This window comes from Lentzea indica (assembly GCF_012184385.1).
GTDB classification, from domain to species: Bacteria; Actinomycetota; Actinomycetes; order Mycobacteriales; family Pseudonocardiaceae; genus Lentzea; species Lentzea indica.
The window spans coordinates 1-57025 of the sequence record NZ_VSRL01000014.1 but is presented as its reverse complement, the minus strand read 5'-3'; the positions used below and the strand labels follow the sequence as shown (position 1 = coordinate 57025).

Here is a 57025-nt window from a genome sequence, read left to right as displayed (position 1 = left end):
CTTCGGATCGCGGAAGGTCAGCTTCGCGCTGCCGTCGCTCATGATCAGGCGCTGACCGTCGTCGCAGATGCCCCAGCCCTCGCCGTCGTAGTTCACGCGGCGGACCTCGTTCAGCGTCTTGCGGTCACGTTCGATCGCCACGCCGTTGCGCCACGTGATCTGCCAGATGGTGTCGCCGACGACCGTGATGCCCTCGCCGAAGAAGTCCGGAGGAAGATCGACCTTCTTCTGGACGTTGCCGCTCGACGGATCGAGCGCGCGCATCGTCGACTGGCCCTCCAGACCGGTGCCCTCGTAGAGGACACCGTCGACCAGTTCCAACCCCTGGGTGAACGCCGACGTGTCGTGCGGGATCTTTTGCAGTACTTCTACCTGCGGTTTTGTTTCTTGCGGCGTCGAGCAGGCGGCCAAGACCGCGACGAGGACCAGCCAGACGGGTGAGCGCACGCAACGGAGGGTGGCACGAGTTTTCGTCCCGGCGAAGACCTGCGGCACAATTCACCACGTGACCGCGACTGAGATGCTCCTCGACGCCGTTGATCTCGCCCGCGCCGCCGCCGAGGAAGAGGCGGGTGTGGAACGCGTCGGCGCTCACGTCGGCGTGCACGGTGAGGACGAGTACTCCGTCACCCACCTGTTCGAGGCCGAGCACGCGGGCTACCGCGGCTGGAACTGGGCCGTGACCGTCGCCTCCGCCGGCGAGGGTTGCCCGGTCTCGGTCAGCGAGGTCGTGCTGCTGCCTGGCCAGGACGCTCTGGTCGCGCCCGAGTGGGTGCCGTGGAGCGAGCGCGTCCGCGCCGGCGACCTCGGTGTCGGCGACCTGATGCCGCCCCGCGAGGACGACCCGCGCCTGATCGACGCTACGTCCAGTCCGACGACCCGGCGATCGAGGAGGTCGCGCTGGAGATCGGCCTCGGCCGGACTCGCGTGCTGTCCCGCGAGGGCCGCATCGAGGCCGCGGACCGCTGGTTCGCCTCCGACTTCGGCCCGAAGTCCGACATGGCCCGCAGCGCCCCCGCGCACTGCGGCACGTGCGGCTTCTACACCCGCGTGGCCGGTGCGTTCGGTGCCGCGTTCGGCGTGTGCGCGAACGAGATCGCGCCCGCGGACGGCCACGTCGTGCACGTCGAGTACGGCTGCGGCGCCCACTCCGAGGTCGAGGTCGAGATGGGCTCGATCGTGCCGGTCGCCGACCTGGTCTACGACGACGCGCAGCTGGACGTCTCGGAGTGACCGACCCGTTCGGGACCGAGGCCCTGCGCACCTCGGTCCTCGCCGCGTGGCGTGGTTCGCCCACCCGCTTCCGCGAAGACGCGAACGCTGAAGAAGACCTTCGCCTCGGCGGCTACCGGGATCGGCTGCTCGTCGAGCTCGCCCAGAACGCCTCCGACGCGGCGGGCACCGAGCCGGGTGTGTTGCGGATCACTCTGGTGGACGGTGAGCTGCGTGCCGCCAACACCGGTGCGCCTTTGACCGCTGCCGGTGTTGCCGCTCTGGCTTCGTTGCGCGCCTCGGCCAAGGAGTCCGGTGTCGGGCAGTTCGGCGTCGGCTTCGCGGCCGTGCTGGCCGTGTCGGACGCGCCGCGGGTGGTGTCCGTTTCGGGTGGCGTGGAGTTCTCCGCCTCGCGGACTCGCTCCGAGGTGCCGGAGCTGGCGTCCGAGCGCGGTGGCGACGTGCCGGTGCTGCGCTTGGCGTGGCCCTGCTCCGAGACCGTTCCCGAGGGTTTCACGACCGAGGTCCGGCTGCCGCTGAAGGTCGACCTGTCGCTGGACGACCTGGCTGCCGAGGTTCCCGACCTGCTGCTGGCGCTGCCGGGTCTGCGGCGGATCGAGGTCGGCTCCCAGTCGTGGGAACGCTTCGTCACCGCGGACGGCGTGGTCACCGTCGGCTCGTCGCGCTGGCTGGTCGAGCGCGCTGTTGGTGAGCTGCCTGCCGAGTTGGTGCAGGGCGTCGAGCATCGTCCTCAGTGGACTGTCTCGTGGGCGTACCCGCTGGATGCTCCGTTGGGTGAGGACGTGCTGCACGCGCCGACCCCGACCGACGAGCGCCTGTCGTTGCCTGCCCGTCTGATCGCCACCGTGCCGGTCGAGCCGTCGCGCCGCCGGATCCTGCCTGGCGCGGCCGCGTGGTCGGTGCTGGACTCCGCCGCCGTTCTGTACCCGGCTCTGATTTCGCGAGTTCCTGCGGTGGAGCGGACGGCTCTGGTGCCGCTGCCCGGCTTCCCGCTGTCCGAAGTGGACGATCGTCTGCGCACGGCTGTGCTTCGCTCGTTGCGTTCTTCGTCGTGGCTGCCTTTGGCTTCGGGCGAGTGGATCGCGCCTTCGCGGGCTCGCGTGCTGGACGTGGGCTCCGAGGAGCTCGTCGAGCTCGTCGAGGACGCCTTGCCGGGGCTCCTGGATGCCGAGCTGTCCGCTCCGGTGCACGCGAAGGCGTTGGCGGCGCTGGAAGTTCCGCGTGTCTCCACGGCCGAGGTGGTCGCCGCGCTGGCCGGTGTCTCCGGCGATCCAGGCTGGTGGCGTGATGTCTACGCCGCTTTCGAGCCGTTGGCCGAGGTGGATCCGGACGTTCGCGAGGCGCTGCAGTCGTTGCCGGTGCCGTTGGCTGACGGCCGCACCGTGACGGGTCCGCGCACGACGTTGATCGCTGACGAGCCGTTGCCCGGATTGCGGGTCGTGCACCCGGACGCCGTGCATCCGCTGCTGGTTCGGTTGGGCGCGGTCGAGGCCGGCGCTGCCGAGCTGCTGGCCGATCCGTCGTTGCGCGAGAACGTGTCGCGGTCGTTGGAGGACGCCGAGGCCGGGCTCGAAGGCGATGACCTGATCGAGACCGTGCTGCGGCTGGTGGACCGCGCCGGGGTGCGGGCAGGCGAAGAGCCCTGGCTGGGTGCGCTGGCGCTGCCTGACGCTTCTGGTGAGTGGCACCGGGCGGACGAGCTCCTGCTGCCCGACTCCGCGCTCGTGGGCGTCGTCGAGGCTGAGGCGTTCCCGTTGCTGTCCAAGGACATCGCCGAGACCTATCCGCGTTCCGCGCTGGTCGCGGTGGGCGTGGTCGACGGTTTTTCGCTGGTGATCGACGACGAGCCGGCTGGTCCCGATCACGATCTGCCGGACGAGTCCGCGTGGTGGTCGTCCGTGCCGGACGAGCCTGGTCGCGTCGTTGCCGTTCGGGATCTGGATCTGGTGGCTGACTGGCCGGCTGCGTTGCGGTTGCTGGCTTCTGACCCGGTGACCTGGCGTGCGGTGACCGAGCCTGACGGGTACACGGGCTGGTGGATCGCCCGGCATGCGTCGTTGGCGGGTAAGGCTCCTCGCGAGTACCGGCTTGCTGATGCCGCGTTGCTCGACGGGCTCTTCGATGCCGTGCCGGATCTGGAGTTGCCTGAGCACGTGCTGCGGGCGGCAGGGGTTCGGTCTCGGCTGGAGATCTTCGACGACGATGACGCCGAGTTCGTGCTGGAGCGGCTCGGGGATCCGGATCGTGCCATCGCGGATGCCGTGGTGTTGCGTGCTCATGCGGCCCTGCCGGAGGGCGATTTTGCGCCGCCAGAGCGGGTTCGCGTGCTTTCGGGCGAGGTCGTTGCTGCTGACGACGTTGTGGTCCTTGATCACCCCTGGTTGCTCGGGGTTGTTCCTGCTTCTCGGGTGCTGCTTGCTGATGGGTCCGAGGAGCTGGCCGACCTGTTGGATCTGGCGCTTGCTTCTGAGGAGTTCGACGGGTCGCCCGACCATGTTGGTGAAGTGGTGCAGTGGCAGGACCTCGGGGCGGTTCGGATGGCTTGTGAGCTGCTTGAGGTTGCTTTGCCTGACGGGGTTGTCGTTGTGCACGACTCGTTGGTCGTTGATGGGCAGCGGGTTGAGTGGTGGATGGCTGATGGGGTTCCCCACGCTGCTGATACGCCTGAAGGGTTGGCTCGGGCTTTGGCTTGGGTTTCTGGGCGGTGGGAGGATCGGCACACGTTCGCTGCTTTGATCACGGATCCGACTGCTGCGACCTTGTTGGGCTGATTTCTGGGGTTTTCGATCTTGTCGGACCCTGTGAGTACGTTGAGATGTAGGGGTTCCCAGTTCGGGGGGACGCCTGCGTGAGCGTGCGGTGTGCGCGCTCGTGCCGTAGGTGGTGCGGCTGTGCGCTCGTGCCGTAGGTGGTTGTTGTGCGTTGGCGGCTGGCGGTTTCGTGGTTCCCCCAGGGGTTCTGCCCCCGGACCCCCGGCAATCTGATCGGGGGTCCAGCGCCGTGCGCGGGTTGATGGCACGCCTGTTGCTTTGGGCGGGGTGCTGTTGCGTGCGTATTTGGGGTGTGGGGTGTGAAAAGCGCGCTCGGCTTCGCCGTTGCGGTCGGCTCGGCTGCGCCATCGCCGCTCGCCTGGGGCGTGCGGGAGGTGTTAGCTGGCGATCTCGGCGGGCTCTCGCGCCGCTGCCTTCTCCGGACTCGCCTTCCTGCGCAGGCGGGGTTTTGCGATGTCGCCGCGTCGGATCAGGATGATCCACGCGGTCATCGTCACCAGCATCGACACTGCGCCGCCGATGATGATCGGGGCTCGTCCGTTGATCTCGCCCAGCCATCCCATCAATGGGCCGCCGACGGGGTTTCCGCCTAGGAATACGAGCATGTAGATGCCCATCACCCGGCCCCGCATCTCCGGCTCGACCGCTAGCTGGATGGTTGCGTTCGCGGTGGTGTTGAACGTCATCATCGCGATGCCCACCGGGATCATCATCAGGCCGGTCAGCAGCATCGTCGGCATCATGCCCGACACGATCTCCAGCGCGCCGAACACCACGCCTGAGCCGATGAAGACGCTCAGTCTGGGGGTCTTGCGCCTGGCTGCCCAGGTTGCGCCTGCCAGTGTGCCCACGGCTATCAGCGTTGACAGGAGGCCGTAGGCGTCGGCGTCGCCGCCGAAGACGTTGCGAGCCATGATCGCCAGGGTCATGTAGAAGTTCATGCCGAACGTGGCGATGAAGAACACCAGGAGCATCACGGTCAGCAGGTCTGGGCGGTTTCGCACGTAGCGCAGGCCGGAGAGGAGCTGGCCCTGTTCGCGTGGGATGGGGTCGGAGCGCTGGAGTTGGGACGTGCGCATCAGCCAGATGCCGCCCACCACGCCTACGAAGCTGATGGCGTTGGCCAGGAAGACCCAGCCCGTGCCGATCGCCACGATGGTCACGCCTGCGATGGCCGGGCCGATGATTCGGGCCAGGTTGAACATCATCGAGTTCAGGGCTACGGCGTTGGTCAGGGAGTCGCGGCCGACCATCTCCACGACGAACGACTGGCGTACTGGGGTTTCGACAGCCGAGAAGGCGCCTAGCAGTAGGCAAAGCAGGTAGACGTGCCAGAGTTGTACGACGCCGGTGACGTCCAGCAGGCCCAGGGCCAGAGCGCAGATGCCCAGCGCGGACTCCAGCCACAGCAGCAGCTTGCGCTTGTCCATGCGGTCGGCGAGCACGCCGCCCCACATGGAGAGGAGCAGGACGGGCAGGAACTGCAGTGATGCGGCGATGCCGAGGGCCATGGGGGAGCCGTTGGAGAGTTCCAGGACCAGCCAGTCCTGGGCCACTCGCTGCATCCACACGCCGACCAGCGAGATGATCTGGCCTGAGGCGTAGAGGCGATAGTTGTGTATGCCTAACGAACCGAACATTCCGGTACGACGAGGTGGCGAACTGTCTGCTCCACCACCCGCGTAACCCGACACGTCCTTACTGCCCCGCCATCCTGTCGATGATCTCGGCGGCTTGCGAGAGCAGTTCCCGTTCGTCGGGCTCCAGCTCCGCGAGCCTCTTGTCCAGCCACGCTTCGCGCGCTGTGATCTCGTCTTCCAGGTACGACAAGCCTTCGCCCGTCAGCTCGACGATCGCTTGACGGCCGTCGGTGGGGTGCGGGCTGCGCGTGGCGAAGCCGAACTCCTCCAGGGCGGCGATCACGCGCGTCATCGACGGCGGCTGCACGCCTTCCTTGGCCGCGAGTTCGCCTGGTGTCAGCGGTCCGCACTTGTGCAGTGTGGACAGCGCGGACACCTGCGTGAGCGACACCGACGAGTTGGTGCGCTGTGCCCGAAGGCGACGATTGAGGCGAACGACGGCAAGCCGCAGCCTGCTCGCCAGTCCGTGCTGTCCGTCCGCCACGTAGTTAGCATACCTCACGAAATAGTTTCCTGCCGAAAGGTCAGTTGAGCAGGCTCTGGATCGGGCCCAGCGCGAAGTAGACGATGAACGCCGCCGCCACGATCCACATCAACGGGTGGATGCCGCGTGCCTTGCCGGTCAGCGCCTTGAGCAGGACGTAGCTGACGAAGCCTGCGCCGATGCCGTTCGCGATCGAGTAGGTGAACGGCATGACCACGATGGTCAGGAAGGCGGGGAGAGCGATCGTGAAGTCGGTGAAGTCGATCTCGCGGACCTGCATCATCATCAGCGCGCCGACGATCACCAGTGCGGGCGCGGCCGCCTCGATCGGCACGACCTCGTAGAGCGGCGTGAAGAACATCGCCAGCAGGAACAGCACGCCGGTCACGACGTTCGCCAGGCCAGTCCGCGCGCCCTCGGCGATGCCGGACGCCGACTCGATGTAGACCGTGTTCGACGAGCTGGACGCGGCACCGCCGGCCACCGCGCCGAGGCCGTCGACGAACAGCGCCTTGCCGACGTTCGGCAGCTGGCCGTCCTTGTCGATGAGGTCCGCTTCCTTGCCGAGGCCGGTCATCGTGCCGACCGTGTCGAAGAAGTCGGTGAGCACGAGCGTGAAGACGATGAGGGCCGCGGCGAGCGCGGGGAGACGCGTCCAGGCACCGAACGACACCTCGCCGAGCAGCGACAGGTCAGGCACGCCGAAGACGTGGTCGGGCAGTGCGGGGTAGCCGAGGTTCCAGCCCTTGGCGTTCGTGCCTGCCGACGGTCCTGCCTTGACGATCGCCTCCAGGACGATCGCGAAGATCGCCGTGGCGATGATGCCGATGAGGATCGCGCCCTTGATCCTGCGCGCGAACAGCACGCCGGTGAGCACCAGTCCGACCACGAAGACCAGCGTCGGCCAGCTCGCGATCGACCCGTTGATGCCGAGACCGACCGGCACCGTGGTGTTGGCGGCGTCCGGCAGCCTGCGCACGAACCCGGCGTCGACCAGGCCGATGAACGTGATGAAGATGCCGATGCCGACCGCGATGGCGGCCTTGAGCTCGTTCGGCACCGCGTTGAACACCGCGGTCCGCACGCCCGTGACCACCAGCAGGAGCACGACCAGGCCGTTGACCAGGATGAGGCCCATCGCCTCCGGCCACGACACCTTGGCCGCCACCGAGACCGCCACGAACGAGTTGATGCCGAGCCCCGTGGCCAGCGCGAACGGGTAGTTCGCGATCAGTCCGAACAGGATGGTCATCACGCCGGCCACCAGTGCCGTCACCGCCGCCACCTGCCCGACCGGCAGGATGTTGCCCAGCACGTCGGGGTGCGCCCCGGGCCCCGTCGGCGCGAAGCTGCCGATGATCAGCGGGTTCAACACGACGATGTACGCCATCGTGAAGAACGTCACGACACCGCCGCGCACTTCGCGCGCCACGGTGGACCCGCGCTCGGAAATCTTGAAGAACCCGTCCAGCATCTGGTCTCCTTACGATGTGTCCGAACGCGACTCCACCCCACACCCACCGCCGCTGCCTCATCGGCTGGCCGATCCGGTGCCGGTCGTGCTGGGGGGAACCGCGCTGTGGTTCCTCGGTTTTCTCGTCGTGCTCGTGGTGGACCGCTCGAACAGCACGCTGCTCTGGACGACCTTGTCCGGCGGCCTGCTCGGGATCATCGGGTACGGAGTGTTCTACTGGCAACGCCGGGCCGCGAGGCGAGGGTCACGTACCGCCCAGCAGGGGCTTGAGGACGTCTAGTCCCGCATGGTGATCGCCACCGACTGGGCCCGGCTGCTGATCGTCTGCGTCGTGTTCACGGCCGCCGCCGGCGCCATCGCGTGGTTCACCGGCCTCACCACCCCGAAGCCGTTCATCAACGCGGCCGTCCGCGCTCTCCTGCAGCTCGCGGCGGTGTCCGCCGTGATCACCTTCGTTCTCACCCACCTGGGCCTCACCGGCGTCTTCCTCGCCGTGATGGCCGTCGTGGCCACTGCGACGTCGGCCAGGCGCACCGGCACCGGCGGGCGGGGCGCCTGGGTGGCCGCGGCGATCCTCATCGGCACGGTCCCGGCGCTGGGCCTGCTCATCGGGCTCGGCCTGCTCCCCGTCCAGGGCATCGCCCTCATCCCGGTGGGCGGCATCCTGATCGGTGGCGCCATGACCGCGACCACGTTGTCGGCCAGGCGTGCCCTGGACACCCTCAAGGACCGCCACGGCGAGTACGAGGCCGCTCTCGCGTTGGGCTTCACCGAGCCGACGGCTGTTCGTGAGCTGATCCGCAAGCCGTCGGCCGAAGCCCTGATCCCGGCTCTCGACCAGACCAGGACGGTCGGTCTGGTCACCCTTCCGGGTGCTTTCGTCGGGATGTTGCTGGGCGGTGCGCCAGTCTGGCAGGCCGGTGCCCTGCAGATCGTGGTGCTCCTGGCCCTGCTGGCCGTCGAAGCCGCCGCTGTCGCCACCGTGGTCGAGCTGGTTGCGAGGGGTCTGGTCAGGAGGACTTCCCAAGCAGGAGAAGTTAGGCTAACCTAAGTCTCGTCGCTTCGTGGTGGGAGCGGCAGTCAGTTCGGGAACTGACGAGGCCCCCGCTCTGGGCAGAGCGGGGGCCTCGTCGTGTTCGGCGGGAGGGAAGCTTTGTCGGAGCACCCACCGCCGAAGTCTGATCAGCCGAGCTGCAGGCCGTTCCTGCCGGCGCGCGCGGCCTCGAAGCGGGCTGAGACGTCGTCCCAGTTCACGACGTTCCACAGCGCCGAGATGTAGTCGGCCTTCAGGTTGCGGTACTGCAGGTAGTACGCGTGCTCCCAGATGTCGAACGCGAGCAGCGGCGTGGTCGCGATCGACAGGTTCGAGTGGTGGTCCTTGAGCTGCTGCGTGATCAGCTTCTGGCCGACCGGCTCCCACGCGAGGATGCCCCAGCCCGAGCCCTGGATGCTCGAAGCTGCGGCGTTGAGCTGGGCACGGAACTTGTCGAACGAGCCGAAGTTCTCGTCGATCGCGGCCGCGAGCTCGCCGACCGGCTTGTCGCCGCCGTTGGGTGAAAGGTTCTTCCACCACACCTGGTGCAGCGCGTGGCCGGCCAGGTGGAACGCCAGCGTGGTCTCGAGGCCGACGATGCCCCCGAAGTTCTCCTTGTCGCGGGCTTCCTCGATCTGCTCCAGCGTGTCGTTCGCGCCCTTCACGTACGCCGCGTGGTGCTTGCCGTGGTGCAGCTCGTTGATCTCGCCGATGATCGCCGGCTCGAGGTCGCCGTAGTCGTAGTCGAGATCCGGCAGCACGTACTGGGCCATGACATCTCCCCATTTGCAATAACTTGGTACTTGCAACTTACTGGCAACAAGGTCCAGTAAACCAGTTGCGGAGGTACGTAGCGTCGAAAGCGTGTCCGTGCTGACAGCCAGGAACATTTCGCTGTCGTTCGGTCCGAGGACCGTGATCTCGGAGGTTGATTTCGATGTTTCGCCTGGTGACCGCGTCGGTCTGATCGCGCCCAACGGAGTCGGCAAGTCGACGTTGCTCCGTCTGCTCTCCGGTGAGCTGCAGCCCGAGACCGGGTCCGTCTCCAGCACAGGAACCCTCGCGCACCTGACGCAGGAGACCCTCCATCAACCCGGAGAGTCGCTGCGCGACCACCTCGCTCGCCGCACCGGCGTCGCGAAGGCGGACGAGTGGCTGCAACGCTCGGCCGAGGCCCTGGCAGAGGGCGGCGGGCAGGACTACCCGGACGCGCTCGACCACTGGACCGCCATCGGTGCCGGTGACTTCGACGAACGCGCGGACGCCGTCTGCGAACGCCTCGGCCTCAGCGCCGATCTGCTCGACGGCCGTGCGCCCGACGAGCTGTCGGGTGGTCAGCAGGCACGGCTCAGGCTCGCGGCGGTGCTGCTGACGCGTGCGGACGTGCTGCTGCTCGACGAGCCGACGAACGACCTCGACGCCACCGGGCTCGATCTTCTGGAGTCCCACGTCACGGGGTATCAGGGCGCGATCGTGCTGGTGAGTCACGACCGGGAGTTCCTGGCGCGCACCACGACCGCGATCGCAGAGCTCGACGAGTTCTCGCACAAGCTCGCCGTGTTCGGCGGCGGCTGGGACGCCTACGTCGAGGAGAAGGCGAACGCGGGCCGCCGCGCGCAGGAGGAGTACGAGGCGTACGCGACCAAGCGCGACTCGCTGGTGCAGCGCAGCCGGCAGGTCAAGGAGTGGTCGCGGCAGGGTGTGCGGCGTGCGGGCAACGCCAAGGCGCGCAACGACGAGCCGGACAAGAACATCCGTGCGGGCCGCAAGCAGGCGGCGGAGAACCTGATGGCCAAAGCGTCCGTTGTGGACCGTCAGCTGGAACGGTTGGAGGTCGCGGAGGAGCCGCGTGAGGCGTGGGAACTGCGGCTCACCCTGCCGTCCGCCGGGCGCGGCAGCTCCGTCGCGTTCACGTTGCGCCAGGCCGTGGTCAGCCGCGGCGACGTGACGCTCGGGCCGATCGATCTCACGATCGGCGGGGGAGAGCGGTGGCGGATCACCGGACCGAACGGCTCCGGCAAGTCGACGCTGCTCGGTGCGCTCCTCGGCCGGATTCCGCTGGTGTCGGGTGCCGCTCGATCGGGCCGGGTGTCGTGATCGGGGAGGTCGACCAGCTCAGGGCAGAGTTCGCGAGCGACGACTCGGCGTTGCGGATCGTGGCGGACGCGACCGGGCTGCAGGACGTCGAGGTGCGCACCCTGCTCGCGAAGTTCCGGCTGGGCGCGGACAGCGTGCTGCCGCCGGCGCGGGAGCTCTCGCCGGGTGAACGCACGCGCGCGGGCTTGGCCTTGCTCCAAGCTCGCGGCACGACCTGTTTGGTGCTCGACGAACCTACGAACCATCTCGATTTGCCGGCAATCGAACAGCTGGAACAGGCGTTGGAAACGTACGAGGGAACGTTGTTGCTGGTCACGCACGATCGGAGGCTCGCTTCGGCCGTGCGAGTGGATCGCGAGATCAACGTGTGCGACCTCCTCACGTTTCCTCGTGTTAAGGGTGGAAGATATGGGGCATGACCACCGAGGAGGACTGGCCGGTCGAACAGACCTGGTCAATGCGCAACACCCACTGGCACGCCTATGTGGAGCACACGTCGCTCGACCACGCCTCTCCTCGGCAGGTCCGGCTCGAGCGCACCCCTGAGGAAGTGCTGACCTCGCCCGCCGAGGTCGCGGCCTGGCTGGAGGTCAACCTCCGCAGCGCGACCCGGCCGGAGGAGACGGGCAAGAAGCGCGTGAAGGACGAGCGCGACTTCACCGACTCGAACCGCGTGCACGCCTCGCTGGCGTCCCGCGGTGAGTCGATCTACACGGGCGTGAAGGGCGAGCTGACGCTGGCGGTCGAGGCCGTGACGCCGGACGAGTGCCGGATCTCCCACGACGGTGCTGACGTTGCACCGCTGAAGGCTGGACGCCGCCGCTAGATTGACCCCCGGGGATGTGCTCTGGGGCAGTTCTGTGAAGTGTTTGCTGCCTGTTCTGGGTGCGCTCGTGCTGGTCGGTGCCGTCGTTGCGGTGGTGGTCTGGCAACGGTCGGACGCGCCACCGCCACCGCCGGCACCGCTGAAGGACTTCGTGGTGCAGTACGCGGACGGGTCGCCGCTGTGGAGCAGTCGCGACGGCGATCCGAAGTCGCCGCTCGTGCTGCAGGTGCTGGCCGAGCTGCGCGCACAAGGTTCCTTCAAACCGGATGATCTGCGGAGAGCCGCCGCGACCGTCATGACGACGATCGACCCCAAGGCGCAGGCCGCGGGGCTCACCGCGCTCGAGATGACCGCGCCTGCCCAGCCGGGAACGCTGCGGTATTCGCTGACCGCCGTCGATCCGGCCACCGGCGGAGTCGTGGCCTACGTGCCGGGCGCCGCGGGGCGAGGACAAGACCGATTACGCGGGTGGGGTGCTGAAGGAGCCGGGGCAGGCGTTCTTCCCGGTCGACGTCGTCGCCGGACTGCAGAACGGCCAGACCCTCGACACCACGCTGGACGGCAGGGCGCCGCGCAAGATCGCTGGTGCGGTCATCACCGACAAGGCGAAGTGCGGTGAACGCTGCACGGTGCGCGACGCGCTCGCCAAGTCCAGCAACGTCGTGATGTACGACCTGGTCGTCAACAAGATCGGGATGCCGCGGACCGCGGCCGCAGCGCGTCAGGCGGGTGTGCCGGAAGCCGTTGTCATCGGCGGCGAGGAGAAGAAGCTGCTCGTCGGCGAGGACGGCGGAACCCCGAACGGGGGCCTCTCACTCGGCCTGGACACCGCGCAGATGCGCCCGCTCGACCTGACGACGGTGTACGCGACGTTCGCGGCGGGCGGTGTGCACCACAAGACGCACTTCGTCACCAAGGTCACCGACGAAGCCGGCAACCCGCTGTACCAGTCGACGAAGAGCACCGCGTCCGCCTTCCACCCCGACAGCGCGAAGAGCAAGGCGATCGCGGATCAGGTCACGACCGTGCTGAAGGACAACACGCTCTGTCCGAACGCCGTGTGCCGCGCTGCTGAGCACGACCTGCCGGCGAGCACCGCGATCGGCGAGACCAGCCACGCCTGGACCGTCGGGTACACCGATCGGATGGCGATCACCGTCATGGTCGGCAGCGCGGACGCGTCGAAACCGGCGAACGACTCGACCGGCGCGCCGGTCAGAGGGACCGGTCTGCCCAAGACCGTCTGGCAGAGGTTCGTGGAGCGGATCTAGCCACTGGGGGCTTCGATGAAGCGATTCCTGCCCGTTCTGGGTGCGCTGGTTCTGGTCGGTGCCGTTGTCGCGGTGGTGGTGTGGCAACGGAGACGCCGCTGGTCAGGCAGCTGGTCAGGGAGCTGGCGACGCGCGCGTCGCTGTCGCTGGACAAGCTCCGCCGGACCGGTGCCATCGTGGTGACGACGATCAACCCGAAGGCGCAGTCCGGTGCGACGGCGGCGATCCGCGAGACGGCTGCCGCGCAGTCAGGGGCGCCGTTGCGTTACTCGGTGACCTCCGTCGACTCCGCCAGTGGCGCGGTGAAGGCCTACGCGCCGGGCAACGACCCCGCTGTGGACCACGCCGGCGGTGTGGTGAAGGAACCCGGTTCGGCGTTCTTCCCGTTCACCGCCGTTGCGGCGTTGCAGGAGGGCAAGACGCTCGACCTGGCGTCCGCGTATGCGACGTTCGCCGCGGAAGGCGTGCACCGCGACGCCCACTTCATCACGCACGTCACCGACGTGAACGGCGCGACGCTGTACCGGGTGCTGGACACCCCACAACCCGCGTTCGACCGGGATCCCTTGCGCAGCAAGGAGATCGCGAACCAGGTCGCTCAGGTTCTGAGGGACGACCCCGTCTGCGGCAGCAATCCCGTGATGGTGTGCCGTCCCGGTGTGTGGCCGCTGGACGACCCTGCCAGGATTCGGCACGCGTGGATGATCGGGTACACCCCGGAGCTGTCGGTGTCGGTGTTCGTCGGCGGGGACGAGGCCGGCGGCGCCGTTGACGCCGGCCTGCCCAAGACCGTCTGGCAGAAGTTCCAGCAGAATCTCCAGCCCTAGCCCACGTTCCACGTGTGCACCGGCTCGCCGGCGTGCATGAGCTCCATGTACCGCTTGAGCATCCCGGGCAACGCCGCTTCCCGGGACAGGCCGCGTTCCTCAAGCAGCGCAACGGTTTCTCGCTGCCACGACGATCCCGTGCGCCGCGCGAGGCAGCGCTGCTCGATCACACCGAGGTAGCGTTCGCGCGCCTCGTCGGACACACCGCAGTCGCGAAGGCCCTCGTGTGCCATCGGCAGGAGCCTGCGCAGCACCAGCTCGTCCGGCGGGATCCAGCCGATGCCCGGCCAGTACAGCTGGGCGTTCATGCCGTGCCGTGCGCCGGTGTAGAGGTTCTCCTCCGCCGCCTGGAACGACATCTGCGTCCACAGTGGACGTTCCTGCGCGGCGAGTGCGCGCTGGGTGCCGTAGAAGAAGGCCGCGTTGGCCATCGTGTCGAGAACTGTCGGGCCCGCGGGCAGGACGCGGTTTTCCACGCGCAGGTGCGGCACGCCGTCCACGACGTCGTAAACCGGGCGGTTCCAACGCCAGATCGTGCCGTTGTGCAGGCGCAGCTCGGAAAGACGAGGCGCGCCACCGGCTTCGAGGGTCTCGATCGGGTCCTCGTCGTCGGTTTCGGGCAACAGGCTGGGGAAGTAGCGCACGTTCTCCTCGAACAGGTCGAAGATCGACGTGATCCACCGTTCACCGAACCACACGCGCGGACGGACGCCCTGGTTCTTCAGCTCGTCCGGTCGGGTGTCCGTGGCCTGCTGGAACAGCGGGATGCGGGTCTCGTGCCAGAGCGCTTTGCCCAGCAGGAAAGCCGAGTTCGCGGCGATGGCGACCTGAACACCGGCCAGGCACTGGGCGGCGTTCCAGTGCGCGGCGAAGTCGGTCGGCTCGACCTGCAGGTGCAGCTGCACCGAGGTGCAGGCGGCTTCTGGCAGGATCGACTCCGCGTAGCTGAGGAGGCTCTCCGGCCCTTTGCCCGGCATCGCGGGGCCCTCCATCTGCAGCACCATCTCCTCGCCACGCGCGGCGAAGATGGTGTCGTTGAGGAGGGCGTACCTCGGGCTGTCGGAGAGCCACTTCCTGTCGAAGTGCCGTTCTCGCAACGTGGGCAGCACGCCGATCATGGCGAGGTTGGCGCCCACGTCATGGGCCTTCGAGTCGGCGCTGTCGAGCGACTCGCGCAGCTCCTCCTCCAGGCCGAGCATCTCGCCGCCGGCCAGTTCGCGCGGTGGGACGTTGATCTCCAGGTTCTGCTGGCCCAGCTCGAGCGTGTACGAAGGATCGTCGATCTTCTCGAGCACCTCCGAGTTCGCCATCGCCGGCCGCATCGCGTCGTCGACGAGGTTCAACTCGATCTCGAGCCCCATCTGCCGACGGGGAAAGGAAAATGTGTCTTCTGCCAGCATCGTGGCCAATGCGTCGAGACTCCGCTGCATCTTTTCGCGGTAGCGCTGGCGATCGTCTCTGGTGAACGTGCGGCTGGACACTTCGCTTCCCATGCCGCTACCCCTTCGCTCGGCGCCGGTGGGCGCGGGCCAGGCGGAACGCTCAACGTGACACAGCGGAAACCTCCTATACATCGCCCAAATCGGTGCTCTCTGTCACATCGAGGTAACAACCAGCGATCATCCGCTGGTCGGGTGTGTGCGGTTCCGTCCTCCGGACTACCTCGCCTGTTCCACATCCGGTCGGATGCGAAACTTCCGGCGTGGCGAAGGTGATCGAGATCAACGACCCGGCTGATGCGAGGTTGGACGACTTTCGCGACCTCTCGACGGCCGACCGCAGGCCTGACAGGCCAGGTGGGCGCGGTCTCGTGATCGCCGAGGGTGTCGTGGTGGTGGAACGCCTGCTGGCTTCGCCGTACCCGGTGCGCGGATTGCTCGGGGTGAGGCGGCGGATCGAGGCGCTCGACCTCTCTGACCTGGACGTTCCCGCTTACGTGACGTCGGCTGAGGTCATGGCGTCGGTCGTCGGATTTCACCTGAACAGGGGTGTGCTGGCCGCGGCTGATCGCGCTCCCGCGGTGTCGTTCGACGAGCTGGTCTCCGGCGCGCGCCGGCTCGCCGTGCTGGAGGGCGTGGGTGACCACGAGAACCTGGGTTCGATCTTCCGCAACGCCGCGGCCCTGGGCGTGGACGGCGTCGTTCTGGGCCCTGGCTGCAGCGATCCGCTGTATCGACGCAGTGTGCGGGTGTCGATGGGCCACGTGCTGCGCGTGCCGTTCGCTACCACGGATGAGTGGCCCGCGGCGCTGAACATGTTGCGGCACAAGGGGTTCACAGTTGCCGCTCTGACGCCGCGCGCGTCGGCCCTGCATCTTGCGGACGCGGGTCTGCGCGGACGTCGAGTGGCGGTGCTGCTGGGCTCCGAGGGGCCGGGGCTGACCGACGAGGCGATCGCGGCGGCGGACGTGGCGGTGCGGATCCCGATGGCGTCAGGCGTGGATTCGCTCAACGTCGCCACCGCGGGCGCGGTGGCGTTCTACGCCCTGCTTTAGAGCAGCGTCGCTTTAGAGCAGTGTCAGGATCAGCGAGAGCCAGGCGACGATCACGCCGGTGACGACGCCGTACGCGACCCAGCGCCACACCGGAACCTTGCGGCCCAGCCACACCGACGGCGCCAGACCGCCGACGACCAGCACGTTCGCGATGAGCGCAAGCCACCTGCTGGTCTCGCCCAGACCCAGCGACAGCGACACCACGGTCACCGTGACGATCGCCGCCGTGATGACGCTGACCGTGAGCCCGGTGCCCCACGGCGTCGGCTCGGGTTCGTCCTCGACCACCGTCTCGACTCTGGACGCGGCTTTGACGGGCGCTTCCGGCACGTCGACGCTGACCAGCTCTCCGCTGACCGGATCGGTGTAGCGGACAGGTGCGTTCATGACTGACGCGATTCTGCCCGCGAGTTGCTTGCCTCTGCGGGTGACCAGCGCGCTGGCCACGCCGTCGGCCGGTGTCTCGGTGCGCACCACCGCGTCGGCGACCTTCGCCCACTCGTGCAGGGCCTCGGCGAGATCGGCGCCGAGGGGCAGGCTGTGCGGGTCGACCTCGCGCTCACCGGACTCGTCCTCCCCGGCGAGCACGGCGCGGCCGTCCCGGACTCGCAACTCCACGAACCCTCCTAGGTCTTTTGGAGCTTCGCGGGTGAACCTATCGGACGGCTCTGGATTGCGAGAACGGCTGAGCGCCGGCTGGAAGTCGTGAGGTCGCGTTCGCGCCAGATCCCCATTGGCGCGAACGCGACCACAGACCTAGGCGAGCGAGTCGCGCCAGGCCGTGTGCAGGGCGGCGAACCGGCCCCGCTCACCGATCAGCTCCTCTGGGGAGCCGTCTTCCACCACAATGCCACCATCCAGCACCAGTACGCGGTCTGCGATCAGGACCGTGGACAGGCGGTGGGCGATGATGAACGCCGTCCGGTCGGCCAGCACTGTCTCCAGGGCGGCCTGCACGGCGCGTTCGGTGGGCACGTCCAGCGATGATGTTGCCTCATCCAGGACCAGTACCGCCGGGTCGGCCAGGAAAGCGCGGGCGAAGGCGACCATCTGGCGCTGGCCTGCGGACAGGCGACCGCCTCGTTTGCGGACGTCCGTGTCGTAGCCGTCGGGGAGGGCGGCGATGAACTCGTGCGCGCCCACCTCCGCGGCCGCGGCTTCGACCTCGGCCCGAGATGCCGACGGACGTCCCAGGGCGATGTTGTCCGCGACCGAGCCGGAGAACAGGAAGTTCTCCTGGGTCACCATCACCACGGCGCGGCGCAGGTCCGTGTCGGCGATCGAGCGCAGGTCGTGGCCGTCGAGCTGCACCGAGCCCGCCGACGGGTCGTAGAACCTGGCGACGAGCTTGGCCAGCGTGGTCTTGCCGGCACCGGTCGCGCCGACCAGTGCCACGGTCTCGCCGGCAGGCACGTCCAGCGAGAAGCGCGGAAGCACCAGCCGGGACGCGCCGGGGTACTGGAACTCGACGTCGGCGAACCGGACGGCGCCCCGTGCGTGCGGCAGAGCCACCGGGGACGCGGGTTCCGGCACCGACGGCTTCTCCTCCAGGACGCCGGAGATCTTCTCCAGCGCGGCCGTGGCGGAGGAGTACGAGTTCGCGAACATCGCCAGCTCGTCGAACGGGTCGTAGAAGCGGCGCAGGTACAGCGTGAACGCCGCGAGCACGCCCAGTTCCAGTGCGCCGCCCGCCACTCGGTAGGCGCCCCAGGCCAGGACGATGGCCAGTGACACGTTGCCGATGACGCGGATCGTGGCGACGAACGTGGCCATCACGCCCAGCGCGTCGGTGTTCGCGTCGCGGAACTGGCCGTTGAAGCCCTTCATGATCTGCTCGTTGCGGGGCTGGCGTCGGAACGCCTGCACCGCGCGGATGCCGTTCATGGACTCGACGAACTGGACGATGATCTTGGCGATGGCGCCGCGCGTGCCTCGGTAGGCCTCCATCGAGCGACGGCGGAACCAGCGCCAGATGAAGTACAGCGGCAGGAAGCCGGCGACCACGACCATGGCCAGCGGTGCGTCGAGCCAGATCAGGATCACCGCGATGCCCGCCACCGACAGAGCGGCGTTGAACAGGCTGTCCAGGCCCTCTTCCAGCAGGTCCTGCAACGCGTCGACGTCGCTGGTCAGCCGTGAGATGACCTTGCCGGACGTGTAGGACTCGTGAAAGCCCACGGACAACCGCTGCGAGTGCCGGAAGATCCGCCCGCGCAGGTCCAGCAGCAGGTCCTGGCCGACGCGGCCGGAGACCCGCAGGAACGCCCAGCGCAGGAACGTCGTCAGCACCGCGCAGACCGCGTAGCCGGCCACGCACCACACCAGGATCGAGGCGCCGCCGCCCATCGCGGCCGGGATGCCCTTGTCGATCGCGGCGGCGATCAGCAGCGGCCCCGCGAGGTTCGCGAGGTTGCCACCGACCACCGCGGCGATCGCCAGCGACGTGCGGCCGACGTGCGGGCGCAGCAGCGAACCCAGCAGCTTGCGCGAGCGGGCTTGCAGGCGCAGGCCCGTCGAGTGCGAGATCTCGTCGATCTCCTCGGCGGCGACGCCGCGCCATTCTTCTTCTTGTTGAGCCACAACGACATCACTCACGACGCCACCTCCTCTTCGATCTTCTCGTCGTCCATGCTGGACAGAAGACGTCGATATTCCTCGTTGACTTCCAGCAACTTCCGGTGCGAGCCGATCGCGGCGATCTTGCCGTCGACCAGCATCGCGACGCGGTCGCGAGCTGGACCGTCGACGGGCGGTGCGCCACGACCAGCGCCGTGACGCCGTGCAACACCCGTCGCAGCGCCGCTTCCACCTCGGCCGTCGGTGTGACGTCCAGCGCCGACAACGGTCGTCCAGCACCAGCACCGCCGGCCTGCCGACGACCGCGCGGGCCAGCGCCAGCCGTTGCCGCTGACCACCGGACAGCGACAGGCCCTGCTCGCCGATGCGGGTCGCGATACCCCACGGCAGCGCGTCCACGAACTCCTCGGCCTTGGCCACCCGCAGCGCCTCGCGCACTCGCGCCTCGTCGACGTCAGGCACGCCCAGCGCCACGTTCTCGGTGACCGACGCCGAGAACAGCACCGGTTCCTCGAACGCGGTGCCGACCACGGTCCGCAGGTCCTCCAGCGACAGATCCCGCACGTCGACGCCGTCGATCGTGACCCGGCCGCCCGTCACGTCGGCCAGCCGCGGCACCAGCGCGGTCAGCGTCGTCTTGCCGGAGCCGGTCGCACCGACGAGCGCCAGGGTCTCGCCGGGCCGCAGATCGAGATCCACGCCCGCGAGCACCTCACGGCCGTCCTCGAACGCGAACCGCACGCCCTCGAACCGCACATGCCCGCGCAGCGGCGTGGGCACCGGCGAGGGCGAGGCCGGACTGGTGATCGCCACTGGGGAGTCGATGACCTCCCAGTAGCGTTCCAGCGCCGAGGCCGACTGGTTCGTCTCCGCCAGCAGCCAGCCGATGGAGTCGATCGGCCAGCGCAGGTACGCGCTCACCGCGACGGCCGCGACCAGCGTGCCCACCGTCATCGTGCCGTTGATGATGCCGATGGCGCCGACGCCGAGCATGCCCGCGATCGACAGCTCCGGCAGCACGATCAGCACCGACCACAGCGCGGCCAGGATCGAGATCTTCTTCAGCTCGGTTCCCCGCAGCTCACGGGCCTGCGCCAGGAACCGCTTCGACAGCTCGGGCCCGCGCCCGAACGCCTTGAGCACCCGGATGCCGAGCACCGACTCCTCGACCGTCGTGGTCAGGTCGCCCGCCTGGTCCTGCGCCCTGCGTGCGATGACCTTGAACTTCGACTCGAAGAAGAACGAGATGACGATCAACGGCAACGAGCCGCACAGCGACACGATCAGCAGCCACGGCGAGAGCGCCGCGATGATGCCCAGCCCGATCAGCACGACCAGACTGTTCACGATCAGGAAGACGATCGCGAACGCGACGAACCGCCGCACGGTCGTGAGGTCGTTCGTCGCGCGGGACAGCAGCTGACCCGACTGCCATCGGTCGTGGAACGCCACCGGCAGTCGCTGCAGGTGCTGGTACAGGTCGAACCGCATGCGCGCCTCGACCTCGGCCGCGGGCCGAGCGACGATCTTGCGGCGGATGTAGAACAGCGCCGCCTCGCTGATCCCGAGCGCCAGCACGCCCACGATCAGCCACGGGAGCAGCGCCGTCTGTTTGTTCTGGATCGGACCGTCGACGATGCGCTGCGTGAGCAGTGGGATGCCGAGACCGCACAGCATCGCGAGCATGGTCGCCGACAGCACGACAGCCATCCGTGCGCGGTGCGGCCGAACGTACGGCCACAGCCTCCGCAAGGTCCTGATCGTCGAGTTACGTTGATCGCTCACGCGATGAGCCCCCTCAGGTCGTCTCCAAACTACGAAGGACGACCGACACTCAGCATCCGGTTTTTCTCCCTACCGGAGCCTGCTGTCTCGACTTAGGTCGAGGTCAAGGGCACGATGACCACCATGACGCGGTTTCTGCGAACTGAGCAGACGATGGCGTTTCCACACGGACGGCTCATCGCCTCACTCGACGGAGTGAACTACGTCCTCGCTCCGGACGGCTGGGACCACCTGGCAGGCCCTCGCCCGCGGCACGCGATGCTGGTGTCCCGCGAGGAGGCCGAGGACTGGTGCGAACGCGAGGGCTGGGACCTGCACCTGCTGGACGAGGTACCGGTCACCTCTTGAACGTGAACAACCCCACAAGCCCGTAGGCGACGGCGGCGAGCAACGCCTCGGCGTGGTGCCGGTTCGTGAACCACCCGAGGACGGGCTCGTGCGCCTTGAAGTAGAGCCCGATCCCCAGCAGGATCGGCCCCAGCAGGATGATCGGCCACACCGGCCGCACCCCGAAGACCCACAGGATCGGCCCTGCGAGCACCAGCGAGGACACCAGCGCGAGCGGCAGCCCGATCAGCACGAGCAGCAGGAACGTCGACATGGACGTGCTGTCGAGCCACGACTTCAGGAAGCCCGACTCGTACGCCCACGTCCACCCGAGCACCAGCCCCGCCCCGACGGCCATCGACAGGACGACCCTGAACAGCAGCCGGCGTCCCGCCCTACCCGTCTTGCCCGTGGTGCTCTGTTCGGTCACGCCGACCACCGTAACCAGCGGTCACCACGGCAGCCAAGGCGTATCCGCCGGCTCCTCCCACCGCGATGACGAGGATCCCTCCGTCACCGGGCAGATCGAGGTGCAACGCCCTGAGCACCTGGCTGCTGATGAGCGTCAACGGCAACGAACACACCGTCCCCACGACGGCGGTGAACCCGGCACGGGGGAGCGTCGCGAACTTCAGCAGCCCCCACGCCGCACCCGTCCAGGCCAAGGCCAACGCCGGGATCAGCAGATACGCGGGGACGACGCACCGCTGCCCGCCGCTGCACGCGAAGGTGCCTGCCAACTGGAGCGACGCGATCCACCCTGCTCCGCAGAACGCCCCGATCGCCGCGGGCACCAGGAACACGACGGCGACGGTAACGCCACGTACGAGCACTGTCACACCGTCCTTCGCCGGCCGGTGCACGACGTGGCGATCGCGTAGGCGACACAAGACGTGATCACGGCGGCGTTCAGCAGGAAGAGGTGACCGTCCTCCTGGTACATGTCGAGGAAGAGGGCCTTGAACCAGACGACGGCCACGATCAGCACCACCCACAGCCCGCTGCCGACTCCTGTCGCCCACCAGCCGCGTGTCATGCGTGCCAACCGGAACCCGGTGTAGATCAGCACGCCCGCGACGAGCATCCAGAACACGAAGATCGGTGGGAGGAGCAGAGGGCTCGAATCACCGCATCCGGTGCGGCCGGGTCTGAGGTAGCAGTACTGCCTGAGCCCGTCGATGGTGAACGCGAATCCGATGCCTACGAGAGCTCCGGCGCACGCCCCCACAACACTGCGCAACAACATGGGCCAAGAGGTATCTGATCTTCGAACCGATCAGGCCGATCTGCACGAAGCCTCCACAGCACCTTCACCGGGTGAGCACGGCGATCAGCGAGTACAGGGCGGCGAACACCGCGAAGGCGAGAAACGGCATCCCGAGCAGCAAGACCATCGCGACCACCGCCATGAGGGTCGCGGGCACGGCCACCAGCCATGCCCGCGACACGCTCAGCGAACGCAACGCGAACCCGCCCAGGACCGCCGCCACCACCGTGAAGACCGGAACGGTCATCACGAAGGTGCCGAGGCAGCCCCAGTCCTCGAACGAGCACACCGCGCCGGAGGCGATGAGCTCGAACACTCCCCACCAAGCCAGCCCGAGGAGTGCACCCACTCCGGCAGCCAGCGCGACACGACGTCCCACGGTGTCAGCGCCTCAGTCAGCGGTTCGACCGCACGCCCAGTAGAACGTCTTCCCACGACGGGACGATGGGGTGGTTCTTCTTCCCCCGCTTGGGAGGAGGGTCCTTGCGGACCGGCTTCTCCGCCGCGGGCTCCTGCTCCTTCTTCACCGGTGGTGGAGGCGGGGCAGGTGCGGGTTCCGGCTCTGGCAGCTTCTCCTGAACCGGCTTCTCCGCCACGACCGGAGCCGGGGCAGGAGCCGGTGCGGGCGCGGGCGCGGGTGCCGGAGCAGGCGCTGGCTCCTCCGCCACGGGGGCGGGAGGAGTGACCACCGGAGCCGCCTCCAGAGCCTGCCTCGCCAGCTGCGTCACCGGCCGCACCGTGCGCAAGGTCCGGTTCGGGTTCGGGTCCATCAGGTCGACAGCGGCGTCGTCGAGCGCCGTCACCGTGCCGCCCTGCGCACCGGGGTGGAACGCCCAGTGCGCCCGGTTGTCCGAGCGCCCGGTCTTCCAGTGCAGCTGCACGATCCAGCGGCCGTCGTCACCGCGCCACGAGTCCCACGAGGTGTCGGACAGGTCGTGCCCACGCAGCCCGAACGAGTGCGCGACGACCTCCCCGAGCGTCTGCACGTCGGGGCCGTCCTCACGGACCGGGTGCGCGCGCTGGGCCAGGTCGGCCGTGCGCGACCGCTCCAGGAGCACGGGGTAGGCGAAGCGCTCGATGCGGTGCGTCGGCATGCCCGCGGCGGCCGCGACCTGGTCGATCGACTCACCGGCGCGGATGCGGGCCTGGATCTCTCTCGGCCGCATCTGGGCCTCACCGGACTCGATCTGCATCTGGCCGAGGCGGGCCAGGTCACCGCGCAGTGCCGCCCGAAGGCGCTCGTCAGCGGGGAGCGTGAAGCGCTCGCCGCGGTTTTCGGGGTCCTCGAGGATGACGGACTTGCCGTCCTCGTCGAGCCCGATGACTCGCAGCGCTCGCATCGTGGCCTCCCTGAATTTGCACCTCGCCAGCGAAGAACGTTAGGACAACGAGCCGCCCAGAAGCGGGAGGCGCGCCGATATCTCTACGTGATCTTGCCAGTTCACGAGGGCTGTCGCACGCCCGTTTCCGGAAGGTTCACCTGGACCACCAGGCCGCCTCCTCCGTTCGGACGAGCTTTCACCGACCCCTGATGCGCCCTCGCCACGGACTGCACGATCGACAGACCGAGGCCGGATCCGGCGGTTCCCGTGCGGTCGCGGAGCCTGCGGAACGGCTCGAAGAGCCCTGGTACCGCCTCCGCCGGCACGGTCGGCCCGGTGTTCGAGACGACGAGATCCCGATCAAGGCGGACCGACACGGTTCCGCCGGGTTTGTTGTAAAGCACGGCGTTGCGCAGGAGGTTCCCGACGAGCTGAGCGAGCAGCACCGGATCTCCCTCGACCAGGTACGGCCGCACCGACACGTCGAAGGTGACCTTCTTCGAGGCCGCCAGCGACACGCACGACTCGACCTCGTCCTCGACGGTCTCGTCGAGCCACACCAGCCCCCGCGTGGCCAGCCCTCGATCACTGCGCGCGAGCAGCAGCAACCCGTCGATCAGCTTCTCGCTGCGCTCGTTCGTGTCGAGCAGGTGCGCGCCGAGCCTGCGGACCTCATCCGTGGCGCCGGGGTCGCCCAGCGCCACCTCGATCAACGTCCGCTGCACGGCCAACGGCGTGCGCAGCTCGTGCGAGGCGTTCGCGACGAACCGCTTCTGGCTGTCGAACGACGACGCGAGCCGGTCGAGCATCCCGTCGAAGGTGTCCGCGAGCTCCTTCAGCTCGTCCGGCGGCCCCTCCAGCTCGATCCGCTGGTCCAGCCGTGTCGCCTCCAGCCGGTGCGCGGTGGACGTGATCTCGTGCAACGGCGCCAGCACCCGCCCGGCCACCACCCAGCCGAGCCACACGGCGAGCACCGCGGCCACCAGCAACGCGATGATCGACTGCCAGAGAACCGTGCTCATCGTGCTGGCTTTGACCTGGTCAGCGGTGATCACCAGGGTGTCGGCGGGAAGCTGCGCCACTTCGATCGCATCCGGGTACGTCGGCAGGGCCCGTGCCGCCACGACCCCCTCGTTGAACGGCGCCCACTCGGCGAGCAGCCAGTAGTTGAGCCCGATCAGCGCGACGCCCGCGATCAGGAACACCCCGGCGTACCAGGCCGTCAGCCTGGTCCGCAGCTTCACGAGCCGAACCGGTAGCCGGCACCGGGCACCGTCTCGATGACCTGCGGCGCGCCCAGCTTGCGGCGCAGCGTCATCACCGCCACCCGCACGGCGTTGGTGAACGGGTCCGCGTGCTCGTCCCAGGCCTTCTCCAGCAACTCCTCCGCGCTCACCACGGTGCCCTCCGCCCTCATCAGCACCTCCAGCACAGCGAACTCCTTGGGAGAGAGCGGCAGGAACCTCCCGTTCCGCGACGCCTGGTGCCGGGGAAGGTCCAGTGTGACGCCCGCGCGTTCGAGCACCGGCGGCAACGCGGGCCGCGCCCTGCGACCCAGCGCCTGCACGCGGGCCACCAGTTCGGCGAACGCGAACGGCTTGGTCAGGTAGTCGTCGGCACCGAGCCCGAGCCCTGCCACCCGATCGTCCACTTCGGCCGCAGCCGTCAGCATCAGCACCCGCGCCTCACCACCGGTCGCGTGCACCGCCTTGCACACCTCGTCGCCGTGCACGAGAGGCAGGTCCCGGTCGAGCACGACGACGTCGTACGCGTGCACCCCCACACGTTCCAACGCCGCTTCGCCGTCGTAGCAGACGTCCACCGCCATCGAGAACCTGCGCAACCCTTCGGCGATCGTGTCCGCGAGCAGTTGTTCGTCCTCGACCACCAGCACACGCATGACAGCCATTTTCCGTGGATCGGGGATAAGCGCCGGATAAAGGCTTTCGCTTAACGCCGGCGAACGACGTCCTCCGTAGACCTGTCGCCATGAAATCCACCATCGCAGTGTTGCTGGGCCTGCTCCTGGCGCTCACCGCCTGTGGGGCGAAAGACCAGCCCGGCGGGGCCCAGAAGGACGAGAAGGGCGACATGGTCAAGTTCGCCCAGTGCATGCGGGAGAACGGCGTCGACATGCCGGATCCGAAGCAGGACGACAACGGCGGCGTGATGATCGAGGCGATGCCCGGCGGCGACGCCGGATCCATCGACGAGAACAAGATGAACACCGCCCACGAGGCCTGCAAGAAGCACCTGCCCAACGGTGGCGAGTTCAAGCCGCCGTCGCCAGAGGAGCAGGACAAGATGCGCCAGCAGGCGAAGTGCATGCGGGACAAGGGCCACAACTGGCCCGACCCGAAGTTCGAGGGCGGCGGCGCGGCGGAGAGCATCGAGCTGCCCGACATGGAGGACGACAAGGTCAAGCAGGACATGAAGGACTGCGGCCTCGGTGAAGGCATGGTCGCGGCGAGGCCCGTCGGATGAAGCGCCGCGTGAACAGGAAGATCCTCATCGCCGCGCTCGTCGCCGCGGTGGTGCTCGGCACCGGTTCGGTCGTGGTGCTCACGAGAGTCGCGTCCAACCAGGCCAACGCCGCACCGCTGCAGAACAACCCGTCGAAGACCGCTTCCGTCAAGAAGGCGAACCTGGCGGACCAGCAGTCGGTCAGCGGCCAGCTCGGCTTCGGCGCGGAACGAGCGCTGGCCGGCCGGAAAAGTGGCACCATCACCGGGCTGCCGAACCAGGGCGCTGTCATCGACCAGGGCAAACCGGTGTTCTGGTCGGACGCCAAGCCGGTGCCGCTGTTCTACGGCACCATGCCGCTCTACCGCGACCTCGAGTCGGGCATGTCGAACGGGCCCGACGTCAAGGTGGTGGAGGAGAACCTCGCCGCACTGGGGTTCAAGGACTTCGGCACCCCCGACGAGAAGTTCACCTACTACACGGCCACCGCGCTGAAGAAGTGGCAGAAGGCCAACGGCCTGGAGCAGACCGGAAAGCTCGGCTCCGGTGACGTGGTCGTCCAGCCCGGCGCGATCCGGGTGTCCTCTTTGACCGGCCAGCTCGGCGCACCGGCCGGTGGCGACCTGATGAAGGTCACCGGAACCGAACGCGCGGTGACCGTCGAGTTGGAACAGTCCAAGCAGCGCCTTGCCAAGCAGGGTGAGAAGGTCGAGCTGTCGATCACCGGCGGCAAGCCCACCACCGGCACCATCACCGGTATGACCCGCACCTCCGGCGACCCGAACCAGGGCCAGAAGCCGAAGATCGTCCTGACGATCTCCGTCGACGACCCCAAGGCCGCGGAAGGCCTCGACACCGCCAACGTCACGGCGCTGTTCACGGTGAGCAAGAAGCAGAACGTGCTCGCGGTCCCGATCGGCGCGCTGCTCGCGTTGAACGAGGGCGGCTACGGCGTGGTCACCGAGGACGGCAAGACCATCCCGGTCACCGTCGGCATCTTCGCCAAGGGCCAGGTCGAGGTGCAGGGCGATGGCCTGCGCGAGGGCATGAAGGTGGTGACCACCGAGTGATCACCGTCGACCACGCGAGCCGGACGTATCCCGGTGGTGTGCAGGCGTTGCGCGACGTCTCCCTCACCGTCGGGGGCGGGGAGATGCTCGCGATCGTGGGACCGTCCGGCTCGGGGAAGTCGACGCTGCTGCACCTGATGGGCACGCTCGACAAGCCCACGGCGGGCAAGGTCGAGATCGACGGCAATGACATCTCCACCCTGTCGGACAACGCCTTGTCGGCCCTGCGAGCGCGCACGATCGGCTTCGTGTTCCAGCAGTTCTTCCTCACCGACGGGCTGTCCGCGATCGAGAACGTGGCCTCCGGGCTCGTCTACGCGGGCGTGCCGCGCTCGAAGAGACGCGCTCTGGCGATGTCCGCTTTGGACAGAGTCGGACTGATCCACCGAGCGCTGCACAAGCCGCACGAGCTGTCCGGTGGTGAACGTCAGCGGGTCGCGATCGCCAGGGCCGTGGTGAACACACCGGGGATCCTGCTCGCCGACGAGCCGACGGGGAACCTGGACACGCAGAACGGCGCGGGCGTGCTGGAGTTGCTGGAGAGCCTCAACTCCGACGGCACGACGGTCGTGCTGATCACGCACGACCGGGACATCGCGGCATGGGCGCCGCGCCGTGTCGAGGTGCGAGACGGGGTGATCGTGTGATCGACCTGCTGCGCCTGGGCTTCTTCGGCATGCGGACCCGCCCGATCCGCGCCGTCCTCTCCGCCCTGGGCATCGCGATCGGCATCGCGGCGGTGGTCGCGGTCGTCGGCATCCCCGCCTCCAGCGCGGCGGCGTTGAAGGAGAAGATGTCCAAGCTGGGCACCAACCTCCTGACCGCCGCACCCGGCCAGGACTTCTTCGGCCAGGACGCGAAGCTGCCGGAGACCGCGGTGCCGATGGCCAAGCGGATCGGCGCGGTGTCGGCGGCCAGCGCGACCGCCAAGATCTCCGCGAGCGTCCGCAAGAACGATCTCGTGCCGTCGAGCGACACGCTCGGCCTCCAGGTGCAGGCAGCGGAGAAGGACCTGCTGAAGGTGCTGAACGCCGAGGTCCGCGAGGGCCGGTGGCTGTCGCCGGGCGAGAAGTCGGTGGTGCTCGGAGGCACAGCGGCCTCCCGCCTGGGCGTCGACAAGCCCGGCGTGCAGCTGTGGATCGACGGTCAGTGGTTCACCGTGGTCGGCATCCTCGGGCCGTTGCCGCTCTCGCCGGAGATCGACAGGTCCGCACTGATCGGCTGGGAGGCGGCCAAGGGGGCCTTCGGGTTCGAGGGCCACGCCAACACGGTGTACGTGCGCACGTCCGAGGACCAGGTGGAGAACGTCCGCAACCTGCTCGGGCCGACGCTGAACCCGCAGAAGTCCAACGAGGTCAAGGTGTCGCGGCCGTCGGAGGCGCTGGAAGCCCAGCAGCTGGCGGAAAGTTCCTACAACGCGCTTTTCCTGGGTTTGGGCGGGGTCGCGTTGTTGGTGGGTGGCGTCGGCGTGGCGAACACGATGGTGATCTCGGTGCTGGAACGGCGCAGGGAGATCGGTCTGCGGCGGGCGCTCGGGGCGACCCGGCGGCAGATCAGATGGCAGTTCCTCACCGAGTCGGTGTTGCTGTCCGGCCTCGGCGGGCTGGTCGGCGTGATCGTGGGAATCGCGGTCACGGCCGGGTATTCGATCAGTCAGCAATGGCCGGCGGCACTGCCGTGGCCGGCCCTGCTCGGGGGAGTGGGCTCGGCGATCCTCATCGGCGCCATCGCCGGCGTCTATCCCGCGGTGCGGGCGGCTCGACAGTCGCCCACGGAAGCACTCGCCTGAAAAAGCCCTGGGGTGCACCGAGAACTCGTCGGTGCACCCCAGGTTGCTGTTCTGACCGGATCAGAGCTGGCCGACGACCCAGTCGACGGCCTGCGTGAGGATCGTGACGTCGTTCGGCTCGATGGCCGGGAACATCGCGACCCGCAGCTGGTTCTTGCCGAGCTTGCGGTACGGCTCGACGTCGACGATCCCGTTGGCGCGCAACACCTTCGCCACGGTCGCCGCGTCCACGTCGTCGGAGAAGTTGATCGTGCCGACGACCTGCGAGCGGTCCTCGGCCTTCTCCACGTACGGCGTGGTGTACGCGGTCTTCTCCGCCCAGGAGTACAGGCGCGACGACGAGTCCTTGGTGCGCCCGACGGACCAGTCGAGGCCGCCGTTCCCGTTGATCCAGTCGATCTGCTCGGCCAGCAGGAAGAGCGTGGCGATCGACGGCGTGTTGTAGGTCTGGTCCTTGGTGGAGTTGTCGAGCGCGGTCGGCAGCGACAGGAACTCCGGCACCCAGCGGTCCTTGAGCTCGTCGACGCGCGCGAGCGCGGCAGGCGACATCAGCGCGATCCACAGGCCGCCGTCCGAGGCGAACGACTTCTGCGGCGCGAAGTAGTAGACGTCGAAGTCCTCGGCCTTGACGGGCAGGCCACCGGCACCGGACGTCGCGTCGATCGCGATGAGCGCGTCGCCGGAACCCTCGATCCTGGTGACGGGCATCGCCACACCGGTCGAGGTCTCGTTCTGCGCCCATCCGACGAGGTCAGCGCCCTCGGCGTAGAAGAGCTCAGGAGCGGTACCCGGCTCGGCCTTGGTGACCAGCGAGTCCTTCAGGAACGGCGCGGTCTGGGTGACCTTCGCGAACTTGGACGAGAACTCACCGTTGGTGAAGTGCTGCGCGGTCTCGCGGACCAGGCCGAACGACGCCGCGTCCCAGAACGCCGTGGTGCCACCGTTGCCGAGCACGACCTCGTAGCCCTCGGGAAGCTGGAAGAGCTCGCGCAGCCCGGAACGCACGCGACCGACGAGGTTCTTGACGGGCTTCTGCCGGTGAGAGGTGCCGAGCAGTGCCGCACCCTCGGACGCGAGGGCCGCAACGGCCTCGGGGCGCACCTTGGACGGTCCGCAGCCGAAGCGGCCGTCGGACGGCTTGAGCTCGGCGGGAAGCACCAACGTGGTCGGATCGGCGGTCTGGGTCATGTGGTCACGCCTCCGGGGCGATGGACTGTGCAGATGGACCTGACCGGCGCCGTTGCCGGAACTGACAGTGTTGCAGCCAGGTGGCCGGGACATGTCAGCCGGGTGTCCTGGGTCACTGGGAACCGCGTCACTGGAGCATGCCGCGATCCATGGCGGTGGTGACCGCGGCGGTGCGGTCGGACACGCCCAGTTTGTTGAACACCCTCAGCAGGTGAGTCTTCACGGTCGCCTCCGAGATGAACAGCGTCCGTCCGATCTCGACGTTCGACATACCCTTCGCGACCAGCCGCAACACCTCGGCCTCGCGCGCGGACAACGGTGGCGTGCGGACCTGTCCGACGACCTTCGCGACCATCGACGGCGCTAGGACGGTCTCGCCCCGCGACGCCGCCCGGATCGCCGCGATGAGGTCTTCGGTGGTCGAGTCCTTCAGCAGGTACCCGGACGCGCCGGCCTCGACCGCGCGAAGAATGTCCGAATCGGTCTCGTACGTCGTGAGCACGAGCACGCGCGGTCCGGTTCCGGCGATCTTCGCGGTCGCCGCGACGCCGTCCATCTCCGGCATCCGCAGGTCCATCAGGACGACGTCCGGTTTCAGAACAGCGGCCTTCTCGATGGCTTCCCGTCCCGAACCCGCGTCGCCGACGACCTCCAGATCGTCGGCCACGAGCATCCCGCGGAGGCCCTGACGCACCACCGGGTGGTCGTCCACGAGCAGAATCCTGATCACAGCGGCACCTCCACCAGCACCGAAGCCCCCTCGTCCGACGACAGGGAGAGCGTCCCACCCACCTGTTCCAGCCGTGCACGCATGCCCCGCAGGCCGAAGCCCTCCGGAGCGTCACCGAACCCGCGCCCGTCGTCCCGCACCTCCAGCGAAACGCTGTCCTCGTCGAACCGCATCACCACGTCGACCCGCGAAGCCCCGGAGTGCCGCGCCACGTTGTTCAACGCCTCCTGCACGGTTCGCAGCAGCACCACCTCGACCGAGGTCGGCAGCCCCACCGGATCGCCGATCACCCGGAACGTCGACGGCAGCGTCACGCCGTTCACCAACCGCCGCAACGCGTCTTCCAAGGAGGAACCGTCCAAAGGCGACGGTGCGTTCGAAGCGACCAGTGCCCGTGCCTCGCGGAGGTTCTCCCGCGCCGTCTGCAAGGCCAGTTCCACGTTCGGTTGCGCGCCCTGCAGCAACGTGATGATCGAGGTGAAGCCCTGCGCCAGCGTGTCGTGGATCTCCGCTGACCACCGCGCCCGCTCGGCCTCGATGGTCAGCGCCTCGATGCGCTTCAGCAGCTCGCCGCGTTGTTCGTTCTGGTCCGCGATCCGGCTGATCGCCCACCCGAACGCCTGGGAGAAGCTGACGATCAGCAGCGCGGCCGGCCACGGGAGTGCCGGCACGGCACCCGCGAGCCAGGTCAGGATCTGCGGGGTGAACACGAACAACGCCATCGGGAAGAACGCCCACGTGACCGGCAGCACCATGTAGATCTGCGGGATCAGGCCGAACAGGGCGAAGGTGGCGTTGCCGCTGAACCAGACCGCCGGCGCGAACGTGGCGAGCGAGCCGGCCGCGTAGACGAACCCGCGCCAGTCCTCGGCCCGGTGCCTGACCAGTTTCCTGCCGTAGAGCAGGAACCACAGGCCGTTCAAGCACAACAACCCCGCCGCCGTCAGGCGGTCGGCGAGGGTGTTGCGGTCGATCAGGATGAGCACGAGCGCGGTGGCCTGCGTGACCGCGAAGAGCACGTACCAGGTGATCAGCGACTGGTGTTGGTCCACCTGAAGGTCCGGCTGACCAGCACCAGGCCCGCGATCGTCCACGCCCCGAGCACCAGCGCGATCCTGCCGAGCTCCCATGATCCCGCCGCCTCCATGACCGCGTAGCCGTCGTCCGGCGCGAACACCGAACGGAAACCCTGACACACCCACTTCAGCGGGAAGATCGAACCCGCGGTGCGCAGCGAGTCCGGCAGCGCCGTCTGCATGATGAACACGCCGGACAGGAACTGCAGCACGATGTACGGCAGGTTCAGCACACCGGCCGCGCTGCGGGTCGAGTTGGCGATCGAGCTGACCGCGACGCCGATCAGCGAACACGAGATCACACCGAGCACGAACACCCAGCCGAACGTGGCCCACTTGCCGAGCGTGTTCGGCAGTTCGACGTCGAACCGGACCATCGCCACCGCGAGGAGCAGCACGGCCTCGACCAGGCTCGACACGAAGACCAGGACGATCTTGCCGATGAAGTAGGACGTGAACGGCATCGGCGTGCCGCGCAGGCGCTTCAGCGTGCCGTCCTCGCGGTCGGCCACCACGCTCATGCCCAGTCCCACGAACGACGTCGAGATGATGCCGGCGCCGATCATGCTGGCCGCGAACATCTGGCCGTGCGCCGGTTCCGTCACGTACACGGTGCCCAGCAGCAGCATCAGGATCGCCGGCAGCGACACCGTGAAGATGAGGTTTTCCTTCTGCCGGAAGAACTCCCGCAGTTCGGTCGCACCCCTCGCGAGACCGAGCTGCAACGTTCCGGGCAAATCCTTCTGGGAAAGAATTGCGGTGGTCATGCGATCAGCTCCAGGTAGACGTCTTCGAGCGACGGACGGGTGACGGAGAGTTCGGCGAGCTCGCCGTGGCGGGACAGCTCGGCGATCACCTTGGTGGGTTCGGAGGTGCGAACCTCCTGGTAGCCGCGGTCGCTCATCCAGCGCACGGTGGCGTCGGCGTGCGCGCGGCCGCCCAGCGTCTGCGGAGTGCCTCGGCGACGATCGGCCGCCCGCAAGCACGGCCACGCGGTCCGCGAGCGCCTCGGCCTCGTCCAGGTAGTGCGTGGTCAGCAGGATGGTGGTGCCCTCGGCGGCCAGGTCCTTGATCAGGCCCCAGAACTGCCGGCGCGCCTCCGGGTCGAAGCCCGTGGTCGGCTCGTCGAGGAACACCAGCTCAGGGCGGCCGATGATGCCGAGCGCCACGTCCAGACGCCTGCGCTGACCACCGGACAACGTGCTGGCGCGTGACCTGGCCTTCTCCGCGAGCCCGACGAGCTCGATCACCTCGTCCGGATCCCGCGGATCGGCGTAGTACTTCGCGTAATGCCGCACGGCCTCATTGACCGTGAGGTTTGCGGCGTCGGTCGCGCTCTGCAGCACGATCCCGAGCCGCGACCGCCACACCCGGTCCGCCTTGGCGGGGTCGACGCCCAGTACGCTGACCTCGCCGGAGTCCCGGTCGCGGTGTGCTTCCAGGATCTCCACCGTGGTCGTCTTGCCGGCCCCGTTCGGCCCGAGCACCGCGAAGACCTCGCCTCGTGCGACGTCGAGGTCCACCCCTGCCACCGCCTGGTGGCCCTTGTAGGCCTTCTTCAGGCCCCTCACTCGGATCGCGTTCATGGGGTGAATCCTGCGGTTTCGCGGGGTTCTGGCGGGACGACCGCACCGCTGACCCCGGCTGTCAACCGGTCGATGGACACGCGTCCGTGTTTCAGCCGTGTTTCCACTCCGCGATAGCCGGCTTTCACGTGTTAGAACAGCCGGGTGCATCTGACGCCGCATGAACGCGACAAGCTCCTCGTGCACGTCGCCGCCGACGTGGCGCGCCGCCGGCTCGAACGCGGGGTGCTCCTCAACTATCCCGAGGCCGTCGCGTTGATCACCGACCACGTGTTGGAGGGCGCGCGGGACGGCCGCACGGTCAGCGAGCTCATGGAGAGCGGCCGCACGGTGCTCGCGCCGGAGCAGGTCATGCGCGGAGTGCCGGAGATGATCGACTCGGTGCAGGCGGAGGCGACGTTCCCGGACGGCACCAAGCTCGTCACCGTGCACCACCCGAGTCGCGCCTTCCGCCGGCCCGGCGCCGGGTGAGGTGATCGTCGGCTCCGAACCCGTCGAGCTGAACCCTGGACGGCCGCGGGTCACGATGACCGTGGTGAACGTCGCCGACCGGCCCGTCCAGGTCGGATCGCACTTCCACTTCGCGTCGGTCAACACCGGGCTGGACTTCGATCGCGAGGCAGCCTTCGGGTACCGGCTCGACATCCCCGCGGGCACCGCGGTGCGGTTCGAGCCGGGCGTCGAGCGCGAGGTCACGCTGGTTCCGTTGGCAGGCTTGAGGATTGTCCGGGGGTTGCAGCGATGATCGACCGCGAGCGCTATGCCGAACTGCTCGGGCCGACCGTGGGCGACCGGATCCGGCTCGCCGACACCGACCTGTTCATCGAGGTCACCGAGGACCTTTCGCGCGGTGCAGGTTCGGGCGACGAGGTGATCTTCGGCGGCGGCAAGGTGATCCGCGAGTCGATGGGTCAGGGCGTCGCGACCCGTGCCGAGGGCGCGCCGGACCTGGTCATCACCGGTGCGGTGATCCTCGATCACTGGGGTGTCGTCAAGGCCGACGTCGGTGTGCGGGACGGCAGGATCGTCGCGATCGGCAAGGCGGGCAACCCGGACACGATGGACGGGGTCCACCCCGACCTGGTCATCGGCCCGTCGACGGAGATCCTGTCCGGCAACGGGAAGATCCTGACCGCGGGCGGCATCGACTGCCACGTGCACTTCATCTGCCCGCAGATCGTGGACGAGGCGCTGGCGTCCGGGCTGACGACGTTGATCGGTGGCGGCACCGGTCCCGCGGAGGGCACGAAGGCCACCACGGTCACGCCTGGCGCCTGGTACCTCGACCGGATGCTGACGTCGATGGACCACATGCCGATCAACGTTCTGTTGCTGGGCAAGGGGAACACGGTCTCGCACGAGGGTTTGCGCGAACAGCTCGCCGGTGGCGCCGGTGGGTTCAAGCTGCACGAGGACTGGGGTACGACGCCTGCCGCGATCGACGCGTGTCTGCGCGTGGCGGACGAGTCGGGTGTTCAGGTCGCGATCCACACGGACACGTTGAACGAGGCCGGCTTCCTGGAGTCCACTGTGGACGCCATCGGTGGCAGGTCGATCAACGCCTACCACTCGGAGGGTGCGGGCGGCGGGCACGCACCGGACATCATCCGGGTGGTCTCGTTGCCGAACGTGCTGCCGTCGTCGACGAACCCGACGCGCCCGCACACCGTCAACACGCTCGAAGAACACCTCGACATGCTGATGGTGTGCCACCACCTCAACCCGTCCGTGCCTGAGGACCTGGCGTTCGCCGAGTCGCGCATCCGGCCGACCACGATCGCGGCCGAGGACGTGCTGCACGACCTGGGCGCGATCTCGATGATCTCGTCCGACTCGCAGGCGATGGGCCGCGTCGGCGAGGTGATCATCCGGACCTGGCAGACCGCCCACGTGATGCAGTCCCGGCATTCCCTTGATCCGAATCTGCGTGCCCGGCGGTACGTCGCGAAGTACACGATCAATCCGGCGATCGCGCACGGGATCTCGGCCGAGGTCGGCTCGGTGGAGAAGGGCAAGCTCGCCGATCTGGTGTTGTGGGAGCCCAAGTTCTTCGGCGTGCGGCCGTCGGTGGTGTTGAAGGGCGGGTTCATCGCGTGGGGCGCGATGGGCGACGCCAACGCCTCGATCCCGACGCCGCAACCGGTGTGGGCGCGGCCGATGTTCGGTGCCACGGCCGGAGCCGCTTCGAGCGTGTTCTTCGTTGCGCCGGAGGCGATCGAGGCAGGGATCGCGGATCGGTACGCGCGGCGCGTGCTGCCGGTCTCCAACACCCGCTCGGTCACCAAGGCGGACATGGTCCTCAACGACGCGATGCCGGACGTGCGGGTCGATCCAGACAGCTTCGCCGTGCACGTCGACGGTGCTCTCGTCGAGCCGGCGCCGGTCGCCGAACTGCCGATGGCTCAACGATATTTCCTGTTCTGATGCTGACCGCGCTGATCCTCGCCGACTCCCGGTTCCCCGGCGGTGGCCACGTGCACTCCGGTGGCCTGGAGGAGGCTGCCGCGCGCGGGCTGGTTGTCGACGAGCCGTCGCTGCAGTCGTTCCTGTACGGCCGTTTGCTCACCACCGGACTGCTGGCGGCGGGCTTCGCGGCCGCGGCGGCTCGCGGCGAGGATCTTGCTGTTTTGGATGCGGAGCTCGACGCCCGCACGCCGTCGCCTGCCCAGCGCGAGGCTTCGCGGGCGCAGGGACGCGGCATGCTGCGGGCGGCTCGGCGGGCGTGGCCCTCCGCGCGGCTTTCGTCGTTGGCGGCGTCTCCGCACCAGCCGCTGGTGATCGGTGTGCTGGTCGATGATCCGTATGAAGCCGCGCTGACGTGCGCATACTTGTCTGTCAGCGGACCGGCGTCGGCGGCGGTGAGGTTGCTGGGACTGGACCCGTTCGGGGTCAACGCGATCGTGGCGGCGCTTCCGGTGGAAGACGTCGCCTCGCGGGCGGTGAAGGAACTGCCTTGTTTGGGATCACCTGCCTTGGACCTGCTGGCCGAGGCACATGTTCGACGTGAAGGGGTGCGTCTCTTTGGGAGCTAACCACGGGCCCGACCCGCACGATCACCACCACGGCAAGGCGCCGCGGATCGGCATCGGCGGCCCGGTCGGCAGCGGCAAGACCGCGCTGACGGCCGCTCTGTGCCGTGCCCTGGGCTCGCAGCTGGAGCTCGCGGTCGTCACCAACGACATCTACACCACCGAGGACGCGGACTTCCTGCGGCGAGCGGGCGTGCTCGACCCGTCACGCATCGAGGCGGTGCAGACCGGTTGCTGCCCGCACACCGCGATCCGCGACGACATCACCGCGAACCTGGACGCCGTCGAACGCCTGGAGCACAGGTTCACCGACCTGGATCTGGTGATCATCGAGAGCGGCGGCGACAACCTGACCGCGGTGTTCTCGCGCGGCCTCGTCGACCGGCAGATCTTCGTCGTGGACGTGGCCGGCGGCGACAAGGTGCCGCGCAAGGGCGGCCCCGGCGTCACGACAGCGGACCTGCTGGTCATCAACAAAGTGGACCTGGCGCCGTTCGTCGGCGCGGACATGGAGGTGATGATCTCGGACGCGCACCGCATGCGCGGCTCGCTGCCCGTCATCGCCCAGTCGCTGGTGGAGACGCCGGACGCGCCCGAGGTCGCCAAGTGGGTGCTGGCCCAGCTGTGAAGGCTTCTGCTCGGCTGGTCGTCTCGTTGGACTCGCACGGCAACAGCGTCGTGCGGGTCCTGCGCTCCCAGTCGCCTCTGACACTGGTGCCGCACCGGCGCGTGGGCCCGGTCGCTCTGGTGCACCTGGTGAGCTCGGTGACGGCGCCACTGGGCGGCGATTGCCTGTCGCTGACCGTCGAGGTCGGCCCTGGAGCGTCGCTCGACCTTCGCGGAGTCGCGGCGACCCTGCTGCTGCCCGGCTCGTCCGGCACGTCGTCGTCCTCTGTGGTCCGGTTCCTGGTCGAGGGCTCGGTCCGCTACCTGCCAGAGCCGACCGTCGTGACGGGCCGCGCGAATCACACGGCAGTGGTGGAGGCCGAATTGGACGGTCACGCAGAGTTGCGGACACGCGAGATCCTGGTGCTCGGCCGCACCCGTGAATCGCCCGGCGCGCTGTCGACCTCGGTGCGTGCAACCCGTTGCGGCAAGCCGTTGTTGCATCAACAACTCGTCGTCGGCTCGCCGTCGTTGGACGCGTCTACCGCCGGTCTGGCGGGCAAGCGGGTCGTCGGCACCGAGCTGATGCTCGACGCGGTGGCACGCGTTTCCGATGGCGGGGAGTGGTGGAGCGTCGTTCCCTTGGCAGCGGGCGGAACCCTTGCCACCGCACTGGGTGATGACGTGGTCACGGTCACAAATGTGCTCGACGCCATCTGACTCGATCCCGAATTCGATCCAGAACTGTTCTTTGCACGGACAGTCACCGTTCAGGTGGTGGTCATCACCGCGCAGGCGGTTTCGGGATCCGTTCGCCGTGCGTATGGTCGCGGGTCCAGGGACCACGAGTTCTGCCGCCACTTGGAGGTTCGCCAATGACGGAGACCACGAACATCGCACTACCGGCGATGCGCGTGTCATACGAGCAGGGCTCGCTGAGCGAGTCGGAGCTTGCCGCCACGTGGCACGAACAGCTCCAGCTGTGGCTGGACCAGGCTTCGGGTGCAGGCCTCCCCGAGCCGAACGCGATGGTCCTCGCGACGACCGACACCAAGGGCCGCCCGTCTTCACGGACCGTGCTGGCCAAGGGACTCGATGCGCGTGGCTTGGTGTTCTTCACCAACTACACGTCCAACAAGTCGCACGACCTGATGGCGACCCGGTACGCGTCCGCCACCTTCCCGTGGTTTGCGATGCAGCGGCAGGCTCACGTTCGTGGGACTGTCGAGAAGGTCGGGCCGGTGGAGACCGCCGAGTACTGGAACTCCCGGCCTCGGGGGTCGCAGATCGGTGCTTGGGCTTCGCCGCAGTCTCGGGTTGTGAGTGGGCGGTCTACTTTGGACTCTGCTCTGCACAAGATTGAGCGGCAGTTCGCTGACACCGAGAAGATTCCTGTGCCGCCGCATTGGGGTGGGTGGCGGATTCGGCCTGAGGAGGTCGAGTTCTGGCAGGGGCGGCGGGATCGGATGCATGACCGGTTGCGGTTCCGGCTTTTGCGGGATGGGTGGCAGTTGGAGCGGGTTGCTCCGTAGGTCCCGTAGGGGCCTTGTGGGGTTTTAGCTTTTGCGATGGGGCGTCTCCTGTGGGCAGGGGCGCCCCTTTTGCTGCGTTCGCGCTCTTGTTCGTTGGTGGTCGCCTGCGGTCCGTAGGTGGTCGTGTTGCGTTGGCGGCTGGCGGTTTTGTGGTTCCTCCGGGGGCTCTGCCCCCGGACCCCCAGCAATCTGATCGGGGGTCCAGCGCCGTGCGCGGGTTGATGGCACGCCTGTTGGGTTGGGCGGGGTGCTGTTGCGTGGGTGGGTTGCGTTTGGTGTGGGGTGTGTGAAGGACGGCTCGGCTGCGCCTTCGCGAGGGGTGCTCGGCTTCGCCTTCGCCTTCGCGGTGGCTCGGCTGCGCCATCGCGGGGTGTGGAACCTGACTGTGGCCTCGTGCGTCCTCAGGCTGGCGAAGTGCCCGGTTTCCTCACGGGCATACTTGGATTTCGGCAACGGCTAGCTACGAGGTGCGATTTCACGTGTGCGGAGTGCTCGGACTCATCTGTTCCACCGAAGCCGCTGCGGTCTCCGCGCGTGGCTCAGTGGCCGCAGCACTGCGCTGCCAGCGGCACCGTGGGCCCGACGAGAGTGATACGTGGGCGGACGCCGAGGTTGTTTACGGGTTCAACCGGCTCGGCTTCATCGACCTCGATCACTCCCACCAGCCGTTGGTGTGGGGGCCGCCGGAGAACCCGACCCGCTACACGCTGAACTTCAACGGCGAGATCTACAACTACAAGGAGTTGCGGGCCGAGCTGGCCATGCAGTTCGGGGCTCAGTTCAAGACGCAGGGTGACGGCGAGTCGATCGTCGCGGGGTACCACTACCTCGGTGCGGACTGGGTCAAGCGGTTGCGGGGGATGTTCGCGTTCATGATTTGGGACGCGCAGGAGCGGGTGGTCTTCGGGGCGCGGGATCCGTTCGGCATCAAGCCGCTGTACTGGGCGGCTGGGCCTGGGGGTGTGGCGTTTTCGTCGGAGAAGAAGAGTCTGCTGCAGCTGACCGGTGTGCTCGGTATCAGTCAGGAGCTTGACCACACCGCGCTGCAGCACTACCTGGTGTTGCAGTACGTGCCGGAGCCCGAGTCGCTGCACAAGGCCATCAGGCGCGTCGAGTCCGGGACGTCGTTCAAGGTCAGTCCTGGCGGGCAGGTTCTGTTCAACCGGTACTTCAAGCCGGTGTTCTCGCCACGGCCGGTGAACGGTGAGCACGAGGCTGAGGCGCTGCACGAGCGGATTGCCGACGTCATGCGTGACTCGGTGGCCAAGCACATGATCTCCGACCCGGACGTCACGGTCGGGGCGTTCCTGTCTGGCGGTATCGACTCCACGGCCACTGCGACGCTGGCCAAGCTGCACAATCCGAACCTCATCGCGTTCACCAGCGGGTTTGATCGTGAGGGCTACTCCGAGGTGGACGTCGCCGCGGAGACGGCGGCGGCGATCGGGGTGCGGCACGTCGTGAGGACCGTCTCGCCGGACGAGATGATGGAAGAGCTGCCGCTGATCATCTGGTACCTCGATGACCCGGTGGCGGACCCTGCGCTGGTGCCGTTGTGGTTCATTGCGCGTGAGGCTCGCAAGTACGTCAAGGCTGTGCTGTCGGGTGAGGGCGCGGACGAGCTGTTCGGTGGGTACGTGATCTACCACGAGCCGCTTTCGTTGTCCCCCTTCGAGAAGGTGCCCGGCAGTGTCCGCAAGCTGATGGGCAAGGTGTCGAAGACCATTCCGGAGGGCGTGCGGGGCAAGGATCTGCTCCGGCGCGGTTCGCTCAAGCTGGAGGAGCGCTACTACGGCAACGCGCGCAACTTCAGCGACGCGCAGGTGCGGGCCGTGTTCCCCGGCTACGTCGAGGGCATCGGCTTCCAGGACGTCACGGCGCCCTGGTACCGCGAGTCGGAGGACTGGGATCCGGTCGCGCGCATGCAGCACATCGATCTTTTCACGTGGCTGCGCGGCGACATCCTGGTCAAGGCCGACAAGGTGACCATGGCGAACTCGATCGAGCTGCGGGTGCCGTTCCTCGACCCCGAGGTCTTCCGGGTGGCCGCCGAGGTTCCTCTGGACCAGAAGCTCACCGAGGGCACGACCAAGTACGCGCTGCGCAAGGCGTTGGCGAAGATCATTCCGGCGCACGTGCTGAACCGGCCCAAGCTGGGCTTCCCCGTGCCGATCCGGCACTGGCTGCGTGCCGAGATGTACGACTGGGCGCGCGGGATCATCGCGGACTCGCAGACCGGGCACCTGCTCGACAAGAACGCGGTGATGGACCTGCTCGCGGAGCACAAGTCGGAGCAGTTCGACCGCAGCCGGCAGCTGTGGTCCGTGCTGTGCTTCATGATCTGGCACGGGATCTTCGTCGAGGGCAGGATCAGCCCGAAGGTGCCGGAGCCGGTCTACCCCGTCCGCCTTTGACGAGTGGTGTTGGCGACACATCCACGTAAAGGGCTTGTTAGTTGTCATAAGCTAACGAAGTGGCCACCCTGGGGAGAAGTGCGCGCTCGACGTTCGTGATCGACACACGTCCGCTGAAGATCGTCGCGTATCGCAGGTTGTGGCTCTCCACGATCGTCACGGCGGTGGGCTCCCAGCTCACCGCCGTTGCCGTGCCCAAGCAGGTCTTCGACCTCACCGGGTCGTCGGCGTGGGTCGGCATCGCGGCGGGTGTCGCGCTGGTTCCGTTGCTGGTCTTCGGGCTGTGGGGCGGCGCGATCGCGGACACCGTCGACCGCCGCAAGCTGCTGCTCGTCACGAACACCGGCATCGCCGTCTCGTCGGTGCTGTTGTGGGCGCAGGCCGCGCTGAACATCGGCTCGGTGTGGCTGGTGATCGCACTGCTCGGCCTGCAGCAGGTTTTCTTCGCGGCCAACGCGCCCGCGCGGCAGGCGTCGATCGCCAGGCTGGTGCCGGCGGAGCTGTTGCCGTCGGCCGGTGCGCTGGGCTCGACGGTCATGCAGTTCGGCGCGGTGCTCGGGCCGTTGCTCGCGGGCACGTTGATGCCGGTGGTGGGCCTGTCGACGCTGTACCTGGTGGACGCGATCGCGCTCGTGGTCACGGTGTACGCGGTGTGGCTGTTGCCGCCGATGCCGCCGTTGAACGGGGCTGTGCGGCGCGCCGGGCTCAAGGACGTGCTGGAGGGGTTCGTCTACCTCTGGGCGCAGAAGGTGTTGCTGGCGAGCATGGTGCTGGACATCATCGCGATGGTGTTCGGCATGCCGCGGGCGCTGTTCCCGGAGATGGCCCAGCACACCTTCGGTGACCCGCCCGGTGGCGGCTTCGCGCTGGGCGTGCTGTTCGCGGCGATTCCCGTCGGCGCGGTGCTGTGCGGACTGACGTCCGGGTGGATCACCAACATCAACAGGCACGGTGTCGCGGTGACGCTGGCCGTGGTGGGCTGGGGCATCGCGATCGTGGGGTTCGGGCTCGCCGGGTCGCTGTGGGTCGCGGCGGCGTTCCTGGCGCTGGCGGGCGCGGCGGACATGGTGTCGATGGCGTTCCGCGGCGCGATCCTGCAGTCGGCAGCGACGGACGAGATGCGCGGGCGGATGCAGGGCGTCTTCATCGTCGTGGTGGCGGGTGGACCGCGCATCGCGGACCTGTTGCACGGGTGGCGCGGCGTTCGGCACGGCGGCGGCGGTGACGGCCGGCGGGGTGCTGGTGATCATCGCGACCGTGGTCGCCGTGGCGTTGCTGCCGGCGATCTGGCGCTACCGGGTCAGTTCCGCGAGCTGATCTCGTTCGCGTTCGGCTCGGCGATCTTCACATCGGTGCCCCAGTCGGAGAAGCGCGCCTCGTCGACGATCTGCGCGTTCTGGAGCTGGGTGGAGAACGTGATCCGGACCGGCAGGCCGCTGCCGTCCAGTTCGATCTCACCGGTCGAGCCCGCGACCTTCTGATCGAGGGCGAGCTTGACCTCGTTGCGCAGGCTCTCGTCGGTGAGGGTGTCGTAGGCCTTCTGGTAGTCGACGGCGAACGAGTAGCGCGTGGCCCCTCCGGCCTCCGTGATCAGCTTGAGCTCGCCGCCCGCCTGGATCACCGGCAGGTGGTACGTCGTGAAGACGGCCTGCTGGTAGACCACGTCGTGGAAGCCGAGCAGGGTGTTGGTGAACTCGTCGCCGTCCTTGCGATCCAGCTTCACCCACGGCTTGTCCTTCGGCAGGCCGAACACCTGCGGCAGCAAGACGAACGCGCTGTCCTTTGTGGTCGAGACGAACCGCAGCTGCTCCGGCCCACCGCCGGCCTGCACAGGACGGGTGGTGGTGGCGTCGATGCTCGGGACACCGCCCAGCTGCACCACGCCGTTCGCCGGGGCCCTGACACCGCCGCCTGTGGGCGGTGGCGCGATGGTGAAGCGGTAGGTCGCCTTCTCGCCGACGTTCTTGGTCACGGCCTCCACGAGGCTCTTGACGTCGGAGTAACGGCTCTGCTGGGCCGGTGGGGGTGACGATGTGCAGGCGGTCAACGCCACGGCCGCGATGAGCAGTGTTGCGGCAGGTTTCATCTCGAACCCCCAGGTAGGGACGTGGCTGACCAAGATCGCGGAATTGTTACACCATATGGGTGAGGTAGGCGTCCGTTCATGCAGGTACCCAGGCAAAACGGGCACAATCCCAGGGCATGGCTGAAGCGACTCCACAAACGGAGCAACCAGAGCTGAAACGGGCGATCGGCCCGAAGCTGCTGCTGTTCTTCGTCGTCGGCGACATCCTCGGTACCGGTATCTACGCGCTCACCGGCAACGTGGCCGGCAAGATCGGCGGCGCGCTGTGGCTGCCCTTCCTGCTCGCGTTCGTGGTCGCGTTCCTCACCGCGTTCAGTTACCTCGAGCTCGTCGGGAAATATCCCAGAGCGGCGGGCGCGGCGCTGTACACCAACAAGGCGTTCAAGATTCACTTCTTGACGTTCATGGTCGCGTTCGCGGTCATGTGCTCCGGCATCACATCGGCGTCCTCGGCGGCGCTCGCCTTCGGCCGCACCTATCTGCGGCAGCTGCTCATCGAGTTCTTCGACGTCGCGATCCGGCCGGAGTCGCTGGTGATCACCGGAATCGCGATCATCTTCATCTCGGCGCTGGCGATCATCAACTTCCGCGGCGTGTCCGAGTCGGTCAAGGCCAACGTCGTGCTCACGTGCATCGAGCTGTCCGGCCTGGTGATCATCATCTTGATCGGCGCGTACGCGATCGCGGTCGGCGACGGTGAACCCAGCAGGCTCACCCAGGTCGACGTTCCCGACGGCAGCACCGTGATGCTCGCGATCACCTCGGCGACGGCGCTCGCGTTCTTCGCGATGGTCGGCTTCGAGGACTCGGTGAACATGGCCGAGGAGTGCCGTGATCCGGTCCGGATCTTCCCGCGCGCGATGCTCTGGGGCATGGGCATCGCGGCGACGATCTACGTGCTGGTCGCGATCACGTCGTCGTTGCTGATCCCGGCCGACGAGCTGGCCAAAGCCGGCAGCAGCGCGTTGCTGCGGGTCGTCACGGTCGGCGCTCCCGGCTTCCCGCTGTGGGTCTTCGCGTTGATCGGTCTGCTGGCGGTCATCAACTCGGCGCTGATCAACATGCTGATGGCCAGCCGGTTGTTGTACGGCATGGCGAACGAGCGGATCATCCCGAGGTTCTTCGGCACCGTGCACCCGTTCCGCCGCACGCCGTGGATCTCGATCGTCTTCACCACCGGCGTCGCGGTGATCCTGGTGTCGACCGCGGACATCGGCAAGCTCGGCGGCACGACGTCGTTGCTGCTGCTGATCGTCTTCACCATCGTCAACGTCGCGTGCCTCGTGCTGCGCCGGGAAAAGTCCGAGCACAAGCACTTCCGCGCGCCGACGTGGGCTCCGGTGCTCGGTGCGATCACCTGTGCGTACCTCGCGATGCCGGTGCTGTCCGGTCGTCCGTGGGACGACTACAAGATCGCGGGCTGGCTGCTCCTGGCCGGCGTGGTGCTGTGGGTGATCAACCGCGTGCTGACCGGCAAGCACGAGATCCACCCGGAGAACCTGGGGAAGTAGCTCAGTCCAGCAGGTGCCTCAGGAACCGGTCGGGTTCACCCAGGAAGTTCCGGGTGAGCGCGACCGGTTCCGCTGCGTCATAAGGAACTTCGTCGATCGTGTCGGTGATCTCCATGATCGTGGCGTTCGGTGCCGCGAGCAGGATCGGCGAGTGCGTGGCGATGATGAACTGCGAACCTTCGTCGACGAGTTCGTGCATGCGCCGCAACACCGTCAGGCATCCTTTGACCGACAGCGCGGCTTCCGGTTCGTCCAGCACGTAGAGCCCGCGCCCGCCGAACCGGTGTGTCATCAGGTCGATGAAGCTCTCGCCGTGTGACCGCTCGTGCAACGACTTCCCGCCGTACGACGCGAGAATCCCGTCGCCGATCCGGTCGATCTCGGTGGCGACGTTGTAGAACGACTCGGCGCGCAGGAAGTAGCCGGTGCGGGGCTTCCTGGTGCCCCAGCTCAGCGTCAGGTGATCGCCCAGCGACGACTCGGTCGCGCGCGTCGCGAAGCGGAACGACTGCGAGCCGCCCTCCGCGTTGAACCCCGCCGCCACGGCGATGGCCTCGACCAGCGTCGACTTGCCCGCGCCGTTGTCGCCGACCAGGAACGTGATCGGCTTCGTGAGGTCGATCGGGTGCTTGATCAGGTGCTGCACGACAGGGAGCGTGAACGGGTACCGGTGCGTGTCGGCGGTGTGGTCCAGGCGGATCTGGCGGATGAACGTCACGCCAGCCTTGCCAGTTCGACGGGGTCGTGGGCGCAGAAGACTTCCGCTTCACCACTGGCCTTCAGCTCCCTGAGACGTTCCACATTGGACAGACGCTGCTCGCGGATCGTCTCGGTCTGCTTGGCGGTGAGCTTGAGCGCGAAGATGTTGCTGGGCGGCGTCTCGACCTCGCCGCGGTAGAAGTACGCGTCGCCGGCGTGCAGCAGCCAGCCGTCGTCACCCTTGACCGCGATGCCCGTGTGCCCGCGGGTGTGGCCGATGAGCGGCACCATCAGAACGTCCTCCGGCAGGCCGGGGATGTTCTTGACCGCCTCGAACCCGAACCACTCCTCGCCCTCCGCCTTGTGGGTCTGGAAGGTGACGCCCTCGCGCTGGGCCTTCGGGAACCGCATCCGGTCCTTGGCGGTGGGCGGGTTGGTCGCGGCCTCCAACTCGGTGTCCAGAACGTGCACGATGGCGTTCGGGAAGTCCCGCAGCCCGCCCGCGTGGTCCATGTCGAGGTGGGTGAGCAGGATGTGCCGGACGTCCTCGGCCCCGTACCCGCGCTTCTCGACCTGGAAGATCGCCGTCTCGTTGATGTCGAGCAGCGGCTTGAGCAGCGCGCGGCTGAGCCCGTTGATCGTCTCTTTGGGGTTGTTCACCTCGTGCATGCCGAACCCGGTGTCGACCAGGACGAGCCCCTGGTCGGTCTCGATGAGCAGGCAGTGAGCCACGATGCCGCCCGCGACCAGCGGCGGCCTCATCGTGGCGCAGTTGAGGTGATGAACCTTCATGGATGAATCCTTCCGTTGGCCCCGTACGCTTCAACCTCATGTTGGGGATCTCGTACGAGGGTGCCACCGCCGTGATCGCGACTGTAGGGGCGGGCCTGCGGTCTTTCGAGGTGGACGGCGTTCCGTATGTGGAGACGTTCGGCGCGGATGAGAAGCCCCCGATGAGTGCCGGCGCCGTGCTGGTGCCGTGGCCCAACCGGACTGCCGGGGCTTGCTGGGTGCTGGACGGGGTCGTTCAACAGCTCGAGGTCACCGAGCCGGCTCGGGGGAACGCGATTCACGGGCTGGTGCGGCGGCGGGCTTGGGCCGTTCTGGAGCACACCGGGTCGTTGGTGTCGTTGCGGACGACCATTGAGCCTCAGGCTGGGTGGCCTGCGGCTTTGCACGTCACCGTGTCTTACGCGCTGGACGACAACGGGCTTACTGTCACGCACGGGGTCAAGAACGTCGGCGACCTGGCTACGCCGTTCGGGGTCGGGACCCATCCTTACCCTCGGGCTGGGAACGCATCCACTGATGCCTGCACCCTGACGTTGGCTGCTACGACCGTTGTGCCGCTGGATGTGGAGCGGATGGTTCCTTCTGGGCCGGCTGTGCCGGTGGAGGGAACCGAGTACGACTTCCGTTCCGGTCGGGGGTTGGACGGGGTTCGGTTGGACACGCCGTTCGGTGGGTGTGAGCCTGGTCGGGACGGGCTGGTGCACCACTCGTTGGTTGCTTCTAGTGGTGGGGTCGAGGTGTGGGCTGATCCGGCTTTTCGGTGGGTTCAGGTGTACACGCCGGACTCCTATCCTGGGCGGGGTCGGGCTGTTGCCATTGAGCCGATGACTTGTCCGCCGGATGCTTTGAACTCTGGGGTGGACCTGATTTGGGTTGCTCCTGGGGAGTCTTGGGGGGCTCGGTGGGGGATCAAGCCGTTGGGCGCCTCGGGTTCGTAGGTCGTCTCCCTGTTTCGTTGGCGTGCGCCGGTTTCGTGTCCGTAGGTGGGTTCCGGTTGCGTGCTTGCGTTGCGGGTGCGTGCTTTTCCTGAGGGCTCTGCCCTCAGACTCCCGACACTCCCAAAAGAGCCCTCCAGCGCCGTTCGCGGGTTGATGGCACGCCCGTTGCTTTTGGCGGCTTGCGGTTGCGTTGGTGGTTGCGGCTGCGGTGTGGCTCCCCCGTCCAGCGCACCAGAGGCTAAAGCGTCGGAGCGCTAGACGGGGGAGCCACACCGCCAGAGTCGTATGGGAGGGCGGGCTCGGCTGCGCCTTCGCGGGCTGCTCGGCTGCGCCTTCGCGGGCTGCTCGGCTGCGCCTTCGCGTGGGAAGGGCTGTTCGGCTGCGCCTTCGCCGTTGCTGTTGGGACTGGCCGATGGCTGGTCTAACCGTTAGCGTTGCTAACCATGAACATCGCGATCACCGGGGGCTACGTCGTGCCCGTCGACGGCGAACCCGTCGAAGGCGGCACTGTCCTGATTCAGGACGGGAAGATCGTCGCGGTTGGCGCTGACGTCGACATTCCGGACGGGGTTGAGGTCGTCGACGCGGACGGGGCCTGGGTGTTGCCCGGCTTCGTCGAGGCGCACGGGCACATCGGTGTCCACGAGGAGGCCGAGGGGTGGGCCGGGCAGGACACCAACGAGATGACCGATCCGGTCGGTGCGCGGATGAGGGCGCTCGACGCGATCAACCCCGCTGACCTGGGCTTTGCGGATGCGCTCAGTGGTGGGGTGACCACTGCGGTGATCAAGCCGGGGTCCGGCAACCCTATCGGTGGGCAGACCGTGGCTGTGAAGTGTTGGGGGCGGACCGTTGACGAGATGCTCATCAAGGAGCCGGTCAGCGTCAAGAGTGCGCTTGGTGAGAATCCGAAGCGGGTCTACGGGGACAAGAAGAAGCTGCCGTCGACTCGGCAAGGGGTTGCGGCGGTCATTCGTGACGAGTTGACCAAGGCTCAGGACTACGTCGCCAAGAAGGCCGAGGCGGAGGCCGAGGGGAAGGCCTTCGAGCGCAACAACACGCAGGAGGTCCTGGCGAAGGTGTTGTCGGGCGAGCTGCCGTGGTGTCAGCACGCGCACCGGGCCGACGACATCGCCACGGCGATCCGGTTGTCCGAGGAGTTCGGGTACAAGCTGATCCTCAACCACGGGACTGAGGGTCACCTGATCGCGGATCTCATTGCGGAGAAGCATATTCCGGTCATCATCGGGCCGCTGTTCACCGCTCGGTCCAAAGTGGAGCTGCGGAACCGGGGGCTGCGCAACCCCGGCATCCTGGCGCGGGCGGGGGTCGAGCTGGCGATCACCACGGATCATCCGGTGGTGCCGATCCACTTCCTGGTGCACCAGGCGACCTTGGCGGTCAAGGAGGGGCTGGACAGTGACACCGCGCTGAGGTCGATCACGACGAACCCGGCCAGGATCATGGGGCTGGACGACCGGGTCGGTTCGCTCAAGCCAGGGCTGGACGGGGACGTGGTGATCTGGTCCGGGGACCCGTTGGACGTGATGAGCCGGGCCCTGCACGTGTATGTGCAGGGGCGTGAGGTTTACACGTTCGACGAGCGCAAGGGTGAAGGGGTCGTGGCCGACCCCTTCTACCGGGAAGCGACTAGCGGAGGCCGCGGCCGATGACCAGGCGCTGGATCTGGTTGGTGCCTTCGAAGATCTGAAGGACCTTGGCCTCGCGCATGTAGCGCTCGACCGGGAAGTCGCGGGTGTAGCCCGCACCGCCGAGCACCTGCACGGCGTCGGTCGTCACCTTCATCGCCGCGTCGGTGGCGATGAGTTTGGCGATCGACGCCTGCTGGCGGAACGGGAGGCCGCGGTCGCGGCGGCGAGCGGCCTGGAGGTACGTGGCACGGGCCGATTCGACGGCGGCGGCCATGTCGGCCAGGAGGAACTCCAGGCCCTGGAACTCGATGATCGGGCGGCCGAACTGGGTGCGGGTCTTGGCGTACGCCACGGCCTCGTCCAGGGCGGCTTGGGCCAGGCCTACCGCGCAGGCGGCGATGCCGAGGCGGCCTGAGTCCAAAGCGGACAGTGCGATCTTCAGGCCGTCGCCCTCGTTGCCGATCAGGCGGTCGGTGCCGAAGCGGACGTCGTCGAACTGGAGCTGGGCGGTGATCGAGCCGGTGAGGCCCATCTTGCGCTCGGGGGTCGCGGCGGAGAGGCCCTGTGCGTCGCCGGGTGCGAGGAAGCAGGAGATGCCGCGGCCGGCGTCGGGGGACGTGCGGGCCATCAGGGTGTAGAAGTCGGCGGCGCCGGCGTGGGTGATCCACGCCTTGGTGCCGTTCACGACGTACTCGGAGCCCTGGCGGACGGCGCGGGTCGACATCGCGGCGGGGTCGGAGCCTGCCTGGGTCTCGGACAGGGCGTAGCCGCCGAGCAGTTCGCCTTCGAGCATCTCGGGGAGCCAGCGGTCCTGCTGCTCGCGGGTGCCGAAGGTGGCGAGGCCGTAGCAGGACATCACGTGCACGGAGAGGCCGACGGCGACCGTCATCCACGCCGAGGCGACCTCTTCGAGCGCCTGCAGGTACACCTCGTAGGACTGCTCGCCGCCGCCGAACTCCTCCGGGTACGGGAGGCCGAGCAGGCCGGACCTGCCCAGCAGGCGGAACGCATCGCGGGGGAACTTCTCGTTCTCCTCCGCGTCCGCGGCGTGTGGCTTCAGCTCGTCCCGCGCGATCTCCTTGACCAGCGCGATCAGGTCCTCGGCCTCCTGCGTGGGGAGCAGCCGTTCGGCGGGCATCGTCGACCTCCGGTGTGTACTGGTAGCTGTACTGTAGGACGTACGCCAGTACAGGTGCCAGTAAGTGTGGCAGGGTCGTCACATGACGCGGGCTCTCACGCAGCGGCAGGCTGAGCTGCTCACCCGGTTGGAAGCTCTCTTCTCACCGAGGGCTTCGGTCATCTCACGCTGGATGACATCGCGGGCAGGTTGCACTGCTCGAAATCGACGCTGTACGCGCTCGCCGGCAGCAAGGAACAGCTCGCCGTGCGCGTCGTCGGCCGCTACTTCAAGGGCGCGGCCGAGCGGATCGAGAAGCGCATCGCGGGCCTCAACGACGTGCGCAAACGCATCGGCAGCTACCTCGCGGGCGCTGCGGAGGAGCTCAACAAGGCCTCGGCGGCGTTCATCGCGGACGTGTCGGCCTTCCCGCCCACGCGTGCCACCTACGAGCGCAACGCCCGTGCCGCCGCCGAGCGCATCAAGGCGTTCATCCAGGACGGGGTCGAGCTGCACGTCTTCCGCGAGGTCCACGCGACGCTGTTCGCGGAGATGGCCGGACTGCTCATCGAGGGCATCCAGACGGGTGTCCTCACGAAACGGGCAGGTGTTTCGGACGCGGAGGCGTTCACCGCGCTGGGCGAACTGTTGTTGGATGGGCTCCAGAGAGAACGGAGCCAGAAGTGATCGTGGTTGCTGGTGAGGCACTGGTCGACATGGTGCCGGTGGGCGAGGACGAGCTCACGCCGCTCGCGCCGAAGCTGGGCGGCGGGCCGTACAACGTGGCCGTCGCGCTCGGGCGTCTGGACGTGCCCACGAGCTTCCTGTCGCGGGTGTCGGAGGACCACTTCGGCGAGCAGCTGATCAAGCGGCTGCACGCGTCGAACGTGGGGACCGATCTGGTTCAGCGCGGACGCGAGAACACCACGCTCGCCGTCGTCGGGCTCGCAGAGGACGGCTCCGCGCGCTACGCGTTCTACGTCGAGGGCACCGCCGACCGCTTCGTCGAGGACCCCGGTCCGCTGCCGGAGGACGCCAAGGCCGTGTCGTTCGGCACGTTGTCGTTGGTGCTGGAGCCTGGGGCCTCCGTCTACGAGAAGGTGCTGCGGCGCGAGAGCAAGCGTTTGCTCACCGCGCTCGACCCCAACATCCGGGCTGGCCTGATCGAGGATCCGGGCGCCTACCGGGCGCGGTTCCGGTCGTGGCTGCCGGACGTCGGACTGCTGAAGGTGTCCGTCGAGGACGCCCAGTGGCTCGCCGAGGACGGCGACGTGATCGAGATCGCAAGGACGTGGGTTTCACAGGGACCGGCCGCCGTCGTGCTGACGAAAGGTGGCGACGGTCTGTCAGTGATCACCGCCACGGGTCAGGTCGACGTGCCACCCGTGAAGGTGGACGTGGTCGACACGATCGGAGCCGGCGACACGGTGCAAGGTGCCCTGCTCGCGTGGCTGCACCACCACGACGCGCTCAGCGTCGAGAAGGTGCGCGCACTCTCAACCGATGAATGGGCCGGCGCATTGACCTACGCGGGTGCGGCCGCCGCGATCACATGTTCGCGCGCCGGTGCCGAACCGCCCTTTGCGAGCGAACTCACCGCCGCACTGGGTGGATAAAGCGGAGGATCGGACTACCGTGGGGTAGCCGCGCTAGAAACTGGCATTACGGATGTGATGCCGGTCCCATCTCACAGAATCGGTTCATACCGCTGCTGCGAGGCGGGCCTTCCGCCGACTAGCGTGAGTGAACTTGAAGACTCAGATCCCAACGGGGTGGTCCGAGACGACGGCAGACCGCGCGGTCCGCCGCCACCCCGTCCGAGCGTTGAGAGGGACTTGAATGCCCGACGCGACGACTGCGCCGAACGATACCCAGACCGTCGCGCTGCGCCACGGGGGCGGAGAGCTCGAGATGAAGGTGGTGACGGCGAGCGAAGGCGCGTCCGGCATCGATCTCGGCAAGCTGCTGTCGACCACCGGTCTGGTAACCCTGGACACCGGTTTCGTCAACACGGCCTCCTGCTCCTCCGAGATCACCTACATCGACGGCGACGCCGGAATTCTGCGTTACCGCGGGTACCCGATCGAGCAGTTGGCCGCGCGTTCGAACTTCATCGAGGTCAGCTACCTCCTGATCTACGGCGAGCTGCCGACCGCCGCTCAGCTCGAGGACTTCTCGCAGAAGATCAGCAGGCACACGCTGCTGCACGAGGACCTCAAGCGCTTCTTCGACGGCTTCCCGCGTGACGCGCACCCGATGCCGGTGCTGTCCTCCGCGGTGTCCGCCCTGTCGACCTTCTACCAGGACTCGCTGTCGCCGTTCGACGCGAACCAGGTGGAGATCTCCACGATCCGCCTGCTGGCGAAGCTGCCGACCATCGCGGCCTACGCGTACAAGAAGTCGGTCGGCCAGCCGTTCCTCTACCCGGACAACTCGCTTGGCCTGGTGGAGAACTTCCTGCGCATGACGTTCGGTTTCCCGGCAGAGGCCTACGACCTCGACCCGGACCTGGTCCGCGCGCTCGACCTGCTGTTCATCCTGCACGCCGACCACGAGCAAAACTGCTCCACGTCGACCGTGCGCCTGGTGGGCTCGTCCGAGGCGAACCTCTTCGCGTCCATCTCCGCCGGCATCAACGCCCTGTTCGGCCCGCTGCACGGCGGCGCGAACAGCGCGGTGCTGGAGATGCTCGAGAAGATCAAGGCCGACGGCGGCGACGTGAAGTCGTTCGTCAACAAGGTGAAGAACAAGGAGGACGGCGTCCGCCTGATGGGCTTCGGCCACCGGGTCTACAAGAACTACGACCCGCGTGCCGCGATCATCAAGAAGACTGCGGACGAGATCCTCAACAAGCTGGGCGCGGACGACCAGCTGCTCGACATCGCGAAGCAGCTGGAAGAGGCCGCTCTGAGCGACGAGTACTTCATCTCCCGCAAGCTCTACCCGAACGTGGACTTCTACACGGGTCTGATCTACCGGGCGATGGGCTTCCCGACGAAGTTCTTCACCGTGCTGTTCGCGCTCGGCCGCCTTCCCGGCTGGATCGCGCACTGGCGCGAGATGATCAACGACCCGGCCACGAAGATCGGCCGTCCGCGGCAGATCTACACCGGCCCGACTGAGCGCGACTTCATCGCGATGGAGAACCGCTGACGCTGTAGCTGAAAAGGCGCGCCCGTTCTGCGGGCGCGCCTTTTGCTTTGTCTGGTTCCGTCGTGACTGCGAACAGCTGATCATCCTGCCTTTCGTGTTGCGGAAACCGTCCTGGCAACCGCGAATCGATTTCCTGCACAAGTGTTTGCCCGCGTTGAACGACGAACTGGGCGGTCAGGTCCTGAGTGCCTCGCGGAGCTTGACGCGAGCGCCGGTCCTCAGCACGGCGTTCGCGTAGACCTTGCCGCCCAGCCAGGTGATCGCCGCGATGGCCGCCAGCGCCAGCACGATCGCGAGCACGACCTGCCAGGCAGGAGCGACGCCCAGCGCCATGCGGCCCGGCATCAGGATCGGGGCGAACGGCGGCAGCAGTGACAGCACGGTGACCGTGGGGCCGTTGGGGCTGCCGATCATCAGGTTGATGCCGGCCACGAACGCCACGATGATCGTCATGCTGATCGGCGTCAGCACCGACTGCAGTTCCTCCTGTCGCGACACCAGTGACGCGGCGGCCGCGAACACCGTGGCGTACAAGAAGAAGCCGAGTAAGTACCAGAGCACGCCGATCAGCAGAGCCGTGCCGCCCAACGCGCTCACGTCGATCACGTCGAACGCCGACGAGAGCACGAGCCCGACCGTCGAGATGACCAGCAGCTGCAGCAGGCCGACCGCGCCGAGCCCGATCACCTTGCCCAGCAACAACTGCCACGGTCGCACGGTCGCGAGCAGGATCTCCACGACCCGGCTGGACTTCTCCTCGACCACGCCCTGCGCGACCATCGTGCCGTAGACCAGCAGCGAGTAGTACAGCAGCGCGGCCACGATCAACCCGATCGCGAGGCGCTGACCTCGTTGCGGGTCAACGGGTTCCAGCGCCGTGACGGCCACGCTGACGTTCGCGAGGTTCTGCGCGACCTGCTGCGGGGTGATGCCGGCCTCGGCGAGCTGCGCGACCAGCACCTGCTGACGCAGCACGTCGTTGAGCGTCGTCGTCAGCACCTCGTCGCCGGAGCCCTTGACGATCATCTTCAACGCCGGGGGCGCGCCGGTCACCAGTGCGTCCAGCGAGCCGTCGCGGACCTGTTGCTCTGCGTTGTCCATGGTCGTGACGTCACGCGTCTCGACCTCGATGCCGAACGACTTCGCCTTCTCCCGCAACGGATCCGCGAGCTGCGTCGCCTGGCCGCTCAAGCCCACGACGCTGTGCCGCTGGTCGTCGAACAGGACGGACTGCAGCACCACGTACCCGGCGAGCACGGCGATGATCACCGCGGTGCCGACGAGGAACGACTTGGTGCGCACCTTCGTGACGAACTCGCGCTTTGCCACCAGCGAAACCGCTCGGGCAGACGTCATGCGCTCCTCGCCTCGGTGGTCACCACGTTGCGGAACAGCTCGGTCAGCGAGGGCCGCTGCCGGGAGAACTCGTGCACGGGACCCACGGCCAATGCGGCGTGCAGCACGGACTGGTCGTCCACGCCCTCGGCGAGCTCGAGCACGCAGCGCGTCCCGTTCTTCTCGATCACCCGCACGCCATCAAGGGTGGCAGTCCATTCGGTCGTTGGCGACTCAACGACGAGCCGAGACTCTCCACCGGACCGGAGTTCATCCACCGTTCCGACGGCGACCATCGAACCCGCGCTGACGATGCCCACCCGGTCGCACAGCCGTTCCACCAGGTCGAGCTGGTGGCTGGAGAACACCACCGGCACACCGGACGACGCTTTCTCCCGCAGCACGTGGCTCATCACGTCCACAGCGACCGGGTCCAGGCCGGAGAACGGCTCGTCGAGCACCAGCACGTCCGGCTCGTGCACCAGCGCGGCGGCCAGCTGGACGCGCTGCTGGTTGCCGAGGCTCAGACGTTGCACCTCGTCCGTGCGGCGGTCGCGCAGCCCGAGGCGCGCGATCCAGTTCTCCACGCTCTTGTGCGCCTCGTTGGTGCTCATGCCGTGCAGCTCGGCCAGGTAGACCAGCTGGTCGAGCACCTTCATCCGCGGGTAGAGCCCGCGTTCCTCCGGCAGGTACCCGATGCGGCGCCGAGTGTCGAGGTCGACGGCTCTTCCGTTCCACCGCACCTCGCCGGAGTCGGCCGCGAGCACGCCCAGCGCGATCCGCATGGTCGTGGTCTTCCCGGCGCCGTTGCTGCCGACGAATCCGAAGAGCTCGCCCGCACGCACGTCAAAAGACATGTCCCGCAGGGCGACGACCTCTCCGTAGCGCTTGGAGATCCCGTCGATCTCCAGCACTCCCTCAGGCACGGTGACCCCTTCGTTAACCCGTATGGCGGTAATCGGACTCAAAGTATCGGTGAGCAGGGAACGAGTGAAACGATACGGGCGTCTACGGCGAATCGAACGAATGACCAATTCACTCAACGGGGGTGACCATGCAGCCCATTGACCCCGATCAGTGGCTCAAGCAGTACGGGGCCAAGATCGAGCAGGCGAAGCAGCAGGCGGAACAGGCCGCCGGCCAGCTCGGTGGTGTGGGCGGAAGCGCCAGCTCGCCTGACGGCCTGATCACGGTGACCGTCAACGCCACCGGCGTGCTGACCGATCTGCAGATCAAGCCGGAGGCCCGCGGCATGGACCCCAGCGAGATCGCCACGGCGGTGCTCGCCGCCTCCACCAAGGCCCAGCGCGAGGCCTCCGGCCGCGTCGTGCAGATCATGGGTGACTTCGTCGGCGAGAGCCCGGCGCTGGAGTTCGTCAAGGCTCAGATGCCGCACGGATACGCCGGCGACGGAACCGACGAGGAAGAACCGAAGTCGGAGTTGGAGCGCAAGGACACGCGGCCCGACGACGAGTACTTCACCAACCCGCCCGACGTCATGGCCTGAGTGCAGAAGGGGGCAAGGCAATGCAGCAGATGTTCAACATCGACCTCGACGAGCTGAGAACCCACGCCGCGAGCGTGGACCGGCTCACCGACCGGTTGCGCAAGGCCACCGAGACCTGCGACCCGGGATCGCTCACCAGCGAGGCCTTCGGCGTCTTCCTGGGCTTCCTGGCCCAGTACGTGCTCCAGCAGGCGGGCCTCGGGCAGGACGGGCTCGGCAAGGCGGCGAACTCGCTCATGGACATGGGCATCGGGCTCAAGGAGACGATCGAGCAGTACGAGCAGGTCGACCTCGACAACATGTTCGGCTTCCAAGGAGGCCGGGGATGAACGCCCCCGCACAGCAGGCCAAGGGCCAGGACACCCAGCAGCTGATCAGCAACATCTCGAACACCTACTCCGCCATCGAGCGGGGCGACTGGGTCAACGCGGGCCTGGGCATGGCCAACACGGCCATGGGCATGATCGGCATGTCGGGGAACCCGCTGAGCGGCTTCCTGTCGGCCGGCTTCAGCTGGGCGATCCAGCACGTCGACTTCCTGCGCGAGCCGTTCGACATGCTGCTGGGCAGCCCGGAGTCCATCTCCAAGATGGCGCAGACCTACCGGTCGGCCGGCCAGCAGGTCCAGGGGATCGCGACCGAGTACAAGCGCATCTGCGTCCAGCAGACCCGTGAGTGGCAGGGCAGGGCGGCCGACGGCTACCGCGCCGCCGCCCAGAAGCACGCGGGCGGCCTGGAGTCGCTCTCGAAGGCGACCCACGGCATCGCCGCGGCGGTCGAGGGTGCCGGCAAGCTCGTCGCCGAGGTCCGCAAGCAGATCATGGACCTGATCAGCCAGGCCGTCGCCGACATGGTCATGAAGATCATCCAGTGGCTGGCGGCGTCGATCCTCACCTTCGGCGCGGCCATCGCCGGTGCGATCGCGGACATCGTGTCCACCGCGGTCAGGTACGCGCAGAAGCTGGCCGACTTCCTGCAGAAGCTGCTCGGCTCCGTGCAGAAGCTGATGAACCTGATCAAGCAGGTCTCGCAGATCGCCAAGGTCGCCGAGCAGGTCATCGACGCGATCTCCGCGCTGGCGCACAAGGGCGCTGGTGGTGGCGGTGGCGGCGTCAACCGGCCGACCTCCGGCGGGTTCGACGGCATTCGTGCCGATCAGCAGAACCAGGCCCACGCAGGTGCCGGTGGAACGTTCACCAGTGGCGCGGGCGGCGGCGCGGGCGGCGGCAGCACGAACACGTCGGGTGCGGGCCCCCAGGTCACACCCGTCTACACGCCTCCAGGCTCCGGTGCGGCGGCCGGCTACCCGTCCGGTGGCGGTGCG

The 57025-nt window shown here is 67.8% G+C and carries 55 protein-coding genes and 5 pseudogenes (1 of these 60 cut by a window edge); 34 read left to right on the top strand and 26 right to left on the bottom strand.

Translation table 11 applies throughout. The features are described 5' to 3' along the window. On the bottom strand, positions 1-447 hold the 5' portion of the coding sequence (locus tag FXN61_RS06410) for a glutaminyl-peptide cyclotransferase (RefSeq protein ID WP_167971149.1). Its footprint begins 306 nt before the window's first position; the window shows 447 of its 753 coding nt (coding positions 1-447); its start codon is at positions 445-447; its stop codon lies beyond the left edge, outside the window. Between the two features lie 73 nt (positions 448-520). On the opposite strand from FXN61_RS06410, the pseudogene FXN61_RS06405 reads away from it, so the two are divergent. Together FXN61_RS06405 and FXN61_RS06400 are read left to right on the top strand one after the other, a co-directional pair. Next, a pseudogene (locus tag FXN61_RS06405) lies at positions 521-1233 on the top strand (DUF3027 domain-containing protein). Continuing rightward, on the top strand, positions 1230-4004 hold the full coding sequence (locus FXN61_RS06400) for a sacsin N-terminal ATP-binding-like domain-containing protein (protein WP_167971148.1): 2775 nt from the start codon (positions 1230-1232) through the stop codon (positions 4002-4004). Before FXN61_RS06405 ends, FXN61_RS06400 begins: the two are co-directional and overlap by 4 nt. A 377-nt stretch (positions 4005-4381) precedes the next feature. Here the strand turns inward: FXN61_RS06400 and FXN61_RS06395 are convergent, their stop codons facing one another. From FXN61_RS06395 to FXN61_RS06385, 3 genes are read right to left on the bottom strand one after another with little or no spacing between them, the layout of a single operon-like run. Further along, positions 4382-5698, bottom strand: coding sequence for an MFS transporter (locus FXN61_RS06395; protein WP_376770587.1), 1317 nt, complete (start codon positions 5696-5698; stop codon positions 4382-4384). 4 nt (positions 5699-5702) lie between these two features. Then, positions 5703-6128, bottom strand: a complete 426-nt coding sequence (locus tag FXN61_RS06390) for a MarR family winged helix-turn-helix transcriptional regulator (RefSeq protein ID WP_167971147.1) — start codon at positions 6126-6128, stop codon at positions 5703-5705. Between the two features lie 40 nt (positions 6129-6168). Beyond that, entirely contained in the window at positions 6169-7602 is a 1434-nt protein-coding gene (locus FXN61_RS06385) for an NCS2 family permease (RefSeq protein ID WP_167971146.1), read from the bottom strand. 16 nt (positions 7603-7618) lie between these two features. Here FXN61_RS06385 and FXN61_RS51580 point away from each other — a divergent pair, with 16 nt between their 5' ends. Continuing rightward, positions 7619-7882, top strand: a complete 264-nt coding sequence (locus FXN61_RS51580; protein WP_312877575.1) for a DUF2530 domain-containing protein — start codon at positions 7619-7621, stop codon at positions 7880-7882. Positions 7883-7888: 6 nt separating this feature from the next. Next, entirely contained in the window at positions 7889-8653 is a 765-nt protein-coding gene (locus FXN61_RS06375) for an ABC transporter permease (RefSeq protein WP_167971144.1), read from the top strand. A 131-nt stretch (positions 8654-8784) separates the two neighbouring features. Here FXN61_RS06375 and FXN61_RS06370 read toward each other — a convergent pair whose 3' ends face one another. Next, complete coding sequence (locus FXN61_RS06370; RefSeq protein WP_167971143.1) at positions 8785-9408, bottom strand: superoxide dismutase; 624 nt, start codon at positions 9406-9408, stop codon at positions 8785-8787. A 91-nt stretch (positions 9409-9499) separates the two neighbouring features. Between FXN61_RS06370 and FXN61_RS06365 the strand changes: the two genes are divergently transcribed. The 6 genes from FXN61_RS06365 to FXN61_RS06350 all read left to right on the top strand — a co-directional run bounded on the left by FXN61_RS06365 (position 9500) and on the right by FXN61_RS06350 (position 13656). Next, positions 9500-10732: an ATP-binding cassette domain-containing protein gene (locus FXN61_RS06365; RefSeq protein ID WP_312877574.1), complete on the top strand. Its 1233-nt coding sequence runs from the start codon at positions 9500-9502 to the stop codon at positions 10730-10732. Further along, the gene (locus tag FXN61_RS55110; protein WP_312877573.1) at positions 10729-11151 is read left to right on the top strand and encodes an ATP-binding cassette domain-containing protein; all 423 of its coding nucleotides are present in this window, start codon (positions 10729-10731) and stop codon (positions 11149-11151) included. Before FXN61_RS06365 ends, FXN61_RS55110 begins: the two co-directional genes overlap by 4 nt. After that, on the top strand, positions 11148-11558 hold the full coding sequence (locus tag FXN61_RS06360) for a hypothetical protein (protein ID WP_030467775.1): 411 nt from the start codon (positions 11148-11150) through the stop codon (positions 11556-11558). Before FXN61_RS55110 ends, FXN61_RS06360 begins: the two co-directional genes overlap by 4 nt. A gap of 43 nt (positions 11559-11601) precedes the next feature. Next, complete coding sequence (locus tag FXN61_RS51575; RefSeq protein WP_246290842.1) at positions 11602-12177, top strand: hypothetical protein; 576 nt, start codon at positions 11602-11604, stop codon at positions 12175-12177. After that, entirely contained in the window at positions 12083-12829 is a 747-nt protein-coding gene (locus FXN61_RS06355; RefSeq protein WP_246290851.1) for a penicillin-binding transpeptidase domain-containing protein, read from the top strand. The genes FXN61_RS51575 and FXN61_RS06355 overlap by 95 nt, the downstream gene beginning before the upstream one ends. Before the next feature lie 80 nt (positions 12830-12909). Then, the gene (locus FXN61_RS06350; protein WP_167971139.1) at positions 12910-13656 is read left to right on the top strand and encodes a hypothetical protein; all 747 of its coding nucleotides are present in this window, start codon (positions 12910-12912) and stop codon (positions 13654-13656) included. Here FXN61_RS06350 and FXN61_RS06345 read toward each other — a convergent pair. Beyond that, positions 13653-15149 carry a glutamate-cysteine ligase family protein gene (locus FXN61_RS06345; RefSeq protein WP_167971136.1) on the bottom strand — a complete coding sequence of 499 codons (1497 nt, stop codon included), beginning with the start codon at positions 15147-15149 and terminating at the stop codon, positions 13653-13655. The two genes, FXN61_RS06350 and FXN61_RS06345, sit on opposite strands and share 4 nt — an antisense overlap. A gap of 209 nt (positions 15150-15358) precedes the next feature. Between FXN61_RS06345 and FXN61_RS06340 the strand changes: the two genes are divergently transcribed. Beyond that, positions 15359-16150 carry a TrmH family RNA methyltransferase gene (locus FXN61_RS06340; RefSeq protein WP_167971134.1) on the top strand — a complete coding sequence of 264 codons (792 nt, stop codon included), beginning with the start codon at positions 15359-15361 and terminating at the stop codon, positions 16148-16150. Between the two features lie 12 nt (positions 16151-16162). Here the strand turns inward: FXN61_RS06340 and FXN61_RS06335 are convergent, their stop codons facing one another. Both FXN61_RS06335 and FXN61_RS51570 read right to left on the bottom strand, forming a co-directional pair. Then, the gene (locus FXN61_RS06335) at positions 16163-16768 is read right to left on the bottom strand and encodes a DUF2537 domain-containing protein (RefSeq protein WP_167971132.1); all 606 of its coding nucleotides are present in this window, start codon (positions 16766-16768) and stop codon (positions 16163-16165) included. A gap of 138 nt (positions 16769-16906) precedes the next feature. Continuing rightward, positions 16907-20437: an ABC transporter ATP-binding protein gene (locus FXN61_RS51570; RefSeq protein WP_246290840.1), complete on the bottom strand. Its 3531-nt coding sequence runs from the start codon at positions 20435-20437 to the stop codon at positions 16907-16909. A 198-nt stretch (positions 20438-20635) separates the two neighbouring features. Between FXN61_RS51570 and FXN61_RS06320 the strand changes: the two genes are divergently transcribed. Beyond that, on the top strand, positions 20636-20860 hold the full coding sequence (locus tag FXN61_RS06320; protein ID WP_246290838.1) for a hypothetical protein: 225 nt from the start codon (positions 20636-20638) through the stop codon (positions 20858-20860). On the opposite strand, the gene FXN61_RS06315 is transcribed toward FXN61_RS06320, so the two are convergent. From FXN61_RS06315 to FXN61_RS06285, 7 genes are all read right to left on the bottom strand, one after another. After that, complete coding sequence (locus tag FXN61_RS06315) at positions 20850-21269, bottom strand: hypothetical protein (RefSeq protein WP_167971128.1); 420 nt, start codon at positions 21267-21269, stop codon at positions 20850-20852. The two genes, FXN61_RS06320 and FXN61_RS06315, sit on opposite strands and share 11 nt — an antisense overlap. After that, positions 21235-21642: a hypothetical protein gene (locus FXN61_RS06310; protein ID WP_167971126.1), complete on the bottom strand. Its 408-nt coding sequence runs from the start codon at positions 21640-21642 to the stop codon at positions 21235-21237. Before FXN61_RS06310 ends, FXN61_RS06315 begins: the two co-directional genes overlap by 35 nt. A gap of 32 nt (positions 21643-21674) precedes the next feature. Further along, the gene (locus FXN61_RS06305; RefSeq protein WP_167971124.1) at positions 21675-22085 is read right to left on the bottom strand and encodes a hypothetical protein; all 411 of its coding nucleotides are present in this window, start codon (positions 22083-22085) and stop codon (positions 21675-21677) included. A 64-nt stretch (positions 22086-22149) separates the two neighbouring features. Further along, the gene (locus tag FXN61_RS06300) at positions 22150-22485 is read right to left on the bottom strand and encodes a hypothetical protein (RefSeq protein ID WP_167971122.1); all 336 of its coding nucleotides are present in this window, start codon (positions 22483-22485) and stop codon (positions 22150-22152) included. 16 nt (positions 22486-22501) lie between these two features. Then, positions 22502-23446, bottom strand: coding sequence for a septation protein SepH (sepH, locus tag FXN61_RS06295; RefSeq protein WP_167971120.1), 945 nt, complete (start codon positions 23444-23446; stop codon positions 22502-22504). Positions 23447-23547: 101 nt separating this feature from the next. Next, positions 23548-24672, bottom strand: a complete 1125-nt coding sequence (locus tag FXN61_RS06290) for a sensor histidine kinase (protein ID WP_167971118.1) — start codon at positions 24670-24672, stop codon at positions 23548-23550. Then, on the bottom strand, positions 24669-25328 hold the full coding sequence (locus FXN61_RS06285; protein WP_167971116.1) for a response regulator transcription factor: 660 nt from the start codon (positions 25326-25328) through the stop codon (positions 24669-24671). Before FXN61_RS06285 ends, FXN61_RS06290 begins: the two co-directional genes overlap by 4 nt. 89 nt (positions 25329-25417) lie before the next feature. Here FXN61_RS06285 and FXN61_RS06280 point away from each other — a divergent pair, with 89 nt between their 5' ends. The 4 genes from FXN61_RS06280 to FXN61_RS06265 are packed head-to-tail and all read left to right on the top strand — an operon-like array spanning position 25418 to position 28750. Beyond that, on the top strand, positions 25418-25912 hold the full coding sequence (locus FXN61_RS06280) for a hypothetical protein (protein ID WP_167971114.1): 495 nt from the start codon (positions 25418-25420) through the stop codon (positions 25910-25912). A gap of 8 nt (positions 25913-25920) precedes the next feature. Next, a complete protein-coding gene (locus tag FXN61_RS06275; protein WP_312877570.1) occupies positions 25921-26961 on the top strand; it encodes a peptidoglycan-binding protein in 1041 nt (346 codons plus the stop codon). Then, positions 26958-27608 carry an ABC transporter ATP-binding protein gene (locus FXN61_RS06270; RefSeq protein ID WP_167971110.1) on the top strand — a complete coding sequence of 217 codons (651 nt, stop codon included), beginning with the start codon at positions 26958-26960 and terminating at the stop codon, positions 27606-27608. The genes FXN61_RS06275 and FXN61_RS06270 overlap by 4 nt, the downstream gene beginning before the upstream one ends. Continuing rightward, complete coding sequence (locus FXN61_RS06265) at positions 27563-28750, top strand: ABC transporter permease (RefSeq protein ID WP_167971108.1); 1188 nt, start codon at positions 27563-27565, stop codon at positions 28748-28750. Before FXN61_RS06270 ends, FXN61_RS06265 begins: the two co-directional genes overlap by 46 nt. A 60-nt stretch (positions 28751-28810) precedes the next feature. Here FXN61_RS06265 and serC read toward each other — a convergent pair whose 3' ends face one another. The 5 genes and pseudogenes from serC to FXN61_RS06240 all read right to left on the bottom strand — a co-directional run bounded on the left by serC (position 28811) and on the right by FXN61_RS06240 (position 33330). Continuing rightward, positions 28811-29938, bottom strand: a complete 1128-nt coding sequence (gene serC, locus FXN61_RS06260; protein WP_167971106.1) for a phosphoserine transaminase — start codon at positions 29936-29938, stop codon at positions 28811-28813. A 127-nt stretch (positions 29939-30065) separates the two neighbouring features. Beyond that, the gene (locus FXN61_RS06255) at positions 30066-30668 is read right to left on the bottom strand and encodes a response regulator (RefSeq protein ID WP_167971104.1); all 603 of its coding nucleotides are present in this window, start codon (positions 30666-30668) and stop codon (positions 30066-30068) included. Continuing rightward, a complete protein-coding gene (locus FXN61_RS06250; RefSeq protein WP_167971102.1) occupies positions 30665-31720 on the bottom strand; it encodes a sensor histidine kinase in 1056 nt (351 codons plus the stop codon). Before FXN61_RS06250 ends, FXN61_RS06255 begins: the two co-directional genes overlap by 4 nt. Then, positions 31699-32427 (bottom strand): annotated as a pseudogene (locus tag FXN61_RS06245) (ABC transporter permease); the annotation flags it as partial. The pseudogene FXN61_RS06245 and the gene FXN61_RS06250, both read right to left, overlap by 22 nt. Before the next feature lie 80 nt (positions 32428-32507). Beyond that, positions 32508-33330: pseudogene (locus tag FXN61_RS06240) on the bottom strand (ABC transporter ATP-binding protein). A 144-nt stretch (positions 33331-33474) separates the two neighbouring features. Here FXN61_RS06240 and FXN61_RS06235 point away from each other — a divergent pair. The 9 genes and pseudogenes from FXN61_RS06235 to FXN61_RS06195 all read left to right on the top strand — a co-directional run bounded on the left by FXN61_RS06235 (position 33475) and on the right by FXN61_RS06195 (position 42228). Continuing rightward, positions 33475-33801: an urease subunit gamma gene (locus FXN61_RS06235; RefSeq protein WP_167971098.1), complete on the top strand. Its 327-nt coding sequence runs from the start codon at positions 33475-33477 to the stop codon at positions 33799-33801. A 1-nt stretch (position 33802) separates the two neighbouring features. After that, positions 33803-34075, top strand: a complete 273-nt coding sequence (locus tag FXN61_RS06230) for an urease subunit beta (RefSeq protein ID WP_167971096.1) — start codon at positions 33803-33805, stop codon at positions 34073-34075. Then, positions 34072-35754, top strand: a complete 1683-nt coding sequence (locus tag FXN61_RS06225) for an urease subunit alpha (RefSeq protein WP_167971094.1) — start codon at positions 34072-34074, stop codon at positions 35752-35754. The genes FXN61_RS06230 and FXN61_RS06225 overlap by 4 nt, the downstream gene beginning before the upstream one ends. Next, the gene (locus FXN61_RS06220; protein WP_167971199.1) at positions 35751-36362 is read left to right on the top strand and encodes an urease accessory protein UreF; all 612 of its coding nucleotides are present in this window, start codon (positions 35751-35753) and stop codon (positions 36360-36362) included. The genes FXN61_RS06225 and FXN61_RS06220 overlap by 4 nt, the downstream gene beginning before the upstream one ends. Then, complete coding sequence (ureG, locus tag FXN61_RS06215) at positions 36352-36987, top strand: urease accessory protein UreG (protein ID WP_246290837.1); 636 nt, start codon at positions 36352-36354, stop codon at positions 36985-36987. The genes FXN61_RS06220 and ureG overlap by 11 nt, the downstream gene beginning before the upstream one ends. Next, positions 36984-37685, top strand: coding sequence for an urease accessory protein UreD (locus FXN61_RS06210; protein WP_167971090.1), 702 nt, complete (start codon positions 36984-36986; stop codon positions 37683-37685). Before ureG ends, FXN61_RS06210 begins: the two co-directional genes overlap by 4 nt. Before the next feature lie 155 nt (positions 37686-37840). Further along, positions 37841-38497 (top strand): pyridoxamine 5'-phosphate oxidase, encoded by a 657-nt coding sequence (gene pdxH, locus FXN61_RS06205; protein ID WP_167971088.1) that lies wholly within the window; start codon positions 37841-37843, stop codon positions 38495-38497. Positions 38498-38976: 479 nt separating this feature from the next. Continuing rightward, a complete protein-coding gene (asnB, locus tag FXN61_RS06200) occupies positions 38977-40911 on the top strand; it encodes an asparagine synthase (glutamine-hydrolyzing) (protein WP_167971086.1) in 1935 nt (644 codons plus the stop codon). A gap of 98 nt (positions 40912-41009) precedes the next feature. Then, a pseudogene (locus FXN61_RS06195) lies at positions 41010-42228 on the top strand (MFS transporter). On the opposite strand, the gene FXN61_RS06190 reads toward FXN61_RS06195, so the two are convergent. Beyond that, the gene (locus tag FXN61_RS06190; RefSeq protein WP_167971084.1) at positions 42212-42997 is read right to left on the bottom strand and encodes a hypothetical protein; all 786 of its coding nucleotides are present in this window, start codon (positions 42995-42997) and stop codon (positions 42212-42214) included. The pseudogene FXN61_RS06195 and the gene FXN61_RS06190 sit on opposite strands and share 17 nt — an antisense overlap. A 116-nt stretch (positions 42998-43113) precedes the next feature. On the opposite strand from FXN61_RS06190, the gene FXN61_RS06185 reads away from it, so the two are divergent. Continuing rightward, positions 43114-44508, top strand: a complete 1395-nt coding sequence (locus tag FXN61_RS06185) for an APC family permease (protein WP_167971082.1) — start codon at positions 43114-43116, stop codon at positions 44506-44508. Between the two features lies 1 nt (position 44509). Here the strand turns inward: FXN61_RS06185 and FXN61_RS06180 are convergent, their stop codons facing one another. After that, a complete protein-coding gene (locus FXN61_RS06180) occupies positions 44510-45226 on the bottom strand; it encodes an AAA family ATPase (RefSeq protein ID WP_167971080.1) in 717 nt (238 codons plus the stop codon). Continuing rightward, positions 45223-45999, bottom strand: a complete 777-nt coding sequence (locus FXN61_RS06175) for an MBL fold metallo-hydrolase (RefSeq protein ID WP_167971078.1) — start codon at positions 45997-45999, stop codon at positions 45223-45225. The genes FXN61_RS06180 and FXN61_RS06175 overlap by 4 nt, the downstream gene beginning before the upstream one ends. A gap of 2 nt (positions 46000-46001) precedes the next feature. Between FXN61_RS06175 and FXN61_RS06170 the strand changes: the two genes are divergently transcribed. Together FXN61_RS06170 and FXN61_RS06165 are read left to right on the top strand one after the other, a co-directional pair. After that, the gene (locus FXN61_RS06170; protein ID WP_312877569.1) at positions 46002-46937 is read left to right on the top strand and encodes an aldose 1-epimerase family protein; all 936 of its coding nucleotides are present in this window, start codon (positions 46002-46004) and stop codon (positions 46935-46937) included. Positions 46938-47380: 443 nt separating this feature from the next. After that, complete coding sequence (locus FXN61_RS06165; RefSeq protein WP_167971075.1) at positions 47381-48610, top strand: amidohydrolase; 1230 nt, start codon at positions 47381-47383, stop codon at positions 48608-48610. Here FXN61_RS06165 and FXN61_RS06160 read toward each other — a convergent pair. Then, entirely contained in the window at positions 48588-49727 is a 1140-nt protein-coding gene (locus tag FXN61_RS06160) for an acyl-CoA dehydrogenase family protein (protein WP_167971073.1), read from the bottom strand. The two genes, FXN61_RS06165 and FXN61_RS06160, sit on opposite strands and share 23 nt — an antisense overlap. 82 nt (positions 49728-49809) lie before the next feature. Here FXN61_RS06160 and FXN61_RS06155 point away from each other — a divergent pair. The 3 genes and pseudogenes from FXN61_RS06155 (at position 49810) to FXN61_RS06145 (ending at position 52859) form a co-directional block, all read left to right on the top strand. Next, positions 49810-50393: pseudogene (locus FXN61_RS06155) on the top strand (TetR/AcrR family transcriptional regulator). Continuing rightward, positions 50390-51322 carry a carbohydrate kinase family protein gene (locus FXN61_RS06150; protein ID WP_167971071.1) on the top strand — a complete coding sequence of 311 codons (933 nt, stop codon included), beginning with the start codon at positions 50390-50392 and terminating at the stop codon, positions 51320-51322. Before FXN61_RS06155 ends, FXN61_RS06150 begins: the two are co-directional and overlap by 4 nt. Before the next feature lie 223 nt (positions 51323-51545). After that, positions 51546-52859 (top strand): citrate synthase, encoded by a 1314-nt coding sequence (locus FXN61_RS06145; protein WP_167971070.1) that lies wholly within the window; start codon positions 51546-51548, stop codon positions 52857-52859. Between the two features lie 174 nt (positions 52860-53033). Here FXN61_RS06145 and FXN61_RS06140 read toward each other — a convergent pair whose 3' ends face one another. Both FXN61_RS06140 and FXN61_RS06135 read right to left on the bottom strand, forming a co-directional pair. Continuing rightward, the gene (locus FXN61_RS06140) at positions 53034-54215 is read right to left on the bottom strand and encodes an ABC transporter permease (protein ID WP_167971069.1); all 1182 of its coding nucleotides are present in this window, start codon (positions 54213-54215) and stop codon (positions 53034-53036) included. Beyond that, positions 54212-55120: an ABC transporter ATP-binding protein gene (locus FXN61_RS06135; RefSeq protein ID WP_167971068.1), complete on the bottom strand. Its 909-nt coding sequence runs from the start codon at positions 55118-55120 to the stop codon at positions 54212-54214. The genes FXN61_RS06140 and FXN61_RS06135 overlap by 4 nt, the downstream gene beginning before the upstream one ends. 128 nt (positions 55121-55248) lie before the next feature. Here FXN61_RS06135 and FXN61_RS06130 point away from each other — a divergent pair, with 128 nt between their 5' ends. The 3 genes from FXN61_RS06130 to FXN61_RS06120 all read left to right on the top strand — a co-directional run. Next, positions 55249-55701 carry a YbaB/EbfC family nucleoid-associated protein gene (locus FXN61_RS06130; protein ID WP_167971067.1) on the top strand — a complete coding sequence of 151 codons (453 nt, stop codon included), beginning with the start codon at positions 55249-55251 and terminating at the stop codon, positions 55699-55701. Positions 55702-55721: 20 nt separating this feature from the next. Further along, complete coding sequence (locus FXN61_RS06125) at positions 55722-56030, top strand: hypothetical protein (protein WP_167971066.1); 309 nt, start codon at positions 55722-55724, stop codon at positions 56028-56030. Beyond that, positions 56027-57025: WXG100 family type VII secretion target (locus FXN61_RS06120; protein ID WP_376770586.1), on the top strand; the 999-nt coding region annotated here is incomplete at its 3' end. The genes FXN61_RS06125 and FXN61_RS06120, both read left to right, overlap by 4 nt.

What these genes read in the sequence shown, in the direction of transcription:
- FXN61_RS06385 (WP_167971146.1), bottom strand. Translation starts at nt 7,602, where the DNA reads ATGCTGGACGGGTTCTTCAAGATTTCCGAGCGCGGGTCCACCGTGGCG.
- FXN61_RS06375 (WP_167971144.1), top strand. Translation starts at nt 7,889, where the DNA reads ATGGTGATCGCCACCGACTGGGCCCGGCTGCTGATCGTCTGCGTCGTG.
- FXN61_RS06370 (WP_167971143.1), bottom strand. Translation starts at nt 9,408, where the DNA reads ATGGCCCAGTACGTGCTGCCGGATCTCGACTACGACTACGGCGACCTC.
- FXN61_RS06360 (WP_030467775.1), top strand. Translation starts at nt 11,148, where the DNA reads ATGACCACCGAGGAGGACTGGCCGGTCGAACAGACCTGGTCAATGCGC.
- FXN61_RS06345 (WP_167971136.1), bottom strand. Translation starts at nt 15,149, where the DNA reads ATGGGAAGCGAAGTGTCCAGCCGCACGTTCACCAGAGACGATCGCCAG.
- FXN61_RS51570 (WP_246290840.1), bottom strand. Translation starts at nt 20,437, where the DNA reads ATGGCTGTCGTGCTGTCGGCGACCATGCTCGCGATGCTGTGCGGTCTC.
- FXN61_RS06320 (WP_246290838.1), top strand. Translation starts at nt 20,636, where the DNA reads ATGACGCGGTTTCTGCGAACTGAGCAGACGATGGCGTTTCCACACGGA.
- FXN61_RS06305 (WP_167971124.1), bottom strand. Translation starts at nt 22,085, where the DNA reads ATGTTGTTGCGCAGTGTTGTGGGGGCGTGCGCCGGAGCTCTCGTAGGC.
- sepH (WP_167971120.1), bottom strand. Translation starts at nt 23,446, where the DNA reads ATGCGAGCGCTGCGAGTCATCGGGCTCGACGAGGACGGCAAGTCCGTC.
- FXN61_RS06285 (WP_167971116.1), bottom strand. Translation starts at nt 25,328, where the DNA reads ATGCGTGTGCTGGTGGTCGAGGACGAACAACTGCTCGCGGACACGATC.
- FXN61_RS06280 (WP_167971114.1), top strand. Translation starts at nt 25,418, where the DNA reads ATGAAATCCACCATCGCAGTGTTGCTGGGCCTGCTCCTGGCGCTCACC.
- FXN61_RS06265 (WP_167971108.1), top strand. Translation starts at nt 27,563, where the DNA reads ATGGGCGCCGCGCCGTGTCGAGGTGCGAGACGGGGTGATCGTGTGATC.
- serC (WP_167971106.1), bottom strand. Translation starts at nt 29,938, where the DNA reads ATGACCCAGACCGCCGATCCGACCACGTTGGTGCTTCCCGCCGAGCTC.
- FXN61_RS06225 (WP_167971094.1), top strand. Translation starts at nt 34,072, where the DNA reads ATGATCGACCGCGAGCGCTATGCCGAACTGCTCGGGCCGACCGTGGGC.
- pdxH (WP_167971088.1), top strand. Translation starts at nt 37,841, where the DNA reads ATGACGGAGACCACGAACATCGCACTACCGGCGATGCGCGTGTCATAC.
- FXN61_RS06190 (WP_167971084.1), bottom strand. Translation starts at nt 42,997, where the DNA reads ATGAAACCTGCCGCAACACTGCTCATCGCGGCCGTGGCGTTGACCGCC.
- FXN61_RS06185 (WP_167971082.1), top strand. Translation starts at nt 43,114, where the DNA reads ATGGCTGAAGCGACTCCACAAACGGAGCAACCAGAGCTGAAACGGGCG.
- FXN61_RS06175 (WP_167971078.1), bottom strand. Translation starts at nt 45,999, where the DNA reads ATGAAGGTTCATCACCTCAACTGCGCCACGATGAGGCCGCCGCTGGTC.
- FXN61_RS06170 (WP_312877569.1), top strand. Translation starts at nt 46,002, where the DNA reads ATGAATCCTTCCGTTGGCCCCGTACGCTTCAACCTCATGTTGGGGATC.
- FXN61_RS06165 (WP_167971075.1), top strand. Translation starts at nt 47,381, where the DNA reads ATGAACATCGCGATCACCGGGGGCTACGTCGTGCCCGTCGACGGCGAA.
- FXN61_RS06160 (WP_167971073.1), bottom strand. Translation starts at nt 49,727, where the DNA reads ATGCCCGCCGAACGGCTGCTCCCCACGCAGGAGGCCGAGGACCTGATC.
- FXN61_RS06145 (WP_167971070.1), top strand. Translation starts at nt 51,546, where the DNA reads ATGCCCGACGCGACGACTGCGCCGAACGATACCCAGACCGTCGCGCTG.
- FXN61_RS06140 (WP_167971069.1), bottom strand. Translation starts at nt 54,215, where the DNA reads ATGACGTCTGCCCGAGCGGTTTCGCTGGTGGCAAAGCGCGAGTTCGTC.
- FXN61_RS06130 (WP_167971067.1), top strand. Translation starts at nt 55,249, where the DNA reads ATGCAGCCCATTGACCCCGATCAGTGGCTCAAGCAGTACGGGGCCAAG.
- FXN61_RS06125 (WP_167971066.1), top strand. Translation starts at nt 55,722, where the DNA reads ATGCAGCAGATGTTCAACATCGACCTCGACGAGCTGAGAACCCACGCC.